This window comes from Anabaena sp. WA102, assembly GCF_001277295.1.
Taxonomy (GTDB): Bacteria; Cyanobacteriota; Cyanobacteriia; order Cyanobacteriales; family Nostocaceae; genus Dolichospermum; species Dolichospermum heterosporum.
This window is the reverse complement of record NZ_CP011456.1, coordinates 3511117-3568787: the sequence shown is the minus strand read 5'-3', so window position 1 is coordinate 3568787 and position 57671 is coordinate 3511117. Positions and strand designations below refer to the sequence as shown.

The 57671-nt window shown below is 37.2% G+C and carries 56 protein-coding genes and 3 pseudogenes; 21 read left to right on the top strand and 38 right to left on the bottom strand.

Translation table 11 applies throughout. The features are described 5' to 3' along the window. Positions 1 to 107 precede the first annotated feature (107 nt). On the bottom strand, positions 108 to 1577 hold the full coding sequence (locus AA650_RS15470; RefSeq protein WP_053539675.1) for a site-specific integrase: 1470 nt from the start codon (positions 1575 to 1577) through the stop codon (positions 108 to 110). A gap of 116 nt (positions 1578 to 1693) precedes the next feature. Between AA650_RS15470 and AA650_RS15465 the strand changes: the two are divergent. The 3 genes and pseudogenes from AA650_RS15465 to AA650_RS15455 all read left to right on the top strand — a co-directional run. Further along, positions 1694 to 2794, top strand: a pseudogene (locus tag AA650_RS15465) (nickel-dependent hydrogenase large subunit); the annotation flags it as partial. Positions 2795 to 3013: 219 nt separating this feature from the next. Continuing rightward, positions 3014 to 3436, top strand: a complete 423-nt coding sequence (locus tag AA650_RS15460; RefSeq protein WP_053539674.1) for a hypothetical protein — start codon at positions 3014 to 3016, stop codon at positions 3434 to 3436. 207 nt (positions 3437 to 3643) lie between these two features. After that, positions 3644 to 3823: a hypothetical protein gene (locus AA650_RS15455; RefSeq protein WP_053539673.1), complete on the top strand. Its 180-nt coding sequence runs from the start codon at positions 3644 to 3646 to the stop codon at positions 3821 to 3823. Positions 3824 to 3891: 68 nt separating this feature from the next. On the opposite strand, the pseudogene cysK reads toward AA650_RS15455, so the two are convergent. Continuing rightward, positions 3892 to 4834 (bottom strand): annotated as a pseudogene (gene cysK, locus AA650_RS15450) (cysteine synthase A). Between the two features lie 867 nt (positions 4835 to 5701). Here cysK and AA650_RS15445 point away from each other — a divergent pair. From AA650_RS15445 to AA650_RS15415, 7 genes are all read left to right on the top strand, one after another. Beyond that, positions 5702 to 6130, top strand: a complete 429-nt coding sequence (locus tag AA650_RS15445; protein ID WP_053539672.1) for a hypothetical protein — start codon at positions 5702 to 5704, stop codon at positions 6128 to 6130. Positions 6131 to 6167: 37 nt separating this feature from the next. Further along, positions 6168 to 6431, top strand: coding sequence for a hypothetical protein (locus AA650_RS15440; protein ID WP_015079389.1), 264 nt, complete (start codon positions 6168 to 6170; stop codon positions 6429 to 6431). 2 nt (positions 6432 to 6433) lie between these two features. Continuing rightward, positions 6434 to 6745 carry a hypothetical protein gene (locus tag AA650_RS15435; RefSeq protein ID WP_027401697.1) on the top strand — a complete coding sequence of 104 codons (312 nt, stop codon included), beginning with the start codon at positions 6434 to 6436 and terminating at the stop codon, positions 6743 to 6745. 131 nt (positions 6746 to 6876) lie between these two features. Continuing rightward, complete coding sequence (locus AA650_RS15430; RefSeq protein WP_027401698.1) at positions 6877 to 7212, top strand: hypothetical protein; 336 nt, start codon at positions 6877 to 6879, stop codon at positions 7210 to 7212. Positions 7213 to 7230: 18 nt separating this feature from the next. Then, positions 7231 to 8229: an LLM class flavin-dependent oxidoreductase gene (locus AA650_RS15425; RefSeq protein ID WP_053539671.1), complete on the top strand. Its 999-nt coding sequence runs from the start codon at positions 7231 to 7233 to the stop codon at positions 8227 to 8229. Next, positions 8222 to 8593, top strand: a complete 372-nt coding sequence (locus tag AA650_RS15420) for a hypothetical protein (protein ID WP_053539670.1) — start codon at positions 8222 to 8224, stop codon at positions 8591 to 8593. The genes AA650_RS15425 and AA650_RS15420 overlap by 8 nt, the downstream gene beginning before the upstream one ends. 275 nt (positions 8594 to 8868) lie before the next feature. After that, positions 8869 to 9477 (top strand): class I SAM-dependent methyltransferase, encoded by a 609-nt coding sequence (locus AA650_RS15415; RefSeq protein WP_053539669.1) that lies wholly within the window; start codon positions 8869 to 8871, stop codon positions 9475 to 9477. A 145-nt stretch (positions 9478 to 9622) separates the two neighbouring features. Here the strand turns inward: AA650_RS15415 and hypB are convergent, their stop codons facing one another. From hypB to AA650_RS15365, 10 genes are all read right to left on the bottom strand, one after another. Continuing rightward, positions 9623 to 10447: a hydrogenase nickel incorporation protein HypB gene (gene hypB, locus AA650_RS15410; RefSeq protein WP_053539668.1), complete on the bottom strand. Its 825-nt coding sequence runs from the start codon at positions 10445 to 10447 to the stop codon at positions 9623 to 9625. After that, complete coding sequence (hypA, locus tag AA650_RS15405) at positions 10438 to 10779, bottom strand: hydrogenase maturation nickel metallochaperone HypA (protein WP_053539667.1); 342 nt, start codon at positions 10777 to 10779, stop codon at positions 10438 to 10440. The genes hypB and hypA overlap by 10 nt, the downstream gene beginning before the upstream one ends. A gap of 62 nt (positions 10780 to 10841) precedes the next feature. Next, entirely contained in the window at positions 10842 to 11936 is a 1095-nt protein-coding gene (gene hypE / locus AA650_RS15400) for a hydrogenase expression/formation protein HypE (protein ID WP_053539666.1), read from the bottom strand. Positions 11937 to 12004: 68 nt separating this feature from the next. After that, entirely contained in the window at positions 12005 to 12220 is a 216-nt protein-coding gene (locus AA650_RS15395; protein WP_027401706.1) for a tautomerase family protein, read from the bottom strand. 24 nt (positions 12221 to 12244) lie between these two features. After that, entirely contained in the window at positions 12245 to 13396 is a 1152-nt protein-coding gene (gene hypD / locus AA650_RS15390; protein WP_053539665.1) for a hydrogenase formation protein HypD, read from the bottom strand. A gap of 131 nt (positions 13397 to 13527) precedes the next feature. Next, entirely contained in the window at positions 13528 to 13773 is a 246-nt protein-coding gene (locus tag AA650_RS15385) for a HypC/HybG/HupF family hydrogenase formation chaperone (protein WP_039204499.1), read from the bottom strand. A gap of 58 nt (positions 13774 to 13831) precedes the next feature. After that, the gene (gene hypF, locus AA650_RS15380) at positions 13832 to 16183 is read right to left on the bottom strand and encodes a carbamoyltransferase HypF (RefSeq protein WP_053539664.1); all 2352 of its coding nucleotides are present in this window, start codon (positions 16181 to 16183) and stop codon (positions 13832 to 13834) included. Positions 16184 to 16222: 39 nt separating this feature from the next. Next, complete coding sequence (locus tag AA650_RS15375; RefSeq protein ID WP_053539663.1) at positions 16223 to 17383, bottom strand: hypothetical protein; 1161 nt, start codon at positions 17381 to 17383, stop codon at positions 16223 to 16225. Between the two features lie 254 nt (positions 17384 to 17637). Continuing rightward, a complete protein-coding gene (locus AA650_RS29470; RefSeq protein WP_199924453.1) occupies positions 17638 to 17757 on the bottom strand; it encodes a type ISP restriction/modification enzyme in 120 nt (39 codons plus the stop codon). 597 nt (positions 17758 to 18354) lie between these two features. Next, on the bottom strand, positions 18355 to 20406 hold the full coding sequence (locus tag AA650_RS15365) for a pentapeptide repeat-containing protein (protein ID WP_053539661.1): 2052 nt from the start codon (positions 20404 to 20406) through the stop codon (positions 18355 to 18357). 253 nt (positions 20407 to 20659) lie between these two features. Between AA650_RS15365 and AA650_RS15360 the strand changes: the two genes are divergently transcribed. The 5 genes and pseudogenes from AA650_RS15360 to AA650_RS15340 all read left to right on the top strand — a co-directional run bounded on the left by AA650_RS15360 (position 20660) and on the right by AA650_RS15340 (position 25089). Continuing rightward, entirely contained in the window at positions 20660 to 20965 is a 306-nt protein-coding gene (locus AA650_RS15360) for a DUF29 domain-containing protein (RefSeq protein ID WP_234413198.1), read from the top strand. A 63-nt stretch (positions 20966 to 21028) separates the two neighbouring features. Beyond that, positions 21029 to 21628 carry a DUF4351 domain-containing protein gene (locus AA650_RS15355; protein WP_053539660.1) on the top strand — a complete coding sequence of 200 codons (600 nt, stop codon included), beginning with the start codon at positions 21029 to 21031 and terminating at the stop codon, positions 21626 to 21628. 135 nt (positions 21629 to 21763) lie between these two features. Continuing rightward, positions 21764 to 22224: pseudogene (locus AA650_RS15350) on the top strand (DUF29 domain-containing protein). 331 nt (positions 22225 to 22555) lie between these two features. Next, positions 22556 to 23812: a vWA domain-containing protein gene (locus tag AA650_RS15345; protein ID WP_053539658.1), complete on the top strand. Its 1257-nt coding sequence runs from the start codon at positions 22556 to 22558 to the stop codon at positions 23810 to 23812. After that, complete coding sequence (locus AA650_RS15340) at positions 23809 to 25089, top strand: vWA domain-containing protein (RefSeq protein ID WP_053539657.1); 1281 nt, start codon at positions 23809 to 23811, stop codon at positions 25087 to 25089. Before AA650_RS15345 ends, AA650_RS15340 begins: the two co-directional genes overlap by 4 nt. A gap of 708 nt (positions 25090 to 25797) precedes the next feature. On the opposite strand, the gene AA650_RS15335 is transcribed toward AA650_RS15340, so the two are convergent. Further along, the gene (locus tag AA650_RS15335) at positions 25798 to 26691 is read right to left on the bottom strand and encodes a LysM peptidoglycan-binding domain-containing M23 family metallopeptidase (RefSeq protein WP_053539656.1); all 894 of its coding nucleotides are present in this window, start codon (positions 26689 to 26691) and stop codon (positions 25798 to 25800) included. 486 nt (positions 26692 to 27177) lie between these two features. Between AA650_RS15335 and AA650_RS15330 the strand changes: the two genes are divergently transcribed. Beyond that, positions 27178 to 28395, top strand: a complete 1218-nt coding sequence (locus AA650_RS15330) for an HhoA/HhoB/HtrA family serine endopeptidase (protein WP_053539655.1) — start codon at positions 27178 to 27180, stop codon at positions 28393 to 28395. Between the two features lie 447 nt (positions 28396 to 28842). On the opposite strand, the gene AA650_RS15325 is transcribed toward AA650_RS15330, so the two are convergent. The 3 genes from AA650_RS15325 to ispD form a co-directional block, all read right to left on the bottom strand. After that, positions 28843 to 29187 (bottom strand): DUF760 domain-containing protein, encoded by a 345-nt coding sequence (locus AA650_RS15325; RefSeq protein ID WP_027401717.1) that lies wholly within the window; start codon positions 29185 to 29187, stop codon positions 28843 to 28845. 103 nt (positions 29188 to 29290) lie between these two features. Next, positions 29291 to 29848 (bottom strand): SMC-Scp complex subunit ScpB, encoded by a 558-nt coding sequence (gene scpB / locus AA650_RS15320; protein WP_053539654.1) that lies wholly within the window; start codon positions 29846 to 29848, stop codon positions 29291 to 29293. 78 nt (positions 29849 to 29926) lie between these two features. Next, entirely contained in the window at positions 29927 to 30607 is a 681-nt protein-coding gene (gene ispD / locus AA650_RS15315) for a 2-C-methyl-D-erythritol 4-phosphate cytidylyltransferase (protein ID WP_039201346.1), read from the bottom strand. Positions 30608 to 30802: 195 nt separating this feature from the next. On the opposite strand from ispD, the gene AA650_RS15310 reads away from it, so the two are divergent. After that, a complete protein-coding gene (locus AA650_RS15310) occupies positions 30803 to 31744 on the top strand; it encodes a glycosyltransferase family 9 protein (protein ID WP_053539653.1) in 942 nt (313 codons plus the stop codon). Between the two features lie 444 nt (positions 31745 to 32188). Here AA650_RS15310 and AA650_RS15305 read toward each other — a convergent pair whose 3' ends face one another. Continuing rightward, positions 32189 to 32674: a CRR6 family NdhI maturation factor gene (locus AA650_RS15305; protein WP_053539652.1), complete on the bottom strand. Its 486-nt coding sequence runs from the start codon at positions 32672 to 32674 to the stop codon at positions 32189 to 32191. A gap of 246 nt (positions 32675 to 32920) precedes the next feature. Between AA650_RS15305 and AA650_RS15300 the strand changes: the two genes are divergently transcribed. The 3 genes from AA650_RS15300 to AA650_RS15290 all read left to right on the top strand — a co-directional run bounded on the left by AA650_RS15300 (position 32921) and on the right by AA650_RS15290 (position 36498). Beyond that, complete coding sequence (locus AA650_RS15300) at positions 32921 to 33367, top strand: Fur family transcriptional regulator (protein WP_039201351.1); 447 nt, start codon at positions 32921 to 32923, stop codon at positions 33365 to 33367. Between the two features lie 180 nt (positions 33368 to 33547). Next, positions 33548 to 35248 (top strand): DUF3685 domain-containing protein, encoded by a 1701-nt coding sequence (locus AA650_RS15295; protein ID WP_053539651.1) that lies wholly within the window; start codon positions 33548 to 33550, stop codon positions 35246 to 35248. 392 nt (positions 35249 to 35640) lie between these two features. Next, positions 35641 to 36498: an HAD-IIB family hydrolase gene (locus AA650_RS15290; RefSeq protein WP_081424236.1), complete on the top strand. Its 858-nt coding sequence runs from the start codon at positions 35641 to 35643 to the stop codon at positions 36496 to 36498. A gap of 134 nt (positions 36499 to 36632) precedes the next feature. Here the strand turns inward: AA650_RS15290 and AA650_RS15285 are convergent, their stop codons facing one another. The 13 genes from AA650_RS15285 to AA650_RS15225 all read right to left on the bottom strand — a co-directional run bounded on the left by AA650_RS15285 (position 36633) and on the right by AA650_RS15225 (position 49989). Continuing rightward, the gene (locus AA650_RS15285; RefSeq protein WP_015078118.1) at positions 36633 to 37388 is read right to left on the bottom strand and encodes an SDR family NAD(P)-dependent oxidoreductase; all 756 of its coding nucleotides are present in this window, start codon (positions 37386 to 37388) and stop codon (positions 36633 to 36635) included. A gap of 37 nt (positions 37389 to 37425) precedes the next feature. After that, the gene (locus AA650_RS15280; protein WP_053539650.1) at positions 37426 to 38262 is read right to left on the bottom strand and encodes a sugar phosphate isomerase/epimerase family protein; all 837 of its coding nucleotides are present in this window, start codon (positions 38260 to 38262) and stop codon (positions 37426 to 37428) included. A 108-nt stretch (positions 38263 to 38370) separates the two neighbouring features. Continuing rightward, positions 38371 to 39492: a DegT/DnrJ/EryC1/StrS family aminotransferase gene (locus AA650_RS15275; protein WP_053539649.1), complete on the bottom strand. Its 1122-nt coding sequence runs from the start codon at positions 39490 to 39492 to the stop codon at positions 38371 to 38373. Positions 39493 to 39494: 2 nt separating this feature from the next. Next, on the bottom strand, positions 39495 to 39917 hold the full coding sequence (locus AA650_RS15270) for a secondary thiamine-phosphate synthase enzyme YjbQ (protein WP_015078121.1): 423 nt from the start codon (positions 39915 to 39917) through the stop codon (positions 39495 to 39497). A 2-nt stretch (positions 39918 to 39919) separates the two neighbouring features. After that, the gene (locus AA650_RS15265) at positions 39920 to 40927 is read right to left on the bottom strand and encodes an SDR family oxidoreductase (protein WP_015078122.1); all 1008 of its coding nucleotides are present in this window, start codon (positions 40925 to 40927) and stop codon (positions 39920 to 39922) included. Between the two features lie 69 nt (positions 40928 to 40996). Continuing rightward, entirely contained in the window at positions 40997 to 42289 is a 1293-nt protein-coding gene (locus AA650_RS15260) for a glycosyltransferase family 61 protein (RefSeq protein ID WP_053539648.1), read from the bottom strand. 110 nt (positions 42290 to 42399) lie between these two features. After that, a complete protein-coding gene (gene gmhB, locus AA650_RS15255; protein ID WP_015078124.1) occupies positions 42400 to 42936 on the bottom strand; it encodes a D-glycero-beta-D-manno-heptose 1,7-bisphosphate 7-phosphatase in 537 nt (178 codons plus the stop codon). Positions 42937 to 43030: 94 nt separating this feature from the next. Next, positions 43031 to 44935, bottom strand: coding sequence for a transketolase C-terminal domain-containing protein (locus AA650_RS15250; protein ID WP_053539647.1), 1905 nt, complete (start codon positions 44933 to 44935; stop codon positions 43031 to 43033). Between the two features lie 284 nt (positions 44936 to 45219). Beyond that, positions 45220 to 45963, bottom strand: a complete 744-nt coding sequence (locus tag AA650_RS15245) for an HAD-IIB family hydrolase (RefSeq protein WP_015078126.1) — start codon at positions 45961 to 45963, stop codon at positions 45220 to 45222. A gap of 7 nt (positions 45964 to 45970) precedes the next feature. Beyond that, on the bottom strand, positions 45971 to 47434 hold the full coding sequence (locus tag AA650_RS15240) for a glycoside hydrolase family 13 protein (protein ID WP_053539646.1): 1464 nt from the start codon (positions 47432 to 47434) through the stop codon (positions 45971 to 45973). Positions 47435 to 47476: 42 nt separating this feature from the next. Next, positions 47477 to 48196 (bottom strand): glycosyltransferase domain-containing protein, encoded by a 720-nt coding sequence (locus tag AA650_RS15235; protein WP_015078128.1) that lies wholly within the window; start codon positions 48194 to 48196, stop codon positions 47477 to 47479. Between the two features lie 258 nt (positions 48197 to 48454). Then, positions 48455 to 49246 (bottom strand): hypothetical protein, encoded by a 792-nt coding sequence (locus AA650_RS15230; protein ID WP_015078129.1) that lies wholly within the window; start codon positions 49244 to 49246, stop codon positions 48455 to 48457. A gap of 5 nt (positions 49247 to 49251) precedes the next feature. Then, entirely contained in the window at positions 49252 to 49989 is a 738-nt protein-coding gene (locus tag AA650_RS15225; protein WP_234413197.1) for a sucrose-phosphate phosphatase, read from the bottom strand. A gap of 75 nt (positions 49990 to 50064) precedes the next feature. Here AA650_RS15225 and AA650_RS15220 point away from each other — a divergent pair, with 75 nt between their 5' ends. Then, positions 50065 to 50319, top strand: a complete 255-nt coding sequence (locus AA650_RS15220; protein WP_053539644.1) for an NAD(P)-dependent oxidoreductase — start codon at positions 50065 to 50067, stop codon at positions 50317 to 50319. A 62-nt stretch (positions 50320 to 50381) separates the two neighbouring features. On the opposite strand, the gene AA650_RS15215 is transcribed toward AA650_RS15220, so the two are convergent. The 8 genes from AA650_RS15215 to AA650_RS15180 all read right to left on the bottom strand — a co-directional run bounded on the left by AA650_RS15215 (position 50382) and on the right by AA650_RS15180 (position 57434). Further along, a complete protein-coding gene (locus AA650_RS15215) occupies positions 50382 to 51248 on the bottom strand; it encodes a hypothetical protein (protein WP_053539643.1) in 867 nt (288 codons plus the stop codon). Between the two features lie 5 nt (positions 51249 to 51253). Further along, complete coding sequence (locus AA650_RS15210) at positions 51254 to 51685, bottom strand: NUDIX hydrolase (RefSeq protein WP_228043877.1); 432 nt, start codon at positions 51683 to 51685, stop codon at positions 51254 to 51256. Continuing rightward, positions 51675 to 53045, bottom strand: a complete 1371-nt coding sequence (gene gntT, locus AA650_RS15205) for a guanitoxin biosynthesis MATE family efflux transporter GntT (RefSeq protein ID WP_053539642.1) — start codon at positions 53043 to 53045, stop codon at positions 51675 to 51677. The genes AA650_RS15210 and gntT overlap by 11 nt, the downstream gene beginning before the upstream one ends. 34 nt (positions 53046 to 53079) lie before the next feature. Then, positions 53080 to 53385 (bottom strand): hypothetical protein, encoded by a 306-nt coding sequence (locus tag AA650_RS15200; protein WP_053539641.1) that lies wholly within the window; start codon positions 53383 to 53385, stop codon positions 53080 to 53082. Between the two features lie 310 nt (positions 53386 to 53695). Continuing rightward, on the bottom strand, positions 53696 to 53983 hold the full coding sequence (locus AA650_RS15195) for a hypothetical protein (RefSeq protein ID WP_053539640.1): 288 nt from the start codon (positions 53981 to 53983) through the stop codon (positions 53696 to 53698). Positions 53984 to 54199: 216 nt separating this feature from the next. Further along, on the bottom strand, positions 54200 to 55657 hold the full coding sequence (locus tag AA650_RS15190; RefSeq protein ID WP_053539639.1) for a dihydrolipoyl dehydrogenase family protein: 1458 nt from the start codon (positions 55655 to 55657) through the stop codon (positions 54200 to 54202). Positions 55658 to 56040: 383 nt separating this feature from the next. Next, the gene (gene cobD / locus AA650_RS15185) at positions 56041 to 57114 is read right to left on the bottom strand and encodes a threonine-phosphate decarboxylase CobD (RefSeq protein ID WP_053539638.1); all 1074 of its coding nucleotides are present in this window, start codon (positions 57112 to 57114) and stop codon (positions 56041 to 56043) included. A 26-nt stretch (positions 57115 to 57140) separates the two neighbouring features. After that, positions 57141 to 57434 (bottom strand): HU family DNA-binding protein, encoded by a 294-nt coding sequence (locus AA650_RS15180; protein WP_027401744.1) that lies wholly within the window; start codon positions 57432 to 57434, stop codon positions 57141 to 57143. Positions 57435 to 57671: the final 237 nt, after the last annotated feature.

Sequence of the window (57671 nt, the reverse complement as noted above, 5' to 3'; positions counted from 1 at the left end):
GTCTAGGTAATAGCAAGAAAAATTCTGGATATCGTCAATATCCAGGTATTATGAGGAATCTTTCGGGCTATTCATCTGAGTTTGTCCGCAACCACAGTAGTTTGAGCTTATTTCTCGCTGATATCCAGAATTTCCCTAAATCTCTCACCTGCCAACCTTAACCTTTCATTCTCCATCCTCAACGCCAATATTTCATTCTTCTGCAACTCAATTAACAACCTTTGACTAATTACCTCACCAAAGGCTTTTTTCCGATTTTCAATTCCAAACCATCTTTGATAGGTTTTTGTATGTTCATCAACAGTATGACCTAAATTATCTGCTGCGGCTTTAATTGGTATTCCCTGAAGATGCGCTCGAATTGCACAACCATGACGTAAATCATAAGGTTGAAACTCAATTCCCACCTTTCTAAACCATCTGGATATATCTCTCCGCATCCAATTAATATTTTGTACAGAGGCAATTTTTGCCACCTTTTGTTCTAAAATCTTTAATGGTTTGGGATTATGTAAATCAAATAATTCTATCCATTCAGGAACAAAAGGGATAACTTCTCGATATCCAGTTTTGGTATTTTTATTCACTTTCCAAGTATGGTCTATATTTTGGGGAGACATCCACCAATTAATATCTGGTTGGACAAATAATTCTCTTGGTCTTAATCCATAAGTCGCCAACATTCCATATACCCAACGCCACATTTCCCAGGTGTCTATTTCATCACTAATATTTGTATTTTTGCGGTTGAGGGCAAATTTTTCAAAGAGGTAAAAAGCAGATATTATTTTTTCATCATCAGGTATTTCTCGATAAGCAGGAGTAACATGATCTCGTTTGACATCAAGTTGAAATCCTAAATTAAAGGTTTTAATCAAAACCGAACTTACCGCAATCAGTTCATTTTTTTTATTTCCCTGAAATGAATTAATAACTTCCTCAAAATTTTCTTTTGTGGCTAAATGGGAGAGAGTCAAGTTTCTTTTAATTACAGATATATAGTTAGCAAAAGTATTTTGACTGGTGATAGTTTTTTGACGAGTTTGATAATATTTTTCATCAAATGTATCTAATAATTCCCCAATAGTTTTTATCTCTTGCTTCTCTCTCGATTTAATTCCTAAATACTTCTCATTCCACTCGAAAGTATGACGAGCAATTAATTTACCCAATTCATAACTTTCTTCAATGGCAGTTTTTAATCCCTCTAAATTTGCGGGTATTCCTAGAGATAAATCATACTGCTTTTTTGTTTTACCTAAACTGTAATCTCCTGGTTTTAACGGTAGGGTAGCTCGTAATTGGAGAGAATTGCCAGTTTGTTTAATACTAACTCTTATTCTCTCTCTTTTTAAATTAGTATTAGCTTCGATTAACTTCTGTTCAAAAACTGCTTGATACTGTAATTCCGTTGCTTTTATTTTCGCCATTGTTCCTCTATAGCTGCCGTCTGTGGTGTTCTGCGGCTCAAAGTCTGCAAACATATCTGCGAACCAGTCCCTTGAGTCTGCATTTGCATATTCCTGTGTAGATGTGGAATATATCTCCTCGCAATTACCCTGATTTTGTGCGCTCATTCCCTAAATATTCCCTTATTTATAAACTGAAATGGTGAAAATAAAATGTTCTTACCGAGCAAAATTACCTGATAAAATAAGTTACTCAGGAACATTTACAGCATATCACCTGTTGTCATAGCAGTTATATGGTGCCTGGTGGTGTGATGTGCGCCCCCACTTTAACTGACATTACCCGCGCCTGGGCAATCTTGGAATATTTCCGCACCAATTGGTTAGAACCAGTTTGGTTAGGATGTTCTTTAGAAAGATATGAAGGAATTCAATCTTATGAAGACTTTCAAAAGTGGTTAGATGAAGATGTTAAACATCGAGAATCTGACTTAGGTTTATATTGGCGCATGGGCTTAGATATCGGTTTAGATCGATATGGTGCTGGTGTGGGTAAATATGTGACTTGGGGTTATATTCCCCATGAGGATAAATATAATCATCCCACCATTGAAGGACGTAACGCTGCTGTGATTATGAAAAGCGGTGTTTATGATAGCTTCACTGATACTCATGCTTTGATGAATCAAGCATTTGCCCGTGAGAATTTAACCCATTCTTGGTATGATGAAGGTACAGAAGATTGGCATCCAAGCGATCGCACAACAAACCCAATTAATCACAATCAAAAAGACTTTAATGGGGCATATTCTTGGTCAAGTGCAGTCCTCCACCAAGACTTAGGACGATTAGAAGCCGGACCCCTCGCCCGTCAATTAGTTGCAGGGGGAAATCATGGGGAATCTTGGCAACATTATGACCCATTTATTCTCGACACATTCAAGCAAATGGGTGGTGCAAGTGTTCATCTTCGGCAATTAGGAAGAGTCCACGAAATAGTTAAACTATATCGTCAAGCCGAACGGTGTTTAAGAGAGTTCAAATTAAACGATCCTTGGTATATTAAACCAGAAGAAAAAGATGGTAAAGGTTGGGGTGCAACGGAAGCCGCTAGAGGTGCATTATGTCACTGGGTAGAAATCGAAAAAGGTAAAATTAAGAATTATCAAGTTATCGCCCCTGGTACTTGGAATATCGGACCCCGTGACGGTGCGGGAGAATTAGGACCAATTGAAAAAGCATTAATTGGAACACCTATTCAAGACCCGAAAGACCCCGTAGAAGTGGGTCATGTCGCCCGTTCTTTTGATTCATGTTTGGTCTGTACAGTTCATGCCCATGACGCGAAAACTGGGGAAGAATTAGCTCGTTTTAGAACGGCTTAATTTATGTTACTTAAGATCCCCGACTTCTTAGAGAAGTCGGGGATCTGTTCTTTTCTCTATTTTTCGATAAGTCAGGGTTCTATATAATTGTTATGTGCAGTACAAAAGTTCCCAAATCAGTGGGTTAGTCTGAATTTTAAGGAATAATTGATAATTCCTAACTATCAGATTAAGAATTATCAATTAGGAATTACTAAATACTAAAAATGGTAACTAATTGTGTCTAATTTAGAACTACATCAATATCTTCCTCAACTTCCTGAAGCCGCACTCCAAGAATTTATAGAATGGTGTATGTTGGATCAGTCAACAGCCGCAGGATTAGAATTTAAACCCGATCAAAGTAAGTTAAAGAATTTAGCACCAGCGGATTATTCTAAGCAATTAGTTGACCAATTTATGAAGGTAAGACCTGACCCAATTAGAGCAGGTTTAGTAGCCGTAATTGCTGGCAAACAAGCCGATAAACACGAATTAACAGGTTTAGCTGCTGTCGTTGATTTTGTTTCTCTTTATGTTAAGTATTTAATTCCTAAAGATGGTACTAATCCAGAAGAAGCAGATGCAATTTTAGCTAAAGCATCACAACATCAATATGAGCAACTTGTAGAAATTGCTAAGAAACATGGTGTGAATTTATAAATTTGTAGGGTGGGCATTGCCCACCTCATGATTGATAGTTAACATGAGGCTTTATATTAATTATATTTACCAAATTGGACAGTTTATGCTTTAGCTGCGACTTTGTATAATTTGCTGACCAATAGACATCTGGTGAAAATTAAATATGCGTGACATGAAACCCCTGTAGAGACGTTCCATGGAACGTCTCTACAATCTTTACCGGAGATGTCTAATAATGAACCTTTACCCGCAGAGTTTAGAAAAACGGGAATAGCATTACCACCACCCCAAAATTTTAACCCAAAAATTAGCGATCGCATCAATGTTACCATTCTCCAAGGTTTCAGAGGAAGAAGCAACAGGGAACAGAAAAAACTCATGTTTAAAAACATGAGATTGAAATAATGACACTGTTTTTTTTGTAAACCGGGTAAATGTTGGGGAACATACGTCAACCCAACCTTACAAAATGTTTAACTCATTAAATCTTGAAACATAGCGGTACTTAAATAGCGTTCACCAAAGGAAGGTTGAATCATTACTATTAATTTACCTGCATTTTCTGGGCGTTTACCTACTTCAATAGCAGCAGATAAAGCCGCACCCGAAGATATTCCTGATAATAAACCTTCCTCCCTAGCTAATCTTCGTCCATATTCCATTGCTGCTGCGTCCTCAACTTGAATTATTTCATCAATTAAATCTTGACGCAAAACATCAGGAATAAATCCCGCACCAATTCCTTGAATTTTGTGAGAACCGGGTTTACCACCTGATAGAATCGGACTGTTACTAGGTTCGACTGCAATAACTTGAAAACTTGGTTTGCGTTGTTTAATTACTTCAGCAATACCAGTAATTGTGCCGCCCGTTCCTACCCCAGAAATTAAGATATCAACTTCTCCGTCTGTATCCGCCCAAATTTCCTCAGCGGTGGTTTCTCGGTGAATTTTCGGGTTAGCTGGGTTGGCAAATTGTTGTAACATAAAGGCATTAGGAGTATTGGCAACAATTTCCTCCGCTTTGTTAATTGCGCCCCGCATTCCCTGAGTTCCTGGTGTTAATTCCAAACTTGCACCATAAGCCCTCAACATAGCCCGTCTTTCTTGGCTCATGGTTTCTGGCATAGTTAAAATTAACTTGTAGCCACGGGCGGCTGCTACCATTGCTAAAGCAATACCTGTATTACCAGATGTTGGTTCAACTAAAATGGTTTTGGCCCGGTGAAATTAAACCTTCAGATTCAGCGGAAAGGATCATACTTACGCCAATTCTGTCTTTTACAGAAGCCGCAGGATTCATACTTTCTAGTTTGACGACTATCCTAGCTACTACTCCCTCGGCTTGGGGAATTTTATTTAACTGAATTAATGGCGTTTTTCCAATAAGTTCTGTTACGTCTTTAGCAATTCGCATTTTTTAACTCCTAAACTCCTAAAGTTTATATATTAATCTATTTCAGTTACATATTTATCTGATTAGTTCTTTATATTAGCCATACCCATTTTACCATAATTTCTGTCTATTCCCACAAGAAAATATTCCTAATTGTTAATACCTTCGCCAAATTGAAAAAAGTCTTGATTCGTAGGTTGGGTTGTTCGCGTGAGCGTTGCGGAGCAATAGCATGAAACCCAACACTCATGTTGGGTATTGATTGTTGAAAATAATACTGTTCTACCTTCCTTAGAATATCTTAATTTTGTTTCTGACTTATTCAAGATATCTTAGGTCTAGCCTTGTCATGAGATGCTGTCATTTGAGTACAGTTTGTACTTGTGAATCTTCCCTAATAAATATCTCAAACCAATAGCCGATATTAGTTTGGCTTTGAGTACAAAATACCCCGTCCCCTCCCTCAAAAATGCTAGTACCCCACTCAAAAAATACTAGCACCCCCACACCAAATATTTTTTTTAATGCTTGCACAGTCAGGATGACAGACTATGAGTATTATCGTAATCATCTTAATAATATTAATTCAACTCACTTAAAGTTAGGACTAAAAGGGCAACTGATATAAACGATATAGGATTTACGCAGAGATTCCCCTCTACCCCCCGAAGTTCCTAAGATGCAAGTCTGACGAATCAGGGGGGACTTCTTAACTCCTATATTTCTCAAAAGTTATCTCAATCCTGTCTGTATTACTCAATATAAAAGGAAAGAATTTTGTTTTGAGGAGATTTTGATAAGCATATTTTGAATAAAAAAGGTGCAAAAAATAAACCTACTAATATAAATTTTCTTTCTAGGTAGTTGATACCTGGTAATGGAGAAAACATGAAAGTCAAACTTTTAAATGTGCTTACCGTAAGTTTGGTAACTTTAGCATTAATTTCTCCAGGGGCAGTAGTATTTACTATAGTTTGGGGACAACATAGAGAGTTCGTTAAAACACAGAATTTATCCTGTGAATTGTCGAAAATAAATATAGCATCTCCAGCATTAGTTCCCCAAACAAAAATTATCAATACTCAGCCATCTTTAGTCAAGGTTAAATTATCTGAAAATAATTTTCTACATCAAATCCAAATTGCGGCAAAAAAATATAAATTAGCAACAATTTTGCAATGGTTATTTTTAGTAACACCCATTTGTATTGGTATAGGAATTATCGCTTATGACAGATATCTTGTCTACCGTGCTGCTGTATTAAAAGAACACATTGCCATGTTGGAAAGAATGTGGCAACAAAGCATCGAACAGTAATTTTTCAAATTAATCATTCACCATAAACTAAATTATCATGACAGACGAACGCCAAACACAGTATTTTAATTTAATTGATGAACTTCTCCAATGTCCTAATGGTCAAGAACCAGAAGTTTTGGAAGCACAACCGGAATTAATTGATTCTGGTTTAGTTCAAGCAATGTTACAAGTAGCCACAATGTTTGCTCATCAAGGTAATCAAGATGGAGCGCAATTTCTATTTTTTGTTGCTAAACAATTGGCAAAAGAATTAGGTTTATATCCTGAAGTTTCTAATCAAGTTGTCACTCAGGAGTAATAATGTTATTGACTGCAACTGATGCCGGAAAAATATCATTGGAATTTCTTTTGGCAGATTGGAATATTGCTGATGATTATAGAGATTGGTTTACAGTGATTAATTCTCGGTTAATGGGTGAGAGTTGGTACATTGTAGAATTGGGTGTAGAGGGATTACCTGATAGATGGGTTATGCAGGTTTATGACACAGGAGTTTGCGATCCTAACTATACTTTTATTTCCCCAATTTCTGGTTCAGAAGGATATACCGATTTGAAAAGTCTACCAGATATCATTGCTGATGTTTTAGTAGCAGAACGCAATTCTCGATAGTTGAAAGTTTTAGATCCCCGACTTCTTAAAGAAGTCGGGGATCTTATTGATTTTATTTATTTTGTCAGGTTTAAATAACAATTATATGTTATAATTAATAGAGTTATGGAAGCTACAGAAGAATCAGTCAGATGATTACTGAAGACATCCTAGCCCAAGAATTTCTTAGAGTCGTAAATGACTATTACCCAGCCGTGGGAGAACTCTTAGAAGGCTGTCATGTGAAAGTTATTACTTGTTTTTGGGGACGACCTGCAAAACGGTTTCAATATATAGGAATTTATTGTCGAGAAGACATAATGCCCTGTATCCAATCCAAAAAAGAAATCCTCAGAGAATTAGCCGAAAATATGGGGTTAATTCAAGTAGTTTGTCTGAATGCTAAACGATTGCTACGTGACCCTATGTCGAAGTTAAAGCAGTCCGAACCTCGATTATGGTTGGAGTTGCAATTAGTCGCAGCCTAATCTAATATTTGGTCAACAATGAAAACAGGACTTTTCTGCAATTACGAAAATCATCACCTAGATGCTAGACGGACTATCTTTGAGCAAGTTTTATTGGTAAAAGAGGCTGAAAGTTTAGGTTTTGAAGAGGCTTGGGTAACGGAACATCATTTTAATGAGTTCAATCTCAGTCCTTCAATTCTGCTGTTATTGGCACATTTGGCGGGTGTAACTTCACAAATTCGTCTAGGAACTGCGGCTGTATTATTGCCATTTCATCAGCCAATCCGCGTGGCTGAAGATATCGCCACTTTGGATAATCTTTGTAGTGGGAGGCTGGCTTTTGGGGTAGCGAAAGGTGGACCATTTCCACAGCAAAATAAACATTTTGGGGTGACAACCCAGGAATCTCGCACCAGAATGTTAGAGTCAGTAGCATTGATTCAAAAGCTGTTATATGAGACTAACGTATCATTTAATGGCCGATATTATCAATGCGAAAATCTCACAATTCATCCCCAACCATTGCAAAAACCAATTCCCATATATGTTGCTAGTGGTGACGATGATGCAGTTAAATTTGCTGCTGAAAATTCCTTCGGTTTAATGGGTGGTCCGCCTTTTTCTCTAGAAAGATTGCGGAAGACAGTCAATAAGTATCGGGAATTTAATTCCAGTGGTGCTGATAAGTTCCTGTTAGCGCGGTTCTTTTTTGTGGGTAAAACTCATGATGAAGCGGTAAATGAAGCATTGCCTTTTATTCGCCACTTCAGCAAAGAAATGACGGCTAACTCGACTCAAGTAATGCAGAAAAGTCCTCAACAACCAGCATTTAATCGGACAAATATTTGTTTCGATGAAGACTATTTGATTGAGAATTCAATTATCGGTGATGTTAATGGTTGTCGTGACAAAATCAAGAAATTTCAGGACGAATTAAATCTCAGCACACTAGCGTTAAAACCCTCATCTTTTTCTTTGCAAAAAAATCGAGAAAGTTTGCAACGCTACAATCAAGAGGTGCGGAATTATGTCTAAACTTTCTTTGCTTCCTCCCGATGATTTACCTCCGACAAAGGTAACAAAAGAGGATGGTATCCTCCATTTGGAGTTGGAACAATCTATAGGTAGATGCTTCTTTTATGCGTGCGATCGCATTACCCAAGTATTACTATCTAATTGTCAGTGGTACATGACCACAGATAAGACTACTTTGATGTTAATTGTAGACTGTCCCGATATAGTTGCTTATTGGCATATAGTCAGCAATATTCCCCAATTGGGAAATAGACTGGAAAGATTGACTAAAAATGCCAAAATTCGCGTTTATCCTCCTTTTGGAAAAGGATCACCTTTTGAAATTGGAGTAACTGAAATTTCAGCCTATCGAGATTGGTTGTAAGTCCTAAATTATATTTTAATCACTAAAATTACCATATCCCAGACTTCTTAGAGGATGTTTTAAAAGTGGTATCCCGTAATTTTCATCACATTGTTACCCCCCTTACAAAGGGGAGAAACAAGAAAATCCAGTTCCCTCCCCTTTATAAGGGGAGGGTTAGGGAGGGGTAAAACATTTGATACAGCAATCGTGACTTTTCAAACACCCTCTTAAAGAAGTCGGGGATATATCTTATTATTTTGTTATAATAAAATTAACACAAAAATATACCAGCCATGATTAGCAATTTTGTAAATAATAAAAAAGAACTATTTGACCGTTGGGCAAATAGTTATGATTGGACATTTCCTTCTTTTATTTATCAAGCTATTCACCAAAGATTAATTACAAAAGTTGAATTGTTACCTCATGCAAATATTCTAGATTTAGGTTGTGGTACTGGACGCTTATTAGATAGATTAGCAACTCAATTTCCAGAAATTACAGCCACAGGTTTAGATTTGTCTCCCCAAATGTTGCGGATAGCTAGACAAAATAATCGCCACCGTCCCCGATTAATTTATCTGGAAGGTAATGCTGAAAATCTACCCTTTGCTGAGGGACAATTTGATGCAGTTTTTAATACTATCAGCTTTTTGCATTATCCCCAACCAGAACAGGTTTTAAATGAGGTAGCAAGGGTACTTTCTCCTAGTGGTAAATTTTATTTAGTAGATATTCATTTTAATAACTCATCACCATGTCAAATTACGCCCCACTCTCCTACAGGAATTCGGTTTTACAGCAAAAAACAAAGAGAAGAAATGGGTAATAATGCTGGATTAACTTGTGTAGGTCACTATAATTTATTGGGGTTTGTATTATTAACTATTTTTCAAAAATAAAGCTAATTTTATTAGAGTGGGCAATGCCCACCCTACGAAAATAGTGTAATATAAACATGAATTAAGCATTTTTTATTTTCTCTGTGTCCTCTGTGCCTCTGTGGTTAGTAAAAAAAATATTAAACTCAACACAAAGCACATTAATTTATAGAGAAATTAAATTAGCAGAATTATTCACCTGTTGAGATAACCAACCATATAAACCTGCCAACCCTTCCCCAGTAGTAGCAGAAACTTGGAAAATTTGTATTTTTGGGTTAACCTGTTTTGCATATTCAATACAGCGTTGAACATCAAATTGCAAATAGGGCAATAAATCAATTTTCGTGATAATCATAACTTCACTATTGCGGAAAATATGAGGATACTTAATTGGTTTATCTTCCCCTTCTGTCACTGATAAAATTACCACCTTAGCAGCTTCTCCCAAGTCAAATAAAGCCGGACAAACTAAATTTCCGACATTTTCAATCATCACCACAGAATTTAAAGGTGGGTTAAGTTCCTGCAAACCTCTTTCTATCATTGATGCGTCTAAATGACAGCCTGTACCCGTATTAATTTGCACGACTTCACAACCTGTCTGCTTAATCTTTTCCGCATCATTAGTAGTTTCTTGATCACCTTCAATCACGCTAATAGATAATTTATCTTTTAAATCATTAATAGTCCGAGTTAATAATGTAGTTTTTCCCGCACCAGGAGAACTCATTAAATTCAAAGCCAGAATATTTCGACCTTTAAACCAGCCGCGATTTTGGGCAGCTAATAAGTTGTTTTTACCTAAAATTTCTTGTTCTAAAGATATCGTTGTATTATAAATTTTAGCGTGAATTTGGGGTGTTTCTTCATGGTGATGAGAATGAGTAATTACAGTCCCATCTGGTAAAGTATGAGTATGATGATCTGCATTTTCCATATTTGTAATTGTCATTTGATTATCATCAGAACAGCCGCAGGTTACACACATAATTCCTCCACTTCAATTGCTTTTATTTTTAATTCTTCACCAGCTATGATATCTAATTGCACACTACCACATTGACAAATTCCAAAAGGTTTATCTATCGGAAAGATTGTACTACATTGACGACATTTAGCCATTCCGGGTATTTCTAATATTTCTAATATTGCCCCTTCAACTATTGTACCTTGGGAACAAATATCGAAACAAAATTTAATTGCATCTGGCATAATAGCTGATAATTTGCCAATTTCTAATAATACTCTTTGGACTTTTTTGTTTTGGGCGTTTTCGCTAACTATAGCGATGATGTTTTGGGTTATTCCTAGTTCGTGCATATACTTTTTTTTAAACGAACCACAGAGGCACAGAGGACACAGAGGGAGGAAGAATGAGGTATTTAACAAATTCTGGGAAGTTGATCACCTACTAGCATATCTATTATTCTTTCTGCACCAAAAGCAGTTTTTAATAATACTATTCCTGATGGGTTAGTAATAACTTCACCAATAATAGATGCGTCTTTTCCTGTGGGATGATTTCGCATTGTTTCTAATATTAAATCGGCTTTTTCTGCTGGTGCAATTATGACTAATTTTCCTTCGTTGGCTAAATACAAGGGTTCTAAACCGAGTATTTCACAGACTCCATTTACTTCTTCTCGAATAGGAATTGCGTTTTCATTAATGCGTATGCCTACGTTTGCGGTGAGGGCAAATTCATTTAATACTGTGGCTAAACCTCCTCTGGTTGCGTCTCGCATGGCGTGAATTTGAGGACAAACTTTGATGATTTCGGCGACTAATTCATGTAATGGTTGACAATCACTTTCTATATCTGTTTCTAATGCTAATTCTCCTCTAGCAATTAATATTGCTGCACCATGATTTCCTATTTCTCCATTAATAATTACCACGTCTCCCGGTTGAATGTTGTGAGGAGAAATATTAATTCCTGGGGGAATTATACCAATACCAGCAGTATTTATAAATAATTTATCAGCACAACCACGATTAACAACTTTGGTGTCTCCTGTCACTATTTGCACTCCAGCTTTTTGGGCTGCTTTCTGCATACTGGCAACTACACGGCGTAATGTTTCTACTGGTAAACCTTCTTCTAAAATGACGCTACAGGTGAGATATAAAGGTTTTGCACCACTCACGGCTAAATCATTAATTGTGCCATTTATTGCTAGTTCTCCTATGTCTGAACCAGGGAAAAACAAGGGGTCTACTACATAAGAATCTGTGGTAAATGCTAGTCGCTTTCCATGTTGAGAAAGACTGGCTAAATCAAATGTGGCTTGGTCTTCTAATTGGGCAAGTATGGGATTATCAAAACTTTTTACAAATATATCATCTATTAAATCTCTCATGGCTTTACCACCACTACCATGAGATAAATTAATATGAGTATCTCTTACTTTTCCTTGACGACGACGGACTTGTTCGATTTTTTGAAAGAGTGAATTTTGATTAGGGTTAATTGGCATTTTAAAATTGCTTTGTAATTATATTTTTTTCTTGTGGGACAGGCATCTTGCCTGTCATCGTTAATTAATTACCTACCTGTCTCTTCATGTCTACCATTGTGTTTATCGTAATGTAAAACCCCACCAACTGCCCAATCTTCCCGTTCAAATTCGTCAATATGTACGGTTATCCATTCGGGTTTTGTTCCTAAAGCAGAAACTAAAGCATCAGTTACAGCTTTAACTAATTTTCGCTTTTTTTCTATGGAGTGACCTTTACCAATTTGAACAGTGACAAAAGGCATATAATTTTCCTCAAATTGTGCAATTTAGACTGATAGCGATTGTGGAGATACACCTGATTTATCTCTTTTAGCCATAGTGGAAAGTCGCCCATATTTGTAATATGCTGCACAAGCACCTTCGGAAGAAACCATACAAGTCCCTATGGGTGTTTCTGGTGTGCAAGCTGTTCCAAATACTTGACATTGCCAAGGTTTTAAAACTCCTTTCAGAATTTCTCCACACTGACAAGCTTTATGATCTGCTACTTTTAAATTAGGAATGGTAAATTTAACTTCAGCATCAAATTGGGCATATTCTGCACGAATTTTAAAACCGGAATTGGGGATTTCTCCTAAACCTCGCCATGCAAATTTTTCACGGACTGTAAAAACTTGATTCATGGCTATTAATGCGTTTTGATTTCCCCTAGGTTCTACTAAACGATTATATTGATTTTCAACTTGACAACGATTTTCTACTATTTGTTTTAATAACATCCAAATTGATTGGAATATATCTAATGGTTCAAAGCCAGAAATAACGATGGGTTTATGATATTGTTGGGTAATAAATTCATAAGGTTCTGTTCCTATTACCATACTTACATGACCAGGACCAATAAAACCATCAAGTTGTAAATCGGGATTTTCTAATAATGCTTGCAAGGCGGGAATTACTAATACATGATTAGAAAACATACTAAAATTAGTGATATTTTCTGCGGCTGCTTGAAGTATGGTAAGTGCGGTACTAGGGGCGGTGGTTTCAAAGCCTAAACCAAAGAAAACTATTTCTTTATTGGGGTTTTCTTTGGCTATTTTCAGACTATCCAATGGTGAGTAAACCATGCGAATATCAGCGCCTTGGGCTTTGGCTTGCAATAAGCTGGTTTTTGCACCAGGTACTCGCATTGCGTCGCCAAATGTGGTAAATATGATGTTGGGTAGTTGACAGAGTGCGATCGCATCATCTATTCTCCCTTTAGGCATGACGCAAACTGGACAACCAGGACCATGAATTAATTCTATATTATCGGGTAATATTTCTTCGATTCCATATTTAAAAATAGCATGAGTATGTCCTCCACATACTTCCATTATTTTGATATGTTTGTCTATTTGTTGGCTGAGTTTGATTATTTCTTGTTGTAAAGCGAGGGCTTTTTCAGGGTTGCGAAATTCATCTACATATTTCATATCAATTTTAAATTTTTTTAGGTTTTAGATTTTGGATTAATTACTTCACAAAACATAAATTGATTAGCTAGAATGTCATTATTTTGCTTTTCCAGTCCGTTTTAACGGACTTTTGCTATTAGCCTTGTACTTTAGTGCAAGGCGGCTATTTCTTGCAATAATTGTAATGTTTCTGCGGCTTCTTGTTCGTTGATTCTGTTCATGGCAAAACCGACGTGAACTAATACCCAATCTCCTATACATTTTTCTGGTGGGTGTTGTTCGTCAACTATACAGGCTATATTTATTTGTCTTTTGACTCCTCCAATATTAACCATAGCTAGTTTATGTTCGCGGTTGGTTATTTCTGTTATTTGTCCGGGTATTCCTAAACACATTTTAGTTTTCCTTTTTTAAGATTTATCTCACGCAGAGGCGCGGAGACAACAGAGGTTTTTATGTTATTTCTTTTAAGTATTTAGCGGCTGTAATTACACTTTGTCCTAATGATAAACTGCCATCATTTGTCGGTAATATACTGTGAGTTAATACGTTAATTTCTAATTTTTCTAATCGCTTTTTTACCTGTTGTAATAAAATTCGATTTTGAAATACTCCTCCTGTTAATGCTACTTGGTGAAATTCGTGTTCTTGTCTAATTTGTTGAACCATTGTTACAACAGTAATAGCTAAACTTTTATGAAATTTTGCAGCTATTTTTGATGAGGATATGTGCTGTTTAATATCATTGAGGATTTCTCGCCATGTTGGAGATGTATTTATATAATAAATATTATCTGATTTTTTAAATTTAAAGGAATAATTTAGAATTTCTTCATCATTGTTTAAAATATTGACATCAGCTATTGTTTCCATTTCTATTGCTGCTTGTCCTTCATAACTACATTGTTCTCGACAAATACCTATTGCGGCTGCAACTGCATCAAATAATCTGCCTACTGATGATGTTAAGGGTGAATTAATACCTTTTTCTATGATTTGGTTGAGTAGTTTTGGGTTGTTAGTTTCTAAAAATTTGATGATTTCTAAATCACTGTACTTTTCTTTGATTTCTTCCCAAGTAAAAGCATTAATTAATTGAGAGTATGTATTTCTCCAAGGTTGATAAATTGCCTGTTTTCCTCCTATCATTGCCATTGGTGTAAATGTAGCTAATCTTTGAGAGTTACAATAATCTGCTAGTAAAAATTCTCCTCCCCACAGTGTACCATCTTCACCATATCCTAACCCATCAAAAGCTATTCCTAAAATGGGTTTTGTATCTAAGGAAATTTGATTTTCTGCCATACAGGCAGCTATATGGGCATGATGATGTTGAATTTCTTCTAATTTAATGTTATTACTTTCTGCTAGTTCTTTGCCAAGTTTAGAAGATAAATACTCTGGATGTTTATCAATAGCAATTATCTCTGGTTGATGTTGAAATAAATTCAGATATAAATTCAATGTTTCTTGATAAGCATTAAAAGCAGCCGCATTTTCTAAATCTCCTAAATGTTGTGATAAAATCGCCTCACTTTCTTGTAATAAGCAAAAGGTGTTTTTTAACTCACTACCCATTGCTAAAATAGGCGGTATATTTTTAAAACCTGGAGGTAAAAGAATTGGTGCTGGTGCATATCCTCTAGCGCGTCTGAGGGTTTGAATTTGATTATCAATAACTCGCACTACAGAATCATCTACTCTATTAACAATATCACGATTATGTAAAAGAAAATAATCAGCTATTTTTGATAATTTATCTTTTGCATCTTCATTATCTATACATTGTGGTTGATCAGAAATATTACCGCTAGTTAAGACTATTGGTACTTTCATTCTTCTGAGAATTAAATGATGTAACGGTGTATAAGGTAGCATAAAACCAAGAGTATTTTGCCCTGGGGCTATAGAAGGTGCTAATTTACTCTGATCTTTAATATTTAATAAAACTATTGGTGCAGCAGAATTTGTTAACAATTCCTTTTCTAAATCATTAACATAGCAATATTCAGAAATAATATTAATATCTCTTGCCATTAAAGCCAAAGGTTTATGATAACGAATTTTACGATTTCTGAGTTTTAGAACTGCATTTTCTAAAGTGGCATCGCAAGCTAAATGGAAACCACCTAAACCTTTAATAGCAACAATTTCACCCTTTTGTAATAACGTACAAACAGCATCCACATCATCCAACATGGAAAACATATCAGAAATCACAGGTTTATCGTCAGTCCTTTCTAACCATGCACGAGGTCCACATACAAAACAAGCCACAGGTTGGGCATGAAACCGACGATTTTCTACATCTTGATATTCCTTTTCACATTCCTGGCACATTGGAAAATTCACCATGCTAGTATTATTTCTATCGTAGGGAATAGCGCGAATAATACTCAACCTTGGACCACAATGAGTACAATTAGTAAAAGGATAACGAAAATAACGACTAAAAGGATCAAAAATCTCCCTTTGACATTGGGGACAACTTGCCGTGTCAGGAGAAATCTCAGTTTTCACCACACTATTAACACTACGAGAAATCACAAAAGTATTAAAATCAAACTCCCCTAAATATGGACTTCTAATCAACTCCTTAATTCTTGCCAAAGGAGGACATTCTTGATATAACTTATTGACAAACTCCGTTATTTCTTCCTCACCACCAGAAACACGAATTAACACCCCTTTCCCATCATTACAAACATCACCCTTTAACCCAAAAACCTTCGCCAAACGATACACAGTAGGACGAAAACCCACACCTTGTACAGTCCCACAAACCCGAATTTCCTCTATTCTCATCCTTCCTCCTCTGCGCCTCTGCGTCTCTGCGTGAAATAATCAAAACTTGCAAATCAAAACGCGATTATTCCCAGAATCAGCAACCACCGCAGTTTCCCCACAAACCTTAATTCCATAACACCAATTTAAACTTTGTCTTGTTGGTAGTCCAAAATTCCGATTTTCGCTTTTATTTGTAAAGTTATCTTGTCCCATCACACCATCAGCGATCGCACCCTGCAATAATAAAATAGATGCTTGTTTCTTCCATCCTAGCAACCGGGAATTAGCTGTATCAGCAACTATTAACCAATCCCCCGCAACATCTACCCCATAGGGCATACTTAAACTACTTGCACTAGGAAAATAAACACCTTGATTTAATTCCACAAAATTGAAGTTTTTTTGTCCTAAAACCACCGCACAAGGGGCATTATTTTCTGTTGGTGTTCCTTCCCAAATCATTACCCGGTTATTACCTGCATCAGCAACAACTAAATTATCATCCCAAAGGGTGATATCATGACACCAACGCATACTGGCGGCAGTGGGAGAACCACCCCCATTTTCATTGCGTGATATCATATCCGGTTGTCCCAAAACTATATCCGCAGGTTGTCCATTTTCTGTGGGTAATTGATTCCAAATTAATAACCGACGATTTCCGGTATCAGCTACAAATAACTTACCTTGATGATAAAAAATACCATAAGGCCAATGTAACGTATTAGCCGCAGGTTGTTGATTACCTCGATTTGGTTCATTATCAATAAAGTTAGTTTGTCCTAATACCAAATCTGCGGGAACATGACTATCTTCTGGTATATTGTACCAGATTAAAATGCGGTGATTCCACGCATCGGCAACAGCTAAACCATTACCACATTTACAAATACCTGTAGGGACACTAAGTGTAGATTTTCCTGGTGTACCCTTAGCATTTTGTCCTTCATGAAAAAAATCAGTTTGTCCTATTACCCAGTCCGCGGGTTGATGATCTTTTGTGGGTAAATTTTGCCACCCTAATAAACGATGATGTCCTGTATCTGATACCCATAATGGTCCTGTTGGTGATAATAAACAAGCTGCACGGGGTCCAAACATTGTTTTAGGAGTGGGTGCAAGGGGAACTACTAATTGTTCTGGTGTAATATTGTTTCCTAATATTATTTTTGCACCATGAGGAGAGAGAGGTAAATAGGAGACATTTTGGGTTTTCAATGTAAATAGGAAATTAATATTGGTTAATATTACCAGTTTTTACTCTAAGTAGGTGAGCGTTGAAAATTGTCGTTATGGCAAGGCAAAAGGCAAGAGGCAAGAGGCAAGAGTGAAGAGGGTTTGGGCGATTTTACATTTCTTTACACAGTTTGGTTTTATTGTGTTCACCTACTTATGGGAAAACCTGGAACAATTATATCAATTTCCTGCATTATTCGTAAAGTTTCTGTTAAAGCAATGACAATTTTTTGATACTAGTCAATTTCCTCAGTAGATAATTCTCTCTTAGAATTTTTTCTATCTTTCAACCATTTATCTAATACTTGATATCCACCAATTTTAAATTCCCAGATATGTGAGGGAAAGTTGTAAATCTAAAAAATTCTGGCAATACATCTTCTCCAGATAAATTTGCAGGAGATTGTAAAACTTCCCATTTTAACGGTATTTTTAGAAAGGGGGCGGTTAGAAACCGCGTCTACACAGACGAAACCCACCTGCGTGGGTTAAATTTCTCTTAGACTTTGGTTGTGTAGCCGCGTTCGCCCTTGGCGTGGCGAAGCCAAGCCATATTCTATTCGCCTGGGCTAGAAAATACTAGCAATTAGAGGTAATAATTTACTACATTCTTCAACCAATTTTGCGGCATTTGGTAAGTTGCTGAGAACTCCTTTTCCCTCGTTCCCAGTCTCCGACTGGGAATGCTTTTCCCTCGTTCCCAGTCTCCGACTGGGAATGCTTTCCGGGAGGTTCTACCTCCCATCTTAACGATATTTTCAGAACAAGGCGGTTAGAAACCGCATCTAGACAGACAAAACCCACCTTCGTGTGTTAAATTTCTCTTAGTCCGCGTAGGCGGACTTTGTTTGTATAGCCGCGATTTATAATCGCCTGGACTTTGTTTGTATAGCCGCTTTGTTTGTGTGTAAGCTAAACTATATAATCGATCATCTGGGCTAAAAAATGGGTTTCTAAGCTAAACCTAAAAAACCAGCAATTAGCGGTAATAACTTACCACATTCTTCAACTAATTTTGCCGCAGTTGGTAAATTAGCAATTGTTCCTTTTAACATTGTGATTGCTGTATCTGCTAAATCCTGTTTTTCTTGAGGATTTTGGGCGGCTTCTGCTAAAGCTTTGACTTGTTTTAAGGCCTTTTCTTTGTCTTTAGGTTTTAAATCAGTATCAGCTTCAATTGCTGCTTTTAATTGTGTCAATAATTCCTTAATTCCTGGTTTATCGGGTTCAGGTGCAGATGGTAATTCATTAATGGTATTTGTGACTGTACCACTGATTTCACCTAGATTCAAAGCTTGTCCACTGGCGTTAAAATCTCCGCCGATACTGCCAATTTCAACTTTACGGCTAGAATCGTTAGTCATGTTTTTATTCTCCACTTTGTTGTCAACTTGAACATTGATAGGTTTATTAGCTAATAGTTTAACAATTTCTGTCATCTCTGAACTTTGTTGGCGATAAATAACTATTTCATTATCTTTAGCTTGTAATTCTGCTTTATATTTTTCTTCTACTGCTGCTAATGCTAATTGATAATTTTGAGTAAAATCGCTGTGAATCTTTTCTTTATCAGCATTATCAGGAACAGCAACTTTAACAACAACTACCCCATCACCTTTATTTTCAATACTCTGGATAACTAATTCTGTATCTTCATTTTCAACTTGCACTGTTTTGAAAGCTGCAACAAAAGCTTTCCAGTCAATACCATTTTGGAAAATTAAATCAACAGTATTTAAAACTTCTTCAAATAATTTTGTAAATTCTCCTGGTTTAAATTCTCCACTACTAGGACGGCGTTCACGGTCATCTGTTCCTGGTTGGGGATATTCTAAAAGATAGACAAAGCGACAATCTACATCATCTAATATAGTTGTACTTTCAATATTCCAAGCTTCCACACAAGCACCTGTCATTTGAGCTTTGGTGAAATTAGTACCAACCGCTTGAGTAAGAGTCAGATTTGCCCATTCTAAAACAGCACCTTGAAAAGTGGCTTCAATAATATCAGCATTTTTTAAATTAGCTTCTTTCAAGTCTGCACATACTAGGTTTGCACCTCTGAGGTTAGCGCCACTGTAAGATTTATTTCTACCATTGAGAGTAACGAGCAAATTGAGAACAGCAGGGTTACTCAATATAGTCTTACCTGGTCTAGCAAAATCAAGTTTTTTGGCTTCATAAAAACGAGTGCGCGTTAGGTTTGCTGTTCTGAAATCTGTATTTTTCAAGGTTGCACCAGTAAAATCAGTATCAGTTAAATCTGCACCACGAAAACTTGTACCACCTGTAGCAGCAAAAGCAATGGCAAATGAACGAATCCAAGCATCTTTTTCATCCCCTTTAAAACTACGCCAGCAAATGTAAACGCTAAAAAATATAAAAACTACAGCGACGGGGAAAACAACAGCAACAGCAGAATGTAAGAAAATTTTGAAGGTAATAGCAAAGCCAAAGGCAAAGAAAATAGTCAAAGCAACAGCAAAGACAATAGTGAAAGCGAATGAGAAGAAAAAGGTGAAGGTTACAGATGAAGTAATAACACCAGTGAAAGCAACCACAAGTGAGCCAATTGTAATTCCTTGTACGGATGAGGAAAAAGTAACGGCTGAAACGGAGAAGATGGCAAAGGCGATGGCGACCATTCCTAACCCTGCCAATAAACCTTTACGGACAGTAATAATACACAAAATAACTAACGTAATTAGTGCGACTATACCAGAAATAATACTTCCATCTTTATAGTTCAAAGCATACCATAACAATACACCAATAACTGTGGAAAACAAACTCGATATCACTGACAGTATAAATGTCACTATGAGCAAAACAATTACCCAACGCTTCTTTAGTCCAGCTTTAGCACCAGTAAAGTCAGCACCTTTAAGGATAGCATTGGTAAAATTTGCTCCTCTAATATCAGCTTTGCTAAAATTAGCACCTGTCAGGTTTTGACCTTTAAAAGAGCATCCTCGGAGATTTTGACCGGAGTAGTCTGGTGACATAATCGCATCCGCAAGAGATTATCTATTAGATTTTACACTTATTTGTGGGTATTATTCCCAGTTTTGGTTAAATTTTATTAAATTTGGCTTTTTATAATCCGGGTAAATATTTTTAAACTAATAGGACTTACGCAAAAAACCTATCAAACTCTTATTTCTCTGTGTTCTCTGTGCCTCTGTGGTTCGTTTATTCCGTAACTTGTGCGTAAGTCCTAACTAAATTAAAATAAGAGTTAACTTTTGCAGGAGGATTATGAACAATCAACTCTATGAACGAGATTTTAATGTTTGGCGAGAAACTATCATTAAAAAAATCAAACAACAAGATTTTAATGATATTGATTGGGAACATTTGCTTTTAGAATTAGAAGATATAGGAAAATCAGAAAAACGCTCATTTTTGAGTAATTTAACCATCTTAATTGCTCACTTACTCAAGTTAACCGTTCAAGCTGATGCTCCCGAAATGATGAAAGGAAGTTGGTATAGTTCTGTTACTGAACATCGCTTTCGAGTTAGAAAAGATTTAGAGGGACTTCCAAGAAATAAATTATCCTGATTAACGAACCACGGAGGCGCAGAGGACACAGAGGAATAAGGGTTTGAGAGATTTTTGCGTTAGGTGGTTTATCGCTTAAAACGTCAATATTGGTGTGAAATTCAGCAAGTCGTGATTTTTCTGCAAGCCACAACTTCCGAAATGGTGTTTAATAGTCAATATGTAGACACAAACACCATCCACAAATATAGAGTTATACGGATGTGGGAAGAGGAAGCAGCGTCACTACTGGCTAACCCCGCACTATTACCATTAGCAACTTTAGCAAAAAGCGACTCACCCGAAAATCTTTTAACCCAAGTTGCTGCTGCTGTAAATACAATTGAATCCAAGAAAGCACGAGATAATATTTCCGTTTGTACACAGCTTTTAGCCGGGTTAAGATTTAATAGAAATCTACTTAATCAACTGTTTCAGGAGGACATTATGGAAGAATCTTGGGTTTATCAGGATATTCTGCAAAAAGGTGAGCAAAAAGGCAAAAGAAGAGAAGCACTAGAATTGATTCTCCGTATGTTAAAACGCCGCTTTGGGAATATTCCAGCCAGAATAGAACAGCAACTTCCTAATTTGGGATTAACTCAACTGGAAGATTTAGCCGAAGAATTATTAGATTTTTCGCAAATAGATGATTTAGTTAAATATATGGCGAATATTTCCTAACAACAAAAACCATTATTATCCTCGTTCCCTGGTTCTGCCGGGGAATGATATTTTTAGCATCAAGGTGAATTATGAAGAAAGAGAAACAATAGAATGATTTACTGATAAGATTATTGCAGGAGGTTAGAAATCATTATGACAACACATCAACCAACAGTCATTACCAATGATAATCTTTACGACCAAGATTTTATCTGTGGATAGAAACAATATCTAAACAATTAAAAGCAGGGAAATTTGCAGAAATTGATTTAGCAAATCTGATAGAAGAAATTGAAAGCATGGGAAAAAGTGAAAAACGGGAGTTAAAGAGCCGTTTAATTGTGCTATTAATGCACTTACTAAAATGGCAATATCAACCTGAAAAACGTAGTGAAAGCTGGCGCAGTACGATTACAGAGCAACGTATTTGTATTGAATTATTATTAGAAGATAGTCCTAGTTTGCAACCTCTATTTATAGAAATATTTGCAGATTGTTATGAAAAAGCTCGGTTAAAAGCATCTGAAGAAACAGGAATTAAATTAAACTTCTTTCCTAAAGAATCTCCTTTTACTTTAGCGGAAACCCTGAAAAATTACTTTTTGAATAATTAAATTATATCAATTTTCATGTTTATTTGTTCATATTTCAGTCTCTGTTTTAGGGAAAGTTAAGGCTTTTATTCCAGTGATTCTCAGAGGGTGTTTGAAAACTTTTTTGTGTGGTATATAACACCTGTAGATCCCCCTAAATCCCCCTTAATAAGGGGGACTTTAAGAAATTTAGCCCCCTTTTTTAAGGGGGTTGGGGGGATCTAAATAAATTTTGATACTTTTCAAACATCCTCTCAGCCTCTAAATTAACTTATTTTCCGTAGTATGGAGGATGCGGTTTGAAGTTATCTATAAAATTGTATCTGTCTAAACTAGATAGGAAATTGAAATTATGAAAGTTAATTTACAACTAGCGCTTAATGATGCTGGTATAGATGCAAATCAAACTAGCACTCAACGTCAATTAGTAGTTTCTGTTTCTGCTAGTGGTGAAACAATAGATCGGACTGTACCCTTGAACTTATGCTTGATTCTCGATCATAGCGGTTCAATGATGGGAAAATCCCTAGAAACTGTGAAAAATGCCGCTTGTTTATTGGTAGATCGTCTCACTCCTGAATATCGCCTCAGTGTAGTTGTTTTTGACCACCGGGCTAAAGTTTTAGTCCCAAATCAGTTAATTAGCGATCGCCAACATATTAAAAAACAGATAATGCAACTCAAAGCTGATGGGGGAACTGCTATTGATGAGGGTTTACGCTTAGGAATTGAAGAGTTAGCCAAGGGTAAACATGATACAGTTTCCCAAGCATTTTTACTGACTGATGGAGAAAATGAACATGGTGATAACGATCGCTGTTTGAAATTTGCCCAATTAGCCGCCAGCTATAATTTAACTCTAAATACATTGGGATTTGGTGACAATTGGAATGATAAAGTTTTAGAAAAAATCGCTGATGCTGGCATGGGTACATTGTCTTATATTCAACACCCAGATCAGGCTGTATCGGAATTTGGGCGGTTGTTTAGTCGAATGCAAACAGTGGGGTTGACTAACGCTCAACTATTATTATCCTTAATGCCTAATGTGCGGTTAGCAGAACTCAAACCCATTGCCCAAGTTTCCCCAGATACCATTGAGTTACCAGTACAACCCGAAAGCGATGGGCGCTTGGTGGTGAGATTGGGCGATTTAATGAAAGACGGGGAACGGGTAGTTTTAGTTAATATTTATGTGGGACAGTTGCCAGAAGGTAAACAGGCGATCGCTAATGTTCAAGTCCGCTACGATGACCCCGCCCATAACCAAATCGGGCTATACTCCCCCAATCTACCAATTTATGCTCATGTCACCAGGGAATACCAACCAGCACCAAATCCCCAGGTACAACGGTCGGTTTTAGCTTTAGCCAAATATCGCCAAACCCAGTTAGCCGAAACGAAATTACAGCAGGGTGATCGGGCTGGTGCAGCAACGATGTTACAAACTGCGGCAAAAACTGCGCTGCAAATGGGAGATGCTAGTGCTGCAACGGTATTGCAAGTTTCCGCCACCCGCTTACAAGCTGGGGAACAGTTATCAGAAAGCGATCGCAAAAAAACCAGAATTGTCTCAAAAACTGTTTTGCAAGATGCTTCCCCTCAATGAAAGTTCAACTAACATCGGCTCTAAATGATACCAACGTTGATGCTGCCCAACAAAGCAATCAACGTCAACTCTCAATTTCTATTTCCGCTATTCCTGCTGAATTTGAACAAAGTTTACCCTTGAATCTCTGCTTGATTCTCGATCAAAGTGGTTCTATGTCCGGTGAACCCATGAATATCGTCATTCAAGCAGTTGAGCAATTATTGGATCAATTAAAAGTTGGTGACAGGATTTCCATCATCGGTTTTGCTGGCACATCTGGAGTCATTATCCCCAACCAAATCATCCAAGATATTGAAAGCATCAAAACCCAGTTAAGAGCCAAGCTAAAGGCTGCTGGCGGGACTGTCATCGCCGAAGGTTTATCCTTGGGGATTACAGAACTACTCAAAGGCACAAAAGGGGCGGTTTCCCAAGCCTTCCTCCTCACAGATGGTCATGGGGATAACGGGTTACAGATTTGGAAATGGCAAATTGGACCAAATGACAATAAACGTTGTTTGCAACTTGCCAAAAAAGCCGCCAAACTCAACCTGACAATTAACACCCTGGGTTTTGGTGATGACTGGAATCCAGATTTATTGGAAAAGATTGCTGATGCAGGGGGTGGGACTCTAGCTTATATCGAGAACCCAGAGCAAGCTGTAACTCAATTTGCGCGGCTATTTCGGCGGGTACAGTCGGTGGGATTAACAAATGCCCATTTACTCCTATCTTTAGTCCCTGTTGTCCGTCTGGCGGAACTCAAACCCGTTGCCCAAGTTGCGCCAGATACCATTGAATTACCAGTGGAAACCGATGCTAATGGGACTTTAATACTGCGGTTAGGGGACTTGATGAAGGATAGCGAAAGGGTTGTTTTAGCGAATATTTATCTGGGACAATTACCAGAAGGGAAACAAGTCATTGGTCATATTCAAATTCGCTATGATGACCCATCCTTGAATAAAGAGGGTTTACTTTCTCCCTTAGTGCCAATATATGCCAATTTTACCAAGAGTTATGAACCTGCTCTCAATTCCCAGGTGCTAAACTCGATTCTGCTTTTGGCTAAATATCGGCAAACTCAATTAGCTGAGGCAAAATTAGAACTAGGCGATCGCCTTGGTGCTGCCACAATGTTACAAACTGCTGCTAATACCGCCTTACAAATTGGCGATACCTGTGCAGCCACCGTGCTACAAGTTTCAGCAACTCGCTTACAAGCCGGTGAAGAGTTATCGGAGAGCGATCGCAAGAAGACAAGAATGGCATCCAAGACTATTTTGAAAGAATAGCTGTAGGGTAGGTCTTTTGGCCTACCTGATCAAATTTTCGGCAATTTTCGAGCCAGCGATCGCTCAAAAACCATTAAGTAGGGTTTGCTGATAGCGCAGCGTGGCGTTATCCATACTTCTAGTAGTTCGTCAAATTTATTTTGACGGGTAATGGAAAAAAACTTCTGTTCTTCCCTCCCCCTCTACCTCCCCCACCTCCCCCACCTCCCCTACCCCCCCTACCCCCCCTACTCCCCTTCACCCGTCATTTTCGGGTTGACAGACTACTAGCCCTCACAGATAACTTTTTCAGCAACCCCTACTTATAAACATCTGCCATATCAGATTTTATTGAATTTGTACACACCTGATAGGAAGATGAATAGGAGTAATTTAAGGTTTAAAGTATCTATATATGGTAAACACCTGGTATATATAAAGGCTTGGCTAACACCCAAGCCTTTTTTATATTTAAATTAATTTGTATAATTTCATATAGACTAATATTTGCAACGCCAATATATATTTTTGTCTTGATCTATCACAATTAGAGCAATCTGTACACATTCCATAGGAAGATGATATGTGACTAGAGTAGCACTAAATTAATTGAGTACGTTGTTAAGCACAGCAATTATGGAGGTTTGGTCATAGCACCAAACCTTTTTTTTCGTTTATAATCCGTTAAAAGGGACTTGAGTTATTAGCTCTGAACTATGGCTTGACTCCTCACTTTAAAAACTCCTTGGGATTTTTTGCTTCCCAACCTAAATAACCGTTAGAACGCATTTCAAAATGAAGATGGGGTTGAGTAGAGGTTGGTTGTCCTGTAGTTCCCACTGATCCTAAAATATCGCCTTTGTTGACCGTTTGACCGAGCGTGACCTTGATGCTGTCAAGTTGGGCGTAACGGCTCTGTGAGCCACCTGCGTGGTTAATAATGACTAATTTGCCGTAACTACCTTGTTCCTTGGCAAAGACGACGATTCCTGAAGCGATCGCTGCCACAGGAGTATTTACTGGCGCTAACAAATCTAGGCCACTATGAAAGAAAACGTCTCCTGTTACCGGGTGATATTGCCAACCATAAGCTAATCCAACCTCTGTAACACTTGGCAAGGGATAACCAGTAATGTTTTCAGCGGGGGTACTAGGTGCCGTAGCAATTACCCCAGCAGCAGGAGTAGGGGCAGTAGTATTAGTTACCCCTGGAAGTATTGGTAAAAAAACAAATTTAGGGGTTTTCTGACAACCATTGATTTCAAAGACTGTATCTGGGCGAACTTTATATTTAGATGCGATTTGTCGCCAGCTTTGATTACGAGGAACTTCCACAACAATGCCATTAAAAGGAAGAATTTGCAATTCTGTACCTGGACTTACCACCCCATTCTTAACAGATGGATTGATTCCCATAATGGTTTCTGGTGATAGATTATAGCGATTAGCTATACTTGCTAAAGTTTCACCGCGATTAACTTGATGACGTTGGATACGAGCTAAGACGGGAACAGGACAACTCCCTGGACTAGCATTAGCACTTTGTAATTGTAATAAGGTGGATAATAAACCTAAAGTGCTAAATAAGCTCAAAAAACATAGTGAACAATAGGAAAATTTCATGTAAAGAAGTCCAGAAACCGCTAATTTTTAGATTTTAGTGGGGAATTGTTAAAGATAGGATAAAGTTTTTCCTCTATCTTTTTACTACCTATTTTGAGTAAATCCATGATGAAATCTAAGAACTAGTAGTTCGTCAAATTTATTTTGACGGGTAATGGAAAAAAACTTCTGTTCTTCCCTCCCCCCCTACCTCCCCCACCTCCCCTACCCCCCCTACCTCCCCCACCTCCCCTACCTCCCCCACCTCCCCCACCTCCCCTACCTCCCCTACCCCCCTACCTCCCCCACCTCCCCCACCTCCCCTACCTCCCCCACCTCCCCTTCACCCGTCATTTTCGGGTTGACAGACTACTAGATATGATCCCCGAATATGCTGACAAATTTTTGATATTTATCGCTCAAATGATCTGTTCACTGAAGGTTTGCTTGATTACACTAAAGAGATAAGCTTTCATCTGTCCTTGAGTGCCATTATTCTTAATAATTATGAATGTATCTTGGAAGCAACTGGCTGTTTATCTAGGTTTGGTGGTAATTGGCTCTGGTGGTGGTGTATTTGTTAGTCGTTATTTTTGGACGCACAATCTTTCATTTCAAGAATTAAAAAATGTGGCAGTAACTTTACCTGCTGAATCTGCTGCTCCTCAACCTGTCAATGGCATACTTAACACTTCGGGAAGTGATAATATCAATTTTATCGCCACTGCTGTCGGCAGAGTTGGTCCTGCGGTTGTGCGAATTAATGCAATTCGTAAAGTATCAAATCCGATGACTGAAGCTCTCAAAAATCCCTTATTTCGCCATTTTTTTAAAGAGGATGAACAACCAATCCCCTCAGAAAAAGTTGAGCGAGGGACAGGTTCAGGATTTATACTGAGTGAGGATGGTAAGTTATTAACTAATGCTCATGTAGTGGCAGATACAGACACGGTTCAAGTTACCCTCAAAGATGGGCGGAGTTTTGAGGGGAAGGTGGTAGGGGTTGATACGGTGACAGATATAGCCGCAGTCAAAATTTCCGCCCACAAGTTGCCGATAGTCAAGTTAGGTAATTCACAAAATTTAATTCCTGGACAATGGGCGATCGCTATAGGCAATCCGTTAGGTTTAGATAATACTGTCACTATTGGCATTATCAGTGCCACGGACAGAACTAGCGCCCAAGTAGGCGTTCCTAATAAGCGCGTTAGTTTTATCCAAACAGATGCAGCTATTAATCCTGGCAATTCTGGTGGACCACTCTTAAATGCTCAAGGGCAAGTTATTGGCGTAAATACTGCTATCCGTGCTGATGCTCAAGGACTTGGTTTTGCTATCCCCATTGAAACCGCCTTTCGTGTAGCCAATGAACTATTTACCACAGGAGAAGTTGCTCACCCCTTTCTAGGAATTGAGATGATAGACATTTCCACAACCACAAAAGAGCGACTGAAAGCGGAAGATCAGCTAAACATTCAGCCAGACGTGGGAATTGTTATCAGAAAAGTTATGGAAAAATCACCCGCACAGATAGGAGGATTACTTCCTGGTGACGTGATTCAAAAAGTTAATGGTAAACAAATCAAAATTGCGGCTCAAGTCCAAAAGATAGTCGAATCGAGTAGTGTTGGAGACATTCTTACCATAGAAGTCAACCGCAATGGGAAAACTCAAATCTTTAAGGTTCGTTCGGGAAATTATAAGGGAAATGCCGAAAACCCTTGAAGATGTAGCTGACTTAGGAAGCTACATCTGTGCTTTAGACAAGGGATGAAGGCTAGAGGCTTTCCTTTATCCTGCATTAACATTAATTTAAAAATTTGAAATAACTTCAAATTTTAATCCATATTCGTGATACAGTTAAATTGTCAGCAAAGACATTAAAAACCTACCGGGGGACTCTCGGAAAGTTACGCTTGTCAGAGATGATTCTGCCGGTAATGGCAAACAGGATCAGGGCAGGAACCCAAATATTTAAGGAACCCTGCCTGAAGCTGGGATAACTGAGAGATATAGACTGAAACTCTCTATAGAATCCCCGCGTCTTTAGACCGGGGAGTGTCAACCTCAATAGCAGGGGACAGAGAACAGGAATAGGAAGCAGGGGGAGGGGAAGAAACTTTCTTTTTGTTCTTTGTTTTTGGTGAACTCCTGACTCCTGACTCCTGACTCCTATTGATTGGATAAATGTTCCAATTGCATTCTCTGTTCCATTTGGCGGAGAAAATAACCTGTCATCATTGCTGATGCTAGTATTCCCGCTAGATTTTCCCGGTCTGTTGTAATTTGCACATTAAAATGTTCTGTCGGTATCACTCCCACGAGTCCTTGGACATTCTGGGAAATGATTTGTTTAATTTCGGGGCTGACAGCTTGGGCTACACGGGCTAAAACTTCAGGAGATTGATGCTGTAAATATTTCAGTAATTGGTTTGGGTTGTCCCCAAAGCGATCATTCAGAAGTTGATTAGGGTGTTGCTCAGAGTCGTCTTGCAAAAAGTCAGGATCAAACACCATTGGCGATTTATATTAGCTTAACTGCTGATTTTACTCTAAACCATATTCATAGGGTAGCGCATTTTCTACAGAGAAAAGGGAATAGGGAATAGAGAAGGGTTTTTTAATTTTGAATTGTTCCCTCCTCTGCCTCTAATCCTTCTAACTCCAGTTCTAGTTGCTGTTCTTTGTCTGGAATTGCCAAAATTTGGGGTAGTTGTTCGATTTGAAAATACTGATGAAATTTTGGTGTTATTTGCAGAGAAAAGGAGCGAGAATCACTTTCTCGGCGTTTGCGGACGAAACCGGATTCTACTAATTCTTGAACGTGCTGATAAGCTCCTGAACCCCGTAAATTAATCAATTCACTTTGCAATATGGGATTATGGAGGGCGATCGCTGCTAATGTCCGTAATGCCCCAACTCCCAATTCTACTGGTATTATAGCTTGCACTAAATCATGAAATTCTGACCGCAGTTGTAAACTATAACCATGTTCAGTTTCTACGACTTCTAAAGCTGTGTCTTGACGGGAATAATTCTCAATTAGTTCGATAATTCCTTCTTCTGCTGCGAAGCGATCGCATTTCGCATATTCAGCAATTTCACTTAGTGATAAGGGTTTACCCTTTAAATAAAGAATCGCTTCTATTTTGCCTACTATAGGTATATTCTTGGGCATTCAGTATTTTAGATTTTGGATTTTAGATTTTAGAAAATTTTTCTCCCCCTGCTTGCCCCCTGCTCCCTGCTCCCCTGCTTATTCTCTATAACTAAGTATAAATTCTGCGATCGCTAAATCTTGAGGAGTAGTAATTTTCAAATTAGTCTCTTCCCCCGAAACTATCCTCACTTCAATACCGCATTTTTCAAACAAAGCCGCATCATCAGTCACTTCCCAACCTTGACGGACACCTTCAGCATGGCACTGTTTTAACAATTTGACATCGAACCCTTGGGGGGTTTGAGCCGCCCAAAGTTGTTTACGTTCTGGTGTACTTTTAATTATGCCATTGTCATCAACAACTTTAATGGTATCTTTAACAGGTACAGCCGCAATTAAACCAGAACAATTGAGAATTGCTTCAGAACAAGCATTAAATAAATCTGGTGTTGCCAAACAACGAGCGCCATCATGGATTAATACCTGTCCCGCATTATTTGGTAATGCCTGTAAGCCATTATAAACTGACTCTTGACGAGTAGAACCACCAGAAATTAATTCTATTGTTTTTTTTAGCTTTAATTCAGCGATAATAGACTTGAACTTGTCCCAATCTTGAGGTTGAGAAACAATTCCTATCCAACTAATAGAACTTGCGGCTTCTGCTGCCAACAAAGTCCAAGCAATCAATGGTTTTGAACGTACCTGTAATAAAAGTTTATTACGATCAGCGCCCATTCTTTTGCCACTTCCAGCAGCGGGAATTAGTAAATGCACAACTTTTCCTTGATCTTTAATTAAATAAATTCAGAATACCCATTTTTGAGAATAACTTCACTAGCAAAATTCAAAAACTCCTAACTTCTAACCCTTGGGCGCACGCCCTGCGCCCCTACATCTTAAGATCGTGACTCATAATTCTCAATACCTATATTCTCCTAAAATATAAAACAATAAACGTTAATAAATATTATGCGTGTAGTAACCCTTGTACCTGGTTCAATTGATAACCAAATTCTTTTTTTTGCCACTCTTGATGATCTTAAGCGTTATTATCCCGACGCGCAGATAGATGTCATTGTCGAACCCCAGTCAAAGGCTGCTTACCGAGTAAGCAAGTCAGTTCATGATGTATTAACTTTTGACTACAAAGATCGTAATAGTTTGGCTGATTGGGGTAACTTAGTTGGCATGATCCGCGATCGTGAGTATGATGTCGCTATTATTGTTGGACAAAGTTGGTTAGTAGGCTTGCTAATGTGGTTAACAGGAATCCCCACACGCATTGGCTATCAAGGACAAGGTGCGGTTTTTCTCACTAATCACATTACACCCAACCTATCCCAATATGTGGCAAAAGTGTACCATGACCTACTCAAACCTTTAAAGATTAATACTCCTTGTCCACCACTATCAGTAAATGTGCCAAAAGTAGACATCGAATGGGCGCAAGGAGAACAAAAACGTTTAGGCGTAAGTGAATCAGGTTTTATTCTCATCAATGCTGGTGGATCTAATTTAGATACAACCTACCCTGTAGAAAGTTGGCAAAAAATCATTGCAGCTTGCCAAGAAAAACAACCAGATTTACCCGTTGTTGTCATTAAAGAAGCTGATAATGAGTCGTTTGTGCGTTCAATTTTAGAACATTGTCACAATATTAAAGTTACTTCCCCCGATGATATTGGCAAACTAACCGCCATCATTGGTGGCGCTAGTTTAATGTTGTCTGTAGAAAATAGTCTTCTGCAATTGAGTATAGCAGTAGAAACATATACAATAGCTTTGCTAAATTCTACGGACTCAGAAAAATTATTACCCACAAGTGAAAAAGTCTTAGCTATTACCTCACCCACTGGAAAACTAGCAGATATTGCGCCCCAAATAGTCTTAGAAAAAATTTGGGGAAGTTAACTATTATCAATTTTGGATTTTAGATTTTAGCTTCAAAATCATCTAGCAGGAGTCAGGAGTCAGAAGGAAATTTTTTCCCTGTTCCCTGTTCCCTGTCACCTGTCACCTGTCACCTGTCACCTGTCACCTGTCACCTGTCACCTGTCACCTGTCACCTGTCACCTGTCACCTGTTCCCTGTCACCTGTCACCTGTCACCTGTCACCTGTCACCTATCACCTGTCACCTGTCACCTGTCACCTGTTCCCTGTCACCTGTCACCTGTCACCTGTCACCTGTCACCTGTCACCTGTCACCTGTCACCTGTCACCTGTCACCTGTCACCTGTCACCTGTTCCCTGTCACCTGTTCCCTGTCACCTGTCACCTGTTCCCTGTCACCTGTCACCTGTTCCCTGTCACCTGTCACCTGTTCCCTGTTCCCTGTTCCCTGTTCCCTTTCCAAATTAATTAGTTTTTTCAATCATTTCAAAGAAAGCATCATCTAATTCATAGCCCAGAATTTGCGCTAAGGATTTGAGTCGAGATGGACTAACAATATCTTGTTTGTACAACCAATCACTTAAAATAAAGATTTTGTGCATCAAAAATATTTCTAAGGCTTCGGGGTTGTACTGGATACCTTCTTTAGAACTAAACTGATGAGGTACTAACATTGCTGCGTATCTAGATAATTCTCCGGCTTTCCAGTCTAGTAAAAATGGTAACCAAGGATACTTGGCATCAAGACGCACAAACCATAGTCTTACCTCGGGAATTTCCGATAACTCCCGTGGATCATTTTCTTCCTGTTCATAATTAATTTCTAGACGTAGTTGCTGTTCATAGGAGCAAATATTTCCTGCTTGCAGCAGTGGTTCAATCACCATTAAGGCAGGTGATACATCTAAACTATAAATAGAATCGTTGTTGAGGGTGATTGTGATTGTCATGGACTGATAGATAGATACTTACTTACTCAACAGTGTTGACAATTCACAGTAACAGTTTTTTAACCACTTGAGGTAGACATTGGGAGGAATTTTAAGATAAAGTTGTTATGAGTTTGTTTTAGATTCGGAATATCATAAATTAGTAAACAGGCAAAAGGCAAAGTGTTCTTTAATTTTGCGGGAGTGAGTCCTGTCGTGAAGGTATTTTGAATTGATTTCCAATTTCTAGAATTCACAACCTGAAATATGTACAAGCAAGGAAGTTGTCTTAAACCTATTCGTTCCTTAGAAGATGCTTTGGATAGGTGTCAAATGTTGGGAATGCGTGTCAGTCGTCAGCGACGCTTTATACTGGAGTTGCTTTGGCAAGTGAAAGAGCATCTTTCTGCTAGGGAGATTTATGATCGACTCAATAAAGAAGGTAAAGAAATTGGACATACTTCGGTATATCAAAATCTAGAAGCTTTATCTAGCCAGAGTATTATAGAGTGTATTGAACATGGTGATGGACGATTATATGGAAATAATAGTGATTCCCATAGTCATGTTAACTGTATAGATACAAATCAGATTTTAGATGTGCAGATAGAATTACCCGAAGAGTTGTTACGTCAAGTAGAAGCACAGACAGGAATTAAGATTTCTGAATATACAATTAACTTTTATGGTTATCGTGACAAAGTGAATGATTAGGAATTGAGAATTTAAACTAAGTAGGTGAACACAATAAAACCAAACTGTGTAAAGAAACGTAAAATCGCCCAAACCCTCTTGCCTCTTGCCTCTTGCCTTTTGCCTCTTGCCTTGCCATAACAACAATTTTCAACGCCAACCTACTTAGCCTAAAAATCAGGAATCAAATCTCTTGTAAAAATGAGCGATCGCCTTTTACAATTCTTATTAATTGACCCAGATCCAATTTTCCGTTTAGGACTAAAGGTAACACTGGAAGCTATTCCTAATTTACAAGTTATAGCAGACGTTGCCACAGATACCGCAGCTTTACAGGTTTTAGCGCAAGTAAATTCTCAGCAAATTAAATTAATCATTTTAGAATTAGGGAATGAACAATTGGGTTTGCAGTTCTGTAAACAACTAAAAGCTTTATATCCCCACATACCTATATTACTTTTAAGTTCAAAATCCCAACCAGAAATGCTCATTGCGGCAAAAGCAATAGGAATAAATGGTTATTGTCCTAAAGGGATATCAATTTCTCAATTAGTCCCCATTCTTCAAGAAGTTGCTAATGGTGGTTATTATTGGTTCACAGAACCAGTAATCATTAATTCTCCTTTGCCATTTGCGAAGTTGCGAAATAATTTACAAAATTCAGGAATTAATAATATTGATCAAGCTATTAATCTAGTCACAGAAAAATTAAAAATACCAGGAATACCTTTATTAAATAAAGCAATTTTAGCAGGACAGCGACGCGAACTTCTAGCCGCTCGCTGGGTTGTTAATCACTTATTGACAATACCGAAAGAAAGACAAAAACCACCCCCAGAAAACCAATTACTATCCTTCAGTATTCAGAATCAGGATAATATCATTAAACTAGATGCGGATGTAAGACCATCAATTAATATACCACCTATAGTTAGTTCTCGACAACTGCAATCTGAATTATTTACTTTATGTTTAAATAAATTGCAATTTTCTTTAGAAAATCTTACTAATACACCTTTAGAAATTGATATTCTCCGAGAAAATAAAAAGCGAGAGTTGCTTTATATTATTCTGAGGAAATTTTTTACCCAGGTGGAAGAAATACATACTTTTAATTTCGATAAAAATCAGCTATTTAATTTACAAAATCAGATTTCTCTAGATTTATGGAAATTTGCTATTACGGAATTTTTTGGTAATTATTCTCGGATTATTTTAGACAAACAAGAAATAAATTTAGTTAAGTTTTTATTAGATAAAAATACAGATTTGCAAACAGAAATTATTAATAAAGTGCCGTTATTATTTGAGTTATTGTCTTATTTACTATTACTGACAGATTTATATATTGATAATGTTTCTTACCCAGCAGGAACTAAAGAATCTCAATCACAAGCATTATTAATTTTAGAGAATTTATTGATTCATATAGCTAATGCTGTAATTCAACCATTACTAAATAACTTAGCAGATGAGGAAAGTATTAAACAAAATTTTTATAACTGGCAAATGATTTCTACTAGGGAAATTGAGAAGTTCAGAAATAATCTATCTTGGAAATATCAATTATATCAATATATAACTGAAGCACAAACTATTTTTGAAAGTCGCTATGAGTTCTTTGTTTTCTCCCCCCGTGGAATTACGAAAATATCAATTTATGCTCCTCGAAATCAAGAATTAGCTCAACTTTCCGGTATTCCTTTAGGGGTAACATTAATACTGGAATTTCGGGATGCTATTTCTCCACGTATCCAATCATTGGTAGGGTTTTTAGGAACTGGAATTGTTTTCGTCCTTACTCAAATAGTCGGTAAGGGTTTAGGTTTAGTTGGTAGAGGTATTTTGCAAGGAATTGGTAGTGTTTCTTTGTCAGAAAAAGGACAACGGAAGAATAGGTAATTAGTCATTAGTCATTCAATACTGCTCGGTTAAGGGGATATAGGGGGTGAATTCAAAAATATTTTGTTCGCGTATGTAAGTAGGTGAACACAATAAAACCAAACTGTGTAAAGAAACGTAAAATCGCCCAAACCCTCTTCACTCTTGCCTCTTGCCTCTTGCCTTTTGCCTTGCCATAACGACAATTTTCAACGCCAACCTACTTACTACGATAACAATAAAAGCTAAAAAACTTGCTTATACCTAACGAAAGGCACGCTGAAAAAACTTAATTGTCAATTGATGAGAATGATTAAAATACCTTTTTTCTGGTTTTACCTGCTGAATGTGGGCTATAATAGAATGTAAAATATAAAGTCTTTTCGCCCGAATCTCACAAAAAATAAAATAATATGTATAAGCATTATATGAAATATTGCAAACATAATATAAAACTGTTACCTTCTGTCCCAGAACCAAAATACGTTGTTTTTACAGATTTTGATGAAACTTATCTTGCTCATCAAAATAGAGAGGATTATAAAAATGATCTCAAAGAACTTGAGGAGTATTTATTAAATGAAACATATCAGAAACAAATCTTTTTTGGTTGGGTTACTGGTAGTAGTTTAACTTCAGTTTTTGATAAAATAAATAAATGTGGTTTGACATTATTACCTCATTTTATTGCTAGTAGTTTAGGGACTGAACTAATCTACTTCAATCAAAACCAATACGCTGAAAAAGATAAAATATGGGAAAACAATCTCATGAAAACTGGATTCTCTGAGAATTTAGTTAATAACTTAGTTAGTTTTTTAAAATTAGATAATATACACTTGACACCACAACCTCAAATAGCAGATTGTCCTTTTTTAAAGAATTACTATTACCATCAACAAAATGATCTAATTGATAATCAGGCAATTTTGAAGATAAAAGAGTTAGTGAAAAAAGCTGGTATTCAAGTAAATATTAGTCAAGCAAATCCTTTATCTGGAGATCCAAACAATTGCTATGATGTTGATTTTATCCCATCAGGGACAGGTAAAAAACATATAGTTAATTTTATTTTACAGCAGACAAATGTAAGTTATCAAAACTCCATAGCTTTTGGTGAAAGTGGTAATGATATTGAAATGCTGCAAACTGTTAGACATGGTTATTTAGTTGGAAATGCAACCAGCGAAGCTAGGAAATTACATTTTCAAATAGCAGAAAATGAATATGCTAAAGGAATATTATCTGTATTAAAAACACTTATTAAATAATCAAGAGTCATGAGTCAGAATGTTTGATATATTACATCCCACATTCCGCAATTATGAAACGCCATATTTTTGGTATTTTTTGTGTAATCCTGAAAAAGCTGAATTGTTTATAACTCAATCAGTCTTAATCATATTTACATAAGAGTAAAGCCACCGTTAATACATAAATATTGCCCTGTAACAAATCTGGACTCATGACTGGCGAAATAAAGCACTGCTTCAGTAATATCCTGTGGAGTACCCCATTGCTGCATGGGAATTCTGACTTGGTAAGCGTCTTTTTTTTCTTGAGGAACGTTTTCATGGCGTTCTACGGGTATCCAACCGGGAGCAACTGCATTAACTGTAATACCAAAAGGCGCTAATTCGGTGGCCATGCTGCGTGTAAATCCCAGTTGTCCATTTTTGGCAGTAACGTAAGCACTGAAGTTATTAACTGAGCGGAAACAAACGTCACTACTAATATTAATAATTCGTCCCCATTGTTTTTGTTTCATGGAGGGTAAACAAATACGAGTTAATAAGTAGGGACTTTTGATAAAAAAATCCAGCATGGTTTGGAAATCTTGCCAGGTGTATTCCTCAAAGGGGATCTGGGGTTGGTTTCCTGTGGCATTTAACACCAAAATATCTACTGCACCCAGTTGAGAGGCGATCGCTTCATAAATTGCTGCTACATCTTCTTCTTGGGTAACATCCCCACGAACCAAAATAGCTTGGCAACCTTGTTGTTCAAGTTCAGCTAAAGCCTGTTTAGCCCGTGATTCGTTATTGCTGTAATTGATTGCTACCTTAGCACCTGCTTGTCCCAATTTGAGAGCGATCGCTTTCCCTAAACCAGCAGAACTTCCTGTAACTAAGGCCACATGACCATCTAAAGAAAATGACATTTAATTACTAACCCCTGATGAAAATAATGAAATAAACTTAGACAACGGCAAATTTTTGTAATACTTGAGACAAGTTATTTAAACTCTCTTTCGTTCCCTGCTCAACATCTGATGTTTCTTCATATTCAACCACCCAATATCCCTGATAACCTGCATTTAATAGTTCTTTAATAATCGGTTCCCAGACAATTTCTCCCTCTCCAAAAGCACAGAATTGAGGACTACCATTAACCCATTGCACATCTTTCCAATGACTATAATTTACCCAAGGAAGAATATAGCGGAGTGCCATCAAAGGATCAGTTCCCTGATTCAAAAAATTAGCGGGATCATAGTTAATACCAACAGCAGGACTTTTAATACCTTCCATCATTCTGGCCACTCTTTGTCCGGTTGCAGTTGGTCCACCATGATTTTCAATCGTTATTTGAATTCCTCGTTCTTCGGCGTAATCACCGATTTTATTAAAAGCATAATGCAACAGAGGAAAAACATCTGGGAGAATATAATCATTTCTGTGATCACCAGACAATAATCTGACAAATTTTGCCCCTAATTTTTCAGCACTATCAACAAAACGCTCTACTCTTTTAATTTCTGTTTCTAACTCATTTGCATCTGAGAGTGTAAAATTATTTCTTCCTGCTATACAAATAATATCTACTCCTGCTTCTTTAGCCCAATCAGCAATTTTAGATACTGCTTGATCATCACCATCATGTAAAAGATGTTTGGGTGCTTGGGGATGAGCATTCACTTCTACTGAACGAATGCCTTGGTTAGCTATCCAGTGGAAATATTCAGGTATTTCCACTTCTCTCCAGCCCCAAGCAGCACAGCCAATATTTAGTGAATTAATGTTAGACTTTAGCATATTTTAGATTTTGGATTTTAGAAATGATGTGTATAGCTTAGAGGGTAAGCTGTCGTGCATTCAAAATGCACAACAGCAAGTCAAAAGTGAAGAAAATTTGAGGCTTATTTATTGATAGAATAACTTAATGTTTTCACAAACTTGCTCAAGTTCCTGAACGGTTAGTCCTGGGTAAATAGGTAAACTCAGGATGCGGCTTGCTTGCATTTCTGCGACAGGAAAACTCCCTGCTGGATAGCTTAATTCTTTACCTGCTGTAGATAGATGAATTGGCACTGGATAATGAATTGCTGTACCGATACCGCGATCGCTCAAAAATTGACGCAATTGATCACGCCGTTCAGCTTGAATAACAAAGGTGTGGTAAACGCATTTTTCCCACTCTCGTTCCCATGGCATTATGATTTGAGGAATACCCGCAAGTTGACTTTGGTAATAGTGAGCATTTTCTTGACGTTGCTGTGTCCATTCCTGGAGGTAACGCAATTTAACTAACAGAATAGCTGCTTGTAGAGTATCTAAGCGAGAATTATGAGACCACATCACACAGTCATCACGAGTTCGTAAACCAATATTCCGCATAATTTTTAACTGGTCATACAGTTCGGAATCATCCGTTACTATTACTCCTCCATCTCCACAAGCATTTAAGTTTTTCAGGGGGTGTAAACTGAAACAACCCACTATTCCCAAAGAACCTACTCGTTGACCTTGATACTCAGCCAGTACAGATTGGGCGGCATCCTCCACTACAGCTATTCCATTTTCCTGGGCAATATCTAAAATTGGTTTCATGTTACAAGGTCTTCCCGTCAGATGTACAGGGATAATTGCCTTTGTTTTGGGAGTAATAGCTGTGGCGATTTTAGTTGGATCAATATTGTAATCATCGCCCACATCAACGAATACAGGTTTAGCACCAAGTATGCGAATACAGGTAGCTGAAGCCACGAAAGAATTAGGGACAGTAATAACTTCATCACCAGAACGAATACCAAGTGCTTTGAGTGCAAAAATTAAGGCATCTGTCCCAGAATTAACACCAACTGCATAACGAACGCCACACAATTGAGCAAACTGACGCTCAAACTCTGCAACTTGCTCGCCTAAAATAAAGTTGCCATCATCAAGGACTTCACCCATTGCTGCTAGTAACTCAGACTTTATGGCAGCGTGTTGACTTTTAAGATTAACGAAGGGTATTTGATTAATGGTTAATAGTTGTGACATTTTTAATATCCCAATATATTGATAACGACTTCACGGATGTAACCAGACTGACGATGTTCCCAGATATAAATATCTTGTAAACGTCCTAGCTGCAAAAGACCTTGAGCAATCGGAACTTGTTCAGAGGTATGGGTAAGGGCAGAGCGAATATGTGCCGGCATATCATCTAAACCTTGTCCGGCTAAAAGATATTGACCATTTTCGGGAACTAACTTCGCAAAAAAGGTTTCCACGTCGGGTTTGGCATCTTCTTCTTGAATCAATAAACTGGCGGAAGTATGACGGATAAAAAGGTTACAAATTCCTGCTGTAATTCCCGATTCTGTAATGACTGCTTGGACTTGGGGCGTAATTTGACATAGAGATTTACCAGTAGTTTGTACCTTGATTGATTGTTGGTCAAGTCTTATAGATGAGTTGGTCATTTTTATTCCTTTCCTAAATGCTCAAACCACGATTTTGTCTCTTGCTGAATTGTTTCTGGTGTCCAAACTGGAGCATCTCGCCAAAGTTCAATATTGGCTAACATTTCACTTACACCTTGACTTAAAGGTACTTGAGGTTGCCATTTTAAAAGAGTCGTAGCTTTAGTAATATCAGCCCAAGTACAATCCGGTTCTCCTGGGCGTTTGGGAATGTGAGTAATTTCTCCTGCTAATAATTTCACCAGTGTTAAAACGCTTTCAGATTTACCAGAACCAATATTAATAATTTCCCCGGTAATATCCGATTCAGCAGCTTTGATAAAGGCTGCTACTACATCACTAACGAAGGTAAAATCTCTCGTTTGCATTCCATCTCCAACAACAGTAAAAGGGGTTTTCGCTAGTTTTTGAGCTAAAAATACGCCAAATACTGCACCATAAGCTCCTGTGGTTCTGGATCTTGGTCCATACACATTAAACAATCGTAAAGAAAGGGCTGGAAGTTGATAAACTTGCGCCCAGTGCATGACTAATTGTTCACCTAAATATTTTGTTAAGCCGTATGGATGTTTAGGATGACAAGGATAGGTTTCTGATGTGGGATATTGATTAGGAATACCATAGCAAGTGGAAGAAGCTGTGTAGATAAATTTTTGGATTTTAGCAGTACGACAAGCTTCTAAAAGGACGAATGTACTATGTAAATTGGCATGATAATATGCTCCTGGATTTTGGATTGAGGGAACTAAATCAGCTAATCCTGCTAAATGAAATACCCAGTCAATATCTGTTAATATGGATGGGGAAATATCAGCAACATCTTGCTCAATAAATGTAAATGTGGAATAGGTTTGAGCCACTTTTAAATTAGCCGTTCTTCCTGTCACCAAATTATCTAAACCAACGACACTATGACCTGATTTGAGGAGGAGATCACACAAGTGGCTACCAATAAAACCAGCAGCACCAGTGACTAAGCAATGTTTAGGAGAATTTAATTTACTGTTCATACAAAATTAATAATCTGTTAGTCAAAATTTAAATTTTCATCAAGCTTTATGATCATCTAATTTACATTATCAAATTCTATTTTTTGTCATTTTATCAACCATTCTACTTAATTCTTCACAATTGACAATGATATCTTCATTCTTTACTTCACAAAACATACAAGCATAATCGAATCCTAATCCTTTAGCAACTGTATAATAGAAATGGCTAATTTTCTGACCAAAAAGTTCAATTAAAGTTAAATTTTGGGAGAAAATAATATTTGTTACTCCACCACCATGAGGAGCAATAATAAATTTAGCTTGAGCAAACAATTTTACTTGGTCAGCAAAATCTAAATCTTCTAGAACATAAGGTACAAAATCCATTTTATCGAGAGTATTGCTTACTTCTTCTTCATTCAAAATGCGGCGAGCATTTGCTTTTTTACGAGAAATAAAAATATTGGGACTCAAAACCAGATTTGGATTTGCATAAGTACCTACGTTACTAAGAATACGTTCTCTTACCCAATGACAAGCTTTGATAGAAATACGTCCTCCTTCACGTCTTTTAGAGCAAATAACTAATTCATTAACTTTAGCTCTATATCCATTCCATTGGATATAATTTTCTAGACCATAACCCATCAATTCTAAAGAGCGAATTTTCCAACTAGGAATATCTTTATCAATTATTAAGACTGGTTTTTTACCTGTTTTTTGAGAATAATATTCAATGGCTTCTAATCGAGTTAAAGCTTCATATATCCAATGAGCATATAAATGACTCCAATAATTAACAAATGAACAAGCTAAATCAAAATGTTCTATTTTATCTATGGGGGCAATATATTGAGAATTGAAACCAGACTTCATTGTAGAAATAGCAGTGTGTTCTAAAACATCTACTCTATCTAAAACTGTTTCTAAAATAATATTCTTATCCTCAGTAAAACCAATCCCATAAATTCCCAATAACTCCACGTTTTTAACAACCACAGCAAAAGGATTAGTAAATTCAAAGCTACCTTCTTTTTCTCTAAATACTGCGGGAATTTCTTGATAACTTATAGCTGGTTCAATTTGAATAATTTCATCATATTTTAACTGATAAAGATTATTCTCTGCTTGACATTGCTGGAGTAAATCTACTCTAGTAATTAAATTGCTGTGTAGATAGTTAAATAAAATTGAATAAATCAATTTGAGAATAGGTAATTGTTCATATTCCGCTTCTAACTTAGGAATATTATTCTCCATTTTATCTTTCTCCATCTCCTCAGTCATCGTGATGAGATTTTCGTCAATGTATCTCAATAGAATGGGATATATGAGTTTAAATATTAGCAATTCTTGAACATAACGCCAAACTTTATTCATCTGCTTGTAAATCTCTTTGTTTTGTATGGGACAGCAAAATAATTTGCTGGTTTTTTAGTAAAAGTTTAGTAAAATTTAATGAATATTTAATAAACATATTCTCAAATTCATTAAATAAAAAACTTTAGTGCTTCCAGATTATCCAACCGAGCAGAAACTTGTAATTCTTTAGGAATAAAAATTTCTGGACTGAGTAAATAAAATTTACCGATTCCTGCGGCTTTAGCAGCTTGCATATCCGATATTCTATCACCAATTAGGATTGAGCTTTGCAAGTCTATAGGATATTTCTGACAAGCTTGTTCAATCATTCCTGGTAACGGTTTACGACATCGGCAGTTTTGACGGTAATTAGATATAGTTGATTGGGGATGATGTGGGCAGTAAAACACATCCAGTATTGTTATATCTTGGTTATTAAATTGCTCATACATCCAGACAGTAAGACTTAAAAAATCTTGTTCAGAATAGTAACCACGAGCAATACCTGATTGATTTGTGATCACAATTAGCTTATAACCTAAATCTTGTAGTAGACGACAAGTAGCAAAAATGCCATCATTAAATTCAAACTGCTCACATCTAAAAACATAGTGATGATCAATATTAATTACTCCATCTCGATCAAGAAAAGCCACTTTAATCACTGGTAATTATTCTCCTTTAGATTCAGATCCCCGACTTCTGATATCATCTGATAATTTATGGTGATGATCACAGAAGAATTCGGGGATTTTTTTCTTATTTTAACATTTCCTCAACTTTGTTCATGATGCCAATAGTATCAATACCTTGATGGGGGAGTTGTTCCCAAATTCCGCTACAACCTTCTTGATGAGTTCCCATATAGGCATATTTGGGAGAAAACCCTCTTTCTAGTAACCATGAACCAAAACGGATACCTAAACCTGTACGCCGATTTAAGGATTCAACTACTAAAACAAAGGGTGTTGAACCAATTTTTGCCATGATTTCTTCATCTACTAGATTCAATGTGGATTTATTGATTAAACCGACATTAATTCCCTGTTTTTTCAGGCTTTCTACTACTTCTAAGGCGCGGTAAAGTACCTCTCCAAAGCTAACGATATAGCCGGCTGTTCCTTCTCGTATTACGTCATCTTTTCCAGGAATAAATGTATAACCATCTGCAAATAAAGGTTTACTATTTGTATCCAGAATATCGGGTACTGGGGAACGGCTAGAAAAGAGAAATCTTAACCCTGGTTGATCAAATACAGTTTCCACACAAGCTTTCATTTGATGTCCGTCGGCGGGATAATAGAGACGGGTTTGATAAGCGTCTTCTAAACCGTTATCGGCAAACATATTATTTAACCCAAAATGGCAGGTGTTATCTCCTAATTCATCTATCCCACTATGGGAAAATTGACAAAGAACGTTGGATTTATTAAGCCGTGCCATTGTAATTTCAGAAATACACATTTCCAAAAAGGCACTATAAGTGCTGAAAATGCCTTGTTTTCCTGCTTCCATGCCAAATCCTGCCGCCGCAGAGAAGTTTCCTCTTTCCATGATGCCGCCATGATAGAAAATCTCTGGATAGGCTTGACTAATTTTATTGATACCACAGGATTCTCCTAAATCACTGTCAATACACATTACCTTTTCTCGCCGTTCTGTGGGTGTCATTTGACTGAGAAGAGAGACAACGGTAGCATCAAAAATATGGCGTGTTTTGCTGCTAGAACCCGTAAAAGAGTAGGTATGTGTGAGGGGAATAACTTTTTTGAGGTAATTGACGGCTGATGTATGTCCGCGAGTTTCTAAATAGGCGATCGCTAACTCTGGTGATAGGGCATCATGTCCTAAAGGTGTGCCTTCTACTCCAACAATACCGGGAGTCATAGGACGTTTATTAATTACTGCTACTGGTCCATTAATAGTGACAGCTTGACAGAGACGAGTATATAAATCATCTAAATCTTCCCCTGCTCCAGTTAATACAGTTAATCCATGTCCAGCTAAAGTTTGACCGACGTTATAACCCTTGAGATAATCTGTTGGATATCCGCTACAGGTGGAATTGTTATCATCAATAATTAATTTGATATTGAGATTTTTAGCCACAGCTAAACGGGCGGCTTCGGCATTATTTCCTTCTTGCTGTGAACCATCTGAACCTAAACAGAATACTACTTGATGAGGATGTGCGATCGCTACTCCATTCACATAAGCCCAGAGGTGTCCTAATCTTCCCGAACTAAATTTTACACCAGGAGTGCGTCCTCGTTCTGGATGTGCAAGTAGTAATGAATAGGCTTCTCGATAATGCAGCAGATTTTCTGCATCAAGATCACCCTGTAAAGTTGCCATTAAATATTGTGTAGCAACGCGGTGTCCTGCTTCATCAAAGAAAATTGGCACAAATTTATCTGCTACTCCCCGAAAGAAAGCATCTAAAATCATCACTTCGGGAACTGTATCATAAGCTCCTCCTGTATGACCGCCCACACCTTTGGCTGCTGCTACAGCGGTAAAAAAAACAATAGTATCTCGACAAAGTTGAATATTAGCTTTCAGAATTTCTCTTTGTTCATTAGTCAAAGTTGAATTAGTCGGGTCTAACTTCAAAGACTTGTAAACATCCAAATCAATAGGAAAGCGAAGAGTTGTTAAAGTCATTTTTTTGTTCCTTTTGATTGTTGAAATTATATCTAGGGTAGGCATTGTACAAACAATACCTTGTCCACATTGAAAAAAGCCTTGATTCGTAGATGGGTTGCGCTGTCGTTTAAGCCAACAAAGCATAAAATGGCTAAGGTATTGATATAGGAATCCGGTTTGATTCTTGAATTTTCCTGCGTAGGAGGGCAAGAGGATTCCAGAATATTAAGGTGTACCGAGTTTTGTATGCCTACGCCACGCAAGCCATCAAAAATCAAATAGGAGTCCTATATATTTGACATTTAATCCTTGCCGTAAAATTTCAAACCATCCCAAATACCCATCACACCAGGATAAGGACTATGGTAAACATTATCCATTGTCTGAATTTTATCAACTAAGTTGGGATGAGAATTTCCCACAGCAATTCCCTTTAATCCTGTTTCAAATAGGGATAAATCATTGAGAGTATCTCCACAAGCTATGGTTTCATCTGCATTAAACTTTATTTCCTCCAAAAATTTCAAGAGAGTTGGTCCTTTAGAAACTCCTTTGGGCATGACATCAAAATAAAAATAGATATTATTATAAGATGAGATAATGCAATCAAATCCGGCATTGATTACTTTTTGGATGGTGTTAGGTTGCAATTTTTCAGAATCATAATAGTAAGATACACGATACTTAGGATTGACTGCCTGTAGTTTTAATCCTGGTTCATTTGCTAATAGGGTTTTAATTTTTTCGTTAGCATTATTCCATTGTTTAATTATCCAATATTGTACAGGATAAATTGGCTCAAATGTTTCACCATGTACAATAGTTGTTCCCACATCACCAATGATATAGTCAGGTTTAGGAATATGAGGATTTTCTATTAATAAGTTGCTGATCCAGTCCAGTTCTCTGCCGGTGACATATACTAAAAGTAGGCGATCGCGTTGTTTTTCAATATATTGATAAAATTCAGATTGTTGTTGTTGAGAACCACCTAAAAAAGTGCCGTCTAAATCAGTTGCTAAAAGTAGTGATTGTTGATATTTCATGACTTAATTAACCAATAATTAATCCGCTACGGGGTGGAAGTTTAAAGTTAATAAATTCGGCTTCTTTAGTCCAGTTTTCTTGACTGGAATGATATGTAAATAATGTTTGTTTGAGTTGATTTTGCCATGATGGTTGAATACTCGCCATTGCTATTTCATTACCAGCATTTACCGCAATTAATAAAATTTCTGTTTCTAACCTTCTAGCGAAAATATAAACTTGTCCTTGAGCGTACAAGGTATGATATTCACCTATTCTTAATGCTGGATGAGAAAGACGGAGTTTAATTAATTGACGATGATATTCAAGAATATCTTGATCCCACTGTTTTTTATCAGGAAATCCTTTACGACATTCTGGATCATAACCACCGTTTAAACCGACTTCATCGCCGTAATATATGCAAGGTGCGCCAGGAAAAGTAAATAATAGTAATGTTGCTAAATATAAACTGGGGCGATCGCCTCCAGCTACATCAATTAACCTAGCTGTATCATGATTATTAATACCATTAAGTTGAGTTAATTGAATTTCCCAAGGATAAAGTTGCAGTAATTGATTAATTTCCTCCCCATATTTAGCCGCATCCGCAGGTGGTGGTGGTGCATATTCAGCAAAATGACCTTTTACCTGGCGATCGCCTACAACAAAAGCAGTGGTAGCATTAAGAAAGGGCAAACTTGACACACCATCAAATTGCGTCCCATCTAACCACTCACTGGCATACAGGGGAATTTCGCCTACAATATATGCTTCTGGATTAATTGCTTTAATTCGTTCCCGAAACTCTTGCCAAAAACCAGGAGTTTTAATGTAATCTGCTGAATCTAAACGCCAACCATCTGCACCACGTTTAATCCAATATTCACCTATACGCATAATATATTCGCGCACTCCTGAATTATTAGTGTTAAATTCGGGTAAAGCACGAAGATCACACCATGAAGCATAATTAGCAGGACGAGAATTATCATAAGGTGAGATAGGCCAACCTGTAATTTTAAACCAATCTAACCAAGGAGAATTTTGTCCATTTTCGAGAATATCATTGAAAAAATAAAAGCCTCTACTAGCATGATTAAAAGTTCCATCTAAGATAAGTTTAATCTTACGATGATGAGCTTCTTTAAGGAGATTGGTAAATGCTTCTTCACCGCCTAATAAGGGATCAATTTGATAATAATCAAGAGTATGATAACGATGATTACTGGCAGATGTAAAAATAGGATTAAGGTAAATTGCATTAATACCTAAATCTTGTAAATAATCTAGTTTTTCAATTATTCCCCAAAGATTTCCGCCTTTATAACCATGAAATGTAGGAGTAGTATTCCAGTCTTCTAAAGGTATATTAAGTAACCACTTTTGTTCAGTGGGAATACTTCGAGAAAAGCGATCAGGAAATATTTGATAAAAAACGGCGTTTTTAACCCAATCAGGTGTATTAATCTTCGTATAGAAACTTGTCATGATCTCTGAAACATTAACCTCATCATTGTTGTTGATTATTCTTTACCGCGATACAACATCACCCAGATCTTCTGCCAACCTGAGCAGAACATTATAATACTTTTTAGAGTATGGTATGTGAATTATTGCAGGATATGTGCCAGTTAATTTGTTTAAGACAAATCCATTGTGTATGTCATACAGTTCTGGTAAAATTTCCCATTCCCCTGCTGTACACCAAAAAATATCACAGCAATAATCTAAGGTTACTGTTTCAGGATTTTCAAAACAGTATTTTCCATACAATCTTTGATCACTACCGTTTTCATGAAAATTCGGATAAGAAAGAATATTATCAATCATCTCACAGACATATTTTTTGTATCCCATGAAAGTCCCTGCGTTCAGATATTTATAATCATAGGGAACTTTAATGCTATCGTAAAAATCTTTGTATTCTTCGTACTGATGAGAGTACCATTTCTCTGCTGCAAATAATATCTTATAACCACCTTGAATAAATTTTTCATATATACTGTTAGCATTCTGTACATACAGAACATCAAAAGCATCAGTAACAAGAACTATTGTGTCATCTTTCACATCCTTTAGTTCCTTCAAAATCAAAGGAAGTCTTAGAGAATTGGCTGACCATTCGAGACCTTCACCTAGCACCTTAACGTCTATATTTTGTTTTTTAGCAGATCTCAAAAAGAGTTGTACCTTAGAAAAAGACACAGAGTTACAACAAGTATAAAATGCGATATTTGGGCTTTTCTTCATTTTGTGACAACCTTACCTCTTACAAAAAAATATTGTGGTTTGCTGATTATAGCTTAGAGGGTGTTTGAAAAGTCTACTAGAAGTCGCGGTTCATCTTGCACACAGACAAAACCCACGGAGGTGGGTTTGAAACCCTCGATTTTTCATTAGTCCACGCAGGTGGACTTTGCTTGTGTAGTAGTGAATTATATTCGCCCAAAACTTTTCAAACATCCTCTTACATTCCTCGTGTTTTACCAATGAGGAATGAGAATTTAATTATGGAGAAGAATATCGGTTAATCATTTCTCCTTTATTTTGTAACAATTTATCAATCAATTGTTCAAATAGTTTATCTGTCACCATGATGCCTTTATGAGATTGATTTCTAAAAGATAAACACAAGTTAGCCGCATAAATAGGAGATTTCAAGGCTTTTGTATATAACTCGATAATCTCAGTTTTATCTTCTACAATTGCGTGCATTAGAATAGGACTAAAAAGCCCCATATTTGGAAAAAGAGGTAATTCCATAATCTCATAAAGTCTGCTTAAAAATTTCGTACTAACTGCTAATCTGGATAACCTTCCGGTCTGATTTTTCAAGATTGATTTAGTCGCATATATATAAAAGTCCAAAAAACTATTTTTTTGAGTAAAATAAACTAAGGAATTAGTGACTTTTTCAGTACAAAATAAAGTTCCCTCACCCAAATTTTGATCATCTTCTGTATCCAACCAAACTTCACGACAAACTAAATATTCTTCTGTCGTTTCAATGTTTAAATTATCGGGATCAAAAACTACTACATCAGCATCCATCCAAATAGTTTGCTCATATCCCTGTTCTAAAAATTTTTTCGCTATTTCTAATCTAGCTAAATCAGCAATAACGTTAATTTTACCTTGAGATTTATCTATATACCAATCGGGAACATAGTCAAAAAAGTTGTCTACTCTTCGGTAGTCAAAGCCTTTTAATTCTGCCCAATCTTTGACTGTTTGCATACAAGTTTCCAGCCAATTTGGTGTTTCATTTCCCCGATAGGATTGATAAACAATGGTTTTCATATCAATTATTCTCTGTAAAATTCAAAATATTTTAATCCTTCTAAAATGCCATTTGCAAAGTGACTTTTTGCCAGATAGCGATTCCCTGGTGGGGAATTTTCATGCCAATCTAATATTTTTGGTTGGGCATTACCAACGATAATAGCGGGACAAAGCATATTTTCAAACATAGATAGATCATTACCTGAATCTCCGCAAATAAGAGTTTGTTCATTAGTAAAACCTAACCGTTGTTGCAGAAAAAGAGCAGATGCAGCTTTATTTGCTAATGCTGGTAAGATATCTAAAAATGCACCCCCAAAGTTATCTATCATTTGTACTGCTAAACCATGATTTTGCCAAATAGCTTTTAATCGCGGAAGTGTTACTGATAATCCTTTAGTATTAGTATAATAACTAACCTTAAAATCCGTTTGTTCTAAGGGAGATTGGGGGACTAGGCAAGGAAATCGGCTGGTTATTTCTATTACTTGTTCTCTATCCCAACCCAGGGAGATTTTGTTTGTCCACTCAGAATCGGGGGTTTCACTGCCTGGGTAGTAAATTTCTGTACCCGTTGCCAGGACGAGTATATCAGGTTCTAAGAGTTCTTTTTGAGCGATCAGTTGTTGATAGAGCGGGAGAGATCGCCCTGTGGTGTAACAGATAACTGTACCGTCAATACGGCGCTGTTTACTTAACCACTGATTTAATTTCTCTAAAGCTAGATCATCACCAACTAAAGTGTGATCTAAATCAGTCACAAATAAAAATTTTGCCACCTTTATGAAGCGATTGACGGTAAAATATTTAACGCTGGCTATGAAAATCATACCTTGATGGAAATTGCCGAGATGACCCGTCAAGTAGTGGGAGAATCTGTAGAAATTATGACTACACCCACCGACGATCTGCGTTCATACCATATTTCTTCAGAAAAAATTAAGCAAGAACTGGGATTTGTCCCTGCACATACTATAAAGGAAGCGATCGAAGATTTAGCTTCAGCATTTAAAGCTAATCAGATTCCCAATTCTCTCACAGATACTCGTTACTATAACGTGAAAGTAATGAAAGAAATTAATTTCAAGTAATATCTACCCCCGCCATCATTGATGATTTGGCGGGGTTTAAATTATCTCACTCAAAGCAACCCCTAATCAGCTTCAGTAAACATCGCAACTAAGCGATTCGCCGGTTCAGCCATCGCCACATACAAAGTTGTGGGAAAAGACCAATTATTACTAGGCTTATTGGGGTTTAGATAAAAGTTACATAAACCTTCGACAAACTGTTTCATCTTAGATATGTCATAACCCCATGCTTTTAATGATGGTAAAACTTCCGTTTCTACTATTGTTAATAATTCATCTCGGTTGCTAGTTACTCTCATGGCATTAAAAATAGTCCATGCCATTTCTAATGCTTCCAGAGTACCATCATTACCTCCTTGATAAAACCATTCAATATCAAAATCAATCATTCGCACATTTCCCTGGGTATCAATCATTTCATTCCCAGTCCAGCGATCAGCATAAATAATTCCCTGTCTGTGAGCTAAATTCATTTCTTGTAGAACCTTCGGCAAAAACTTGACTTCTCCAGTTTCTAGAAATTCCAACAAAGTTTTCCCTGTTACATATTCAATCAGCATCCAATCTTGATCTGCATGGATTAATTTAGGAACTGGTAAGCCGACAGCTAATGCCCGTTTGATAAAATCAACTTCATCTCCAATATTTCTGAGTTTAAAAGAACCGCCATTTTGGATAAAGCCAGTGGCTTCATACATATACTGCATATAAGCATCACCAGCTTCAGTGGAAATATCCCGTCTGGCACGAAAAACGCAGCGATCTGTGGCTGTTGTAATCAATAAGATATGATTAAATAATCCTTCTGATTGGGGTTTTTCTATTGTTGCTGTTTTACCTCCAGGTAAATAAGCTAAAGCACTTTCCAATCCCTGAGCGATATTTGTTGGTAGTGTATTCTTTAAATTTTCTGAAATTGAATTTTTCATTAGCTTTAACCAATACTTAATTTTAAACTAATTGCTAAGAAATCAAAAAACTCAGCCAGAATTTGATCATAGTGAGAGGCAAATTCAAGCTGATTAATTTCCTCTCGACTAAAATAGGCTAATTTTTGTCCTTCGTGTAGGGTTATTTGAGAAATATCTAAATCCAGCCGAGTCCAAAAAATGTGTTCATCACACTCTTCCCAAAAATAAGACTTGAAAAAATTAACTTCATCGAGTTTTAGTTCCAATTCTTCAACTAATTCTCTACGAATAGCTGCTTCTGGAGATTCATTTTTCTCTATATATCCTCCCAGGAATGCCCAAGTATTAGGAAAAGGAATAGAGCTTTTATTATCTCGAAGTACAAGTAAAACTTGCTGCTGACTGTTGAGAATAATTATGTCAGCCCCTGGTGCTTCTCTCATTTCAAATTTCATTTTTAATAGTTGTCAAAAAAACTGCATTAGCCTCAGTATCACTACTCAAAGACTTTGGCAAATAAACTAACATTGTCACCATTTTGGCAAACATAAATAATATAATGGATAGCCATAAAAGATAGTTGTTGTGAAAATACCAAGCTGCTATAACTGATGGGATAAATCCCAAACTAGCAGAGATCAAACTGACATTACGAACAATTTTCCCTTCGGCTAATCCTAAGAAATATCCTTCCAGCATTGAGGCAACAGAATTGAATATAAGTATGAAGCATAAACACCAAATATAGGTATCAATATGTTCAGTAATTTCCCTATGGTTGGTTAATATGCCAAAGACAGCCTGGGGAAAGAAAACACAAATTGTAGCTACAGTGAGTCCTATCAACAAGCTGCTGGCAACTGAAACTTTCAGCAAGGGTAACAATTTCTCTTTTGAATCTTTACCTTTCAAGTTTCCGCTTAAGGTTTCGGTAGCAAATCCCATTCCGTTAGTTAAGTAAACATTTAGATGTGTTATCTGTCCTAATAAAGAATTTTGGGTAAAGAGTATCGTTCCCATCATGGCACTTAGATTACTAAAAATAGTAAAGACAGACATCTCAGTTATAGTTCTAATCAAGATATCTCTATTGAGAGCCAACATAGTTTTCAACTCTGAAAAATCCATGATTTGTGGGCTAACTGCGCGGATTTCTTGCCACTGAACTTTCCGACTAGCTAAAAGGATGCCGATAAACAACATTAAGTATTGGCTAGATGCTTGAGATACTCCAGCCCCTACACTATTCCAACCCCATTGAATAATAAATAAGTAGTCTAAAATTATCTTGGCTGCATTGCCAATAACTGAAAGTACCACAACCTTACTATTCTCCTCTCGTCCCAGTAACCAACCAATGAGAACGAAGTTCAGTAAAACAGCAGGCGCTCCCCAAATGCGAGCATTGAAATAGTCAATGCCGGCAGCTTTAACATCAATATCAGCACTCAAGAGCGAAAAACCTACCTCTCGCAAAGGATACTGCAAAATTAACAGTACGATACCTAATCCCAAGGCGATTAAGCCATTGCGTAGTCCCACTAGCAGTGCAGCCTCTTGGTCATCTGCTCCCACAGCTTGAGCGGTTAACCCAGTGGTTCCCATACGTAAGAACTCAAGAATCAAATAGACGAGGTTAAACAAGATATTAGCTATGCAAACCCCTGCTAAGGCATCAATTTCTTGCAGATGACCCAAAAAAGCTACACTGATTAAACCCGCTAGAGGAATCATCAGGTTTGAAAGAATATTGGCGATCGCAAGACGGTAGAAACGAGGGAGAAAGTCATACTGTTCTGTTCGTGTTAAGTTCATGAGTTAATTCAGTATTTAGCTTACTGGTTGGATTTTAGACCGAGTTGAGTCGAGATATAGACGAATTTGTTACCCGCTTGAGTTCCTCGATTCTTAAGTCCTCATCAGCAGTAGAATTGTCAACAAAGGTATTTTCTTGCCCATAATTAACACTTCGGAGTGCAGGTTCTGGTATTTCAGTATCCGGTATTAAATTATCAACAAAGCCACTTATCCACCCATTATTACTACCTTGAAGCAGTGGTTTTCCTGAAACTGGATCTATCTGTGTGCCATTCCCAACAAACGCGCTCTGTAACGCGTTGTTAACAACTTCCTCTGCTGGTTCTGATGTTACCATAGCTGGTGTGCCATCCTCAACAGAATCTATTTGCCCCCCGTTATTGCCATTTGGGGTTGATGTTTCTGGTAAAACAGGGGATTGTTAATCGCCAAAAGCCTGAAACGACGGATTTTCGTTCATGCACATCATGGTTAATTTGTACAGTGCGTAAGTCCTAGTAACAATCTTTTTCCCCATAAATCTGGTTTTCCATAAATCTGGTTAGTTGGGTTTCTGGTTTCATATCTAGCATACTGGAAATTGGTGTAGGAAAATCTATTTGGTATAAAGCTAGTTCCCATTCAAACTAACTTTTTGAGCATTCAAACTAAATAGACTGTTGAGGAACTGTAAGATCCACCAATTTGATAGCCTCTACAATTTCCATAGGTGACAATTCCTCTACTGGTTTATTTTGGCTTGCTGCATAGCCAACAATCCCCTTGAGGGCATAAACCGATAAAACAGCAGTTCCCTTTAATTGCTCAGTATTAATGATATCAAGGGCATTTTGAATATCCATAAAATTCTGTTTAATTAATAATTTGAATAGGGGAATTATCCCTCTATATTCTAGCTTGCCTTGGGGTACAGTCGAGTTAAAACCATTAGTCATTAGTCATTAGTCATTAGTCATTAGTCATTAGTTATTAAATTATTTCCCCCTGACCTCTGCCTATTCCCTATTCCCTATTCCCTATTCCCTAACATTTGTTTGATTATAGGAGTTACGCATTGACAGAATAACAAAATAGTGAATTGATAAGTATAGGTCGTCTACTTACTAGGTATCGGACACTCAATCATTCTTGCTACACTCAACCATAATCCACTATAAATTCCAATCACGACGATAATTAAAGAAACTTAGTAGCAATTCTGAAAAAGTATGGTTCTGATTAATTCTCTGTCTATGCCATTCTCGCGCTATTTCCATAAGAATTTCGGAAAAACTGGGATAAATAGGTGATAATTTAGCCAAATACTGAATTTTCATATTTTGTGAGATTGCTAAACTAATTAAATTAATTAATTCTTCTGCTGCTATTCCCAATATAGAACATCCCAGAATTTTTCCATTTTCCAAAACTACTAATTTACAAACACCTGTAATTTCTCCTTGTATTTGTGCCGCCGTGGCTGTTTTAAAATATTGCTTAAAAACTAAAACCTGCTTTTGAGAATATTGGTTTTTAGCTTGTTTTTCTGTTAAACCAACTTGTGCTACCCTGGGCTGAGAATATATTCCCCAAGGAACAAATTCATAATTAACTTTTAGTTTGGGAAATAATAGGGCATTTTTTACAGCAATATTAGCTTCATAATTACCAATATTCTGAATATCATAACCACCTAGCACATCACCGCAAGCGTAAATCCGATGATTTGTAGTTTGTAATTTTTCATTGACAACCAAGCGGTATTGATGCCATTTTACTCCCACCGCTGGTAAATTCAAATACTCTAAATTTGGCTGTTGTCCAGCACAAATGAAAATTTCATCGGTTTCAATGGCTTGATTTCCAGCTTGTACCCATTTCTTATGATCTATTTGTCGGACTTGGGTAACTTGAGTTTGTGTTAAAATCCGTACACCATCAATTTCTAATTGTGCTGTTAGTAATTTGGCTATTTCTGCATCAAGACTAGGCAAAATGCTAGAATATTTGACTATTAATGTGACTTGACAACCAAATCTGGCTAAAACTTGGGCTATTTCTATACTTTGAGGAATACCACCAATTATCACCCAATTTTCGGGTAATGTGGTTTTTTCTAAAAATTGCCAAATATTAGCTAAAGTTAGATATTTAATAGTATCTAATCCTGAAATATTAGGAATTAATGGACGAGAACCATTAGCGAGTAAGTAAGTGCGACTATATAAGCGTCTTTCATTAACTGTAAAACTTAATTGAGGAGAAGACTGAAATTGACCATTACCAACAATAATATCAACTCCTTGGGCAGCTAAATTCGCCAAAGAATGTATTTGATTAATATTTTTGGCAACAGCATTTGCATAAAACATTCCTTTTTTCCAGTTCAGAAATTCCAGATTTAAGTGAATATTTTTTTCGTAAGTTCCTAGATTTACTAAATTATAATATTTCTGGGTAGTTTGACTAATTTCGCTAAGTATGTATTGATAATTTAAATTATAGTTATGAGTAAAATCTGCGCTGACAATCAAGGCAACTTTAGCGTGTAGCTGAGTAGCACTTAAAGCAGCTTGGTATCCAGCAATACTGCCACCAATAATAACGATATCGTAATCAATATTTGTCATTTGTCATTTGTCATTGGGTAATTTTATTCTTCCTTCTCCCTTCTTCCTTCTTCCTCCTGAACTTCTGATAGCGAAGCGTGGCGTTAGCCATACTTCTGAATGGGCGCAGGCCCTGCGCCCCTACCTCCTGAACTCCTGCTAAGTAATGGGACAGAATTAATTACACAATTGATTTTTCTGTTCCCTGTTCCCTGTTCCCAGTTAAGAGTTCCCTGTTCCCTCTCTCAACGAGTGAATTTAATTTTGTCCGACTAAGTAGGTGAACACAATAAAACCAAACTGTGTAAAGAAATGTAAAATCGCCTAAACCCTCTTCACTCTTGCCTCTTGCCTCTTGCCTTTTGCCTTGCCATAACGACAATTTTCAACGCCAACCTACTTACTTATTGATTTTGAATTGTTTCAAGTGCTGTTAATAGGCATTGATTATCAGCTTTTGTACGGACTGCGACACGGAAAAAGCGATCGCCTAATTCTTTAAAACTTAAGCAATCACGAATTAAAATCTGGTGTTGCCGAAGCAAATTTTGTTGTAACTGGGAAGTAGGTCGTTGAGATTCTACCAATAGGTAGTTAACAGAGCCTTCTATGGGTGTTAAACCAGGAATTGAGGCTAGACCTTGAAATAGTTGATTTCTCGCCCCTGGCAGCCATTTCCAGGTGAGATTTTGAAATTCTGTATCTTCGAGGGCGGCGATCGCTGCGGCGGCTGCTAAAGTATTCACAGGCCAAGGATCTCGCCATGATTTCCACTTAGCTAAACGTTGAGGGTGAGCGATCGCATATCCTAATCTTAACCCTGGTAAACTGTAAAATTTGGTGAGCGATCGTAAAATCACCAAATTCTCGTATTCCTGCACCAACCCAATTAAACTTTGTTCCGCTTCCGGCGGCAAAAAATCCATAAACGCTTCATCTACCACCACCAAAGCAAACTTTTTCAAATACGGTAAAACAGATTCCCGTGAGAATAACTTTCCCGTTGGATTATGGGGATTATTCAGCAATAACCCAAAACCTGAAGTCTTCAGCCCGAAATCTGGCAATAGAGAAATATTCCCTTTCCCCGTTGCCAAATCCACAGGAAACTCCAGAACTTTAGCATTATCAACCGCAAGAGTGCGGTAATAGTCGCCAAAAGCTGGAGTTAGTACAACCGTTGCTGCTAATTGTGCTAATTCTCTACCCACCAAAGTTAATAGTTCTGCTGAACCATTACCCGGCAAAATCCACTCAGTAGGTAATTCATGAAAATGACTCAGAGCAAGTCGTAATTCACCATACTCTGGGTCAGGATAATTCCTCAAACTACCTAGTTGAGACACAATCGCCGTAATCACACTATTTGGTGGTCCCAACGGGCTGATACTGGCAGAGAAATCCACAATAGCATCAGGGGAACAGCCAGCCAGTGCTGCTGCCCAAGCCAAATTTCCCCCGTGTGCTTGTTGTGGCATCAAAAATATCTTTCCTATAACCGAACTTATTCTTTTGGCTCTTTTGGGGGTGCTACTCTTTCTCTAAACAGTTTTCCAGCAGAGAAAGCGGGAACTCTGGTAGCGGGAATTTCCATTTTTTCATTCGTTTTGGGGTTACGTCCTTCACGGGCCTTGCGTTCCCGTGATTCAAACGAACCAAATCCCACCAATGTTACTTTATCACCGGAAGAAACCGCTTCCACAATAGTTTCGATGGCAGCACTCAAAACTTGGTCAGCCTGTTTCTTGGTAACGTTAGCCTTTTCAGCTACTGCATCAACTAATTCGCCTTTGTTCATGTTAAACTCCTAAAGTTTTATCAGAGATTATTTCTCAAGATGCACCATTAAAGCATCTTTACCTAAATCTCTGTTTGTAGAAATACAAAAATCGTTCCCTGAGAGTATTTACACTCAAAACCGCTGCAAATACGATTGACTTGACTTTTCAATGAATCATTCTAAGGTGTTGTAGCCCGAAGTGGATAGATGAAACTATTAATTTATATAGATTTCAGGATTTTTTTTCTTTTTTAC

Coding starts and splice junctions, on each gene's coding strand:
- AA650_RS15300 (WP_039201351.1), top strand. CDS start 32,921: ATGTACAAGCAAGGAAGTTGTCTTAAACCTATTCGTTCCTTAGAAGAT.
- AA650_RS15215 (WP_053539643.1), bottom strand. CDS start 51,248: ATGAAAAATTCAATTTCAGAAAATTTAAAGAATACACTACCAACAAAT.
- hypE (WP_053539666.1), bottom strand. CDS start 11,936: ATGCCAATTAACCCTAATCAAAATTCACTCTTTCAAAAAATCGAACAA.
- AA650_RS15305 (WP_053539652.1), bottom strand. CDS start 32,674: ATGACAATCACAATCACCCTCAACAACGATTCTATTTATAGTTTAGAT.
- AA650_RS15245 (WP_015078126.1), bottom strand. CDS start 45,963: ATGAAATATCAACAATCACTACTTTTAGCAACTGATTTAGACGGCACT.
- AA650_RS15325 (WP_027401717.1), bottom strand. CDS start 29,187: ATGGTGTTTGATCCTGACTTTTTGCAAGACGACTCTGAGCAACACCCT.
- AA650_RS15310 (WP_053539653.1), top strand. CDS start 30,803: ATGCGTGTAGTAACCCTTGTACCTGGTTCAATTGATAACCAAATTCTT.
- AA650_RS15240 (WP_053539646.1), bottom strand. CDS start 47,434: ATGACAAGTTTCTATACGAAGATTAATACACCTGATTGGGTTAAAAAC.
- hypD (WP_053539665.1), bottom strand. CDS start 13,396: ATGAAATATGTAGATGAATTTCGCAACCCTGAAAAAGCCCTCGCTTTA.
- AA650_RS15230 (WP_015078129.1), bottom strand. CDS start 49,246: ATGAAAACCATTGTTTATCAATCCTATCGGGGAAATGAAACACCAAAT.
- AA650_RS15275 (WP_053539649.1), bottom strand. CDS start 39,492: ATGTCACAACTATTAACCATTAATCAAATACCCTTCGTTAATCTTAAA.
- AA650_RS15335 (WP_053539656.1), bottom strand. CDS start 26,691: ATGAAATTTTCCTATTGTTCACTATGTTTTTTGAGCTTATTTAGCACT.
- AA650_RS15470 (WP_053539675.1), bottom strand. CDS start 1,577: ATGAGCGCACAAAATCAGGGTAATTGCGAGGAGATATATTCCACATCT.
- AA650_RS15445 (WP_053539672.1), top strand. CDS start 5,702: ATGAAAGTCAAACTTTTAAATGTGCTTACCGTAAGTTTGGTAACTTTA.
- AA650_RS15340 (WP_053539657.1), top strand. CDS start 23,809: ATGAAAGTTCAACTAACATCGGCTCTAAATGATACCAACGTTGATGCT.
- scpB (WP_053539654.1), bottom strand. CDS start 29,848: ATGCCCAAGAATATACCTATAGTAGGCAAAATAGAAGCGATTCTTTAT.
- AA650_RS15425 (WP_053539671.1), top strand. CDS start 7,231: ATGAAAACAGGACTTTTCTGCAATTACGAAAATCATCACCTAGATGCT.
- AA650_RS15195 (WP_053539640.1), bottom strand. CDS start 53,983: ATGACTAATGGTTTTAACTCGACTGTACCCCAAGGCAAGCTAGAATAT.
- gntT (WP_053539642.1), bottom strand. CDS start 53,045: ATGAACTTAACACGAACAGAACAGTATGACTTTCTCCCTCGTTTCTAC.
- AA650_RS15455 (WP_053539673.1), top strand. CDS start 3,644: ATGTCTAATAATGAACCTTTACCCGCAGAGTTTAGAAAAACGGGAATA.
- AA650_RS15220 (WP_053539644.1), top strand. CDS start 50,065: ATGGAAATTGCCGAGATGACCCGTCAAGTAGTGGGAGAATCTGTAGAA.
- AA650_RS15265 (WP_015078122.1), bottom strand. CDS start 40,927: ATGAACAGTAAATTAAATTCTCCTAAACATTGCTTAGTCACTGGTGCT.
- AA650_RS15385 (WP_039204499.1), bottom strand. CDS start 13,773: ATGTGTTTAGGAATACCCGGACAAATAACAGAAATAACCAACCGCGAA.
- AA650_RS15440 (WP_015079389.1), top strand. CDS start 6,168: ATGACAGACGAACGCCAAACACAGTATTTTAATTTAATTGATGAACTT.
- cobD (WP_053539638.1), bottom strand. CDS start 57,114: ATGCCACAACAAGCACACGGGGGAAATTTGGCTTGGGCAGCAGCACTG.
- AA650_RS15260 (WP_053539648.1), bottom strand. CDS start 42,289: ATGAATAAAGTTTGGCGTTATGTTCAAGAATTGCTAATATTTAAACTC.
- AA650_RS15395 (WP_027401706.1), bottom strand. CDS start 12,220: ATGCCTTTTGTCACTGTTCAAATTGGTAAAGGTCACTCCATAGAAAAA.
- AA650_RS15295 (WP_053539651.1), top strand. CDS start 33,548: ATGAGCGATCGCCTTTTACAATTCTTATTAATTGACCCAGATCCAATT.
- AA650_RS15280 (WP_053539650.1), bottom strand. CDS start 38,262: ATGCTAAAGTCTAACATTAATTCACTAAATATTGGCTGTGCTGCTTGG.
- AA650_RS15235 (WP_015078128.1), bottom strand. CDS start 48,196: ATGAAGAAAAGCCCAAATATCGCATTTTATACTTGTTGTAACTCTGTG.
- AA650_RS15180 (WP_027401744.1), bottom strand. CDS start 57,434: ATGAACAAAGGCGAATTAGTTGATGCAGTAGCTGAAAAGGCTAACGTT.
- AA650_RS15330 (WP_053539655.1), top strand. CDS start 27,178: ATGAATGTATCTTGGAAGCAACTGGCTGTTTATCTAGGTTTGGTGGTA.
- AA650_RS15270 (WP_015078121.1), bottom strand. CDS start 39,917: ATGACCAACTCATCTATAAGACTTGACCAACAATCAATCAAGGTACAA.
- AA650_RS15430 (WP_027401698.1), top strand. CDS start 6,877: ATGATTACTGAAGACATCCTAGCCCAAGAATTTCTTAGAGTCGTAAAT.
- AA650_RS15345 (WP_053539658.1), top strand. CDS start 22,556: ATGAAAGTTAATTTACAACTAGCGCTTAATGATGCTGGTATAGATGCA.
- AA650_RS15365 (WP_053539661.1), bottom strand. CDS start 20,406: ATGTCACCAGACTACTCCGGTCAAAATCTCCGAGGATGCTCTTTTAAA.
- AA650_RS15415 (WP_053539669.1), top strand. CDS start 8,869: ATGATTAGCAATTTTGTAAATAATAAAAAAGAACTATTTGACCGTTGG.
- AA650_RS15420 (WP_053539670.1), top strand. CDS start 8,222: ATGTCTAAACTTTCTTTGCTTCCTCCCGATGATTTACCTCCGACAAAG.
- AA650_RS15200 (WP_053539641.1), bottom strand. CDS start 53,385: ATGGTAACATCAGAACCAGCAGAGGAAGTTGTTAACAACGCGTTACAG.
- AA650_RS15190 (WP_053539639.1), bottom strand. CDS start 55,657: ATGACAAATATTGATTACGATATCGTTATTATTGGTGGCAGTATTGCT.
- AA650_RS15285 (WP_015078118.1), bottom strand. CDS start 37,388: ATGTCATTTTCTTTAGATGGTCATGTGGCCTTAGTTACAGGAAGTTCT.
- hypB (WP_053539668.1), bottom strand. CDS start 10,447: ATGTGTGTAACCTGCGGCTGTTCTGATGATAATCAAATGACAATTACA.
- AA650_RS15435 (WP_027401697.1), top strand. CDS start 6,434: ATGTTATTGACTGCAACTGATGCCGGAAAAATATCATTGGAATTTCTT.
- AA650_RS15360 (WP_234413198.1), top strand. CDS start 20,660: ATGAACAATCAACTCTATGAACGAGATTTTAATGTTTGGCGAGAAACT.
- hypF (WP_053539664.1), bottom strand. CDS start 16,183: ATGAGAATAGAGGAAATTCGGGTTTGTGGGACTGTACAAGGTGTGGGT.
- hypA (WP_053539667.1), bottom strand. CDS start 10,779: ATGCACGAACTAGGAATAACCCAAAACATCATCGCTATAGTTAGCGAA.
- AA650_RS15290 (WP_081424236.1), top strand. CDS start 35,641: ATGTATAAGCATTATATGAAATATTGCAAACATAATATAAAACTGTTA.
- AA650_RS15210 (WP_228043877.1), bottom strand. CDS start 51,685: ATGAAATTTGAAATGAGAGAAGCACCAGGGGCTGACATAATTATTCTC.
- AA650_RS15250 (WP_053539647.1), bottom strand. CDS start 44,935: ATGACTTTAACAACTCTTCGCTTTCCTATTGATTTGGATGTTTACAAG.